52 protein-coding genes are annotated in these 57,671 nt (G+C 60.6%); 24 read left to right on the top strand and 28 right to left on the bottom strand.

Going from position 1 to position 57,671, the window contains the following annotated elements; genetic code table 11:
• Window positions 1-295: 295 nt before the first annotated feature.
• Window positions 296-3,838 carry a vitamin B12-dependent ribonucleotide reductase gene (locus tag H8K11_12430; protein MCS6264554.1) on the bottom strand — a complete coding sequence of 1,181 codons (3,543 nt, stop codon included), beginning with the start codon at window positions 3,836-3,838 and terminating at the stop codon, window positions 296-298.
• A 318-nt stretch (window positions 3,839-4,156) separates the two neighbouring features.
• Complete coding sequence (locus H8K11_12425) at window positions 4,157-4,531, bottom strand: DUF4359 domain-containing protein (GenBank protein ID MCS6264553.1); 375 nt, start codon at window positions 4,529-4,531, stop codon at window positions 4,157-4,159.
• Window positions 4,532-4,769: 238 nt separating this feature from the next.
• Here H8K11_12425 and H8K11_12420 point away from each other — a divergent pair, with 238 nt between their 5' ends.
• Complete coding sequence (locus tag H8K11_12420; GenBank protein MCS6264552.1) at window positions 4,770-5,060, top strand: hypothetical protein; 291 nt, start codon at window positions 4,770-4,772, stop codon at window positions 5,058-5,060.
• A 182-nt stretch (window positions 5,061-5,242) separates the two neighbouring features.
• Here the strand turns inward: H8K11_12420 and H8K11_12415 are convergent, their stop codons facing one another.
• Together H8K11_12415 and H8K11_12410 are read right to left on the bottom strand one after the other, a co-directional pair.
• On the bottom strand, window positions 5,243-5,461 hold the full coding sequence (locus H8K11_12415; GenBank protein ID MCS6264551.1) for a BrnA antitoxin family protein: 219 nt from the start codon (window positions 5,459-5,461) through the stop codon (window positions 5,243-5,245).
• Between the two features lie 3 nt (window positions 5,462-5,464).
• Window positions 5,465-5,749, bottom strand: a complete 285-nt coding sequence (locus H8K11_12410; GenBank protein ID MCS6264550.1) for a BrnT family toxin — start codon at window positions 5,747-5,749, stop codon at window positions 5,465-5,467.
• A gap of 110 nt (window positions 5,750-5,859) precedes the next feature.
• Between H8K11_12410 and H8K11_12405 the strand changes: the two genes are divergently transcribed.
• A complete protein-coding gene (locus H8K11_12405) occupies window positions 5,860-6,048 on the top strand; it encodes a hypothetical protein (protein ID MCS6264549.1) in 189 nt (62 codons plus the stop codon).
• A 54-nt stretch (window positions 6,049-6,102) separates the two neighbouring features.
• Here the strand turns inward: H8K11_12405 and H8K11_12400 are convergent, their stop codons facing one another.
• From H8K11_12400 to H8K11_12355, 10 genes are all read right to left on the bottom strand, one after another.
• A complete protein-coding gene (locus tag H8K11_12400) occupies window positions 6,103-7,368 on the bottom strand; it encodes an MFS transporter (GenBank protein MCS6264548.1) in 1,266 nt (421 codons plus the stop codon).
• A 92-nt stretch (window positions 7,369-7,460) separates the two neighbouring features.
• Window positions 7,461-8,303, bottom strand: coding sequence for a formate/nitrite transporter family protein (locus H8K11_12395; GenBank protein ID MCS6264547.1), 843 nt, complete (start codon window positions 8,301-8,303; stop codon window positions 7,461-7,463).
• Window positions 8,300-11,023 carry a formate dehydrogenase subunit alpha gene (gene fdhF, locus H8K11_12390; protein ID MCS6264546.1) on the bottom strand — a complete coding sequence of 908 codons (2,724 nt, stop codon included), beginning with the start codon at window positions 11,021-11,023 and terminating at the stop codon, window positions 8,300-8,302. The genes H8K11_12395 and fdhF overlap by 4 nt, the downstream gene beginning before the upstream one ends.
• 101 nt (window positions 11,024-11,124) lie before the next feature.
• Window positions 11,125-12,621, bottom strand: coding sequence for an SLBB domain-containing protein (locus tag H8K11_12385; protein MCS6264545.1), 1,497 nt, complete (start codon window positions 12,619-12,621; stop codon window positions 11,125-11,127).
• Between the two features lies 1 nt (window position 12,622).
• Window positions 12,623-13,093, bottom strand: coding sequence for an NAD(P)H-dependent oxidoreductase subunit E (locus tag H8K11_12380; GenBank protein MCS6264544.1), 471 nt, complete (start codon window positions 13,091-13,093; stop codon window positions 12,623-12,625).
• A 182-nt stretch (window positions 13,094-13,275) separates the two neighbouring features.
• Complete coding sequence (locus tag H8K11_12375; protein ID MCS6264543.1) at window positions 13,276-14,646, bottom strand: hypothetical protein; 1,371 nt, start codon at window positions 14,644-14,646, stop codon at window positions 13,276-13,278.
• The gene (locus H8K11_12370) at window positions 14,630-14,854 is read right to left on the bottom strand and encodes a DUF2934 domain-containing protein (protein MCS6264542.1); all 225 of its coding nucleotides are present in this window, start codon (window positions 14,852-14,854) and stop codon (window positions 14,630-14,632) included. The genes H8K11_12375 and H8K11_12370 overlap by 17 nt, the downstream gene beginning before the upstream one ends.
• 30 nt (window positions 14,855-14,884) lie before the next feature.
• A complete protein-coding gene (locus H8K11_12365; GenBank protein ID MCS6264541.1) occupies window positions 14,885-15,820 on the bottom strand; it encodes a universal stress protein in 936 nt (311 codons plus the stop codon).
• A gap of 3 nt (window positions 15,821-15,823) precedes the next feature.
• Window positions 15,824-16,252 (bottom strand): cupredoxin domain-containing protein, encoded by a 429-nt coding sequence (locus H8K11_12360; protein MCS6264540.1) that lies wholly within the window; start codon window positions 16,250-16,252, stop codon window positions 15,824-15,826.
• Window positions 16,253-16,264: 12 nt separating this feature from the next.
• Complete coding sequence (locus tag H8K11_12355) at window positions 16,265-16,765, bottom strand: universal stress protein (protein ID MCS6264539.1); 501 nt, start codon at window positions 16,763-16,765, stop codon at window positions 16,265-16,267.
• 536 nt (window positions 16,766-17,301) lie between these two features.
• On the opposite strand from H8K11_12355, the gene H8K11_12350 reads away from it, so the two are divergent.
• Together H8K11_12350 and H8K11_12345 are read left to right on the top strand one after the other, a co-directional pair.
• On the top strand, window positions 17,302-17,976 hold the full coding sequence (locus H8K11_12350) for a dienelactone hydrolase family protein (GenBank protein MCS6264538.1): 675 nt from the start codon (window positions 17,302-17,304) through the stop codon (window positions 17,974-17,976).
• Window positions 17,973-18,836 (top strand): universal stress protein, encoded by an 864-nt coding sequence (locus H8K11_12345; GenBank protein ID MCS6264537.1) that lies wholly within the window; start codon window positions 17,973-17,975, stop codon window positions 18,834-18,836. Before H8K11_12350 ends, H8K11_12345 begins: the two co-directional genes overlap by 4 nt.
• A 297-nt stretch (window positions 18,837-19,133) precedes the next feature.
• Here the strand turns inward: H8K11_12345 and H8K11_12340 are convergent, their stop codons facing one another.
• Complete coding sequence (locus H8K11_12340; GenBank protein ID MCS6264536.1) at window positions 19,134-19,541, bottom strand: hypothetical protein; 408 nt, start codon at window positions 19,539-19,541, stop codon at window positions 19,134-19,136.
• A gap of 156 nt (window positions 19,542-19,697) precedes the next feature.
• On the opposite strand from H8K11_12340, the gene mtaB reads away from it, so the two are divergent.
• The 3 genes from mtaB (at window position 19,698) to H8K11_12325 (ending at window position 24,123) form a co-directional block, all read left to right on the top strand.
• Complete coding sequence (mtaB, locus tag H8K11_12335) at window positions 19,698-21,029, top strand: tRNA (N(6)-L-threonylcarbamoyladenosine(37)-C(2))-methylthiotransferase MtaB (protein ID MCS6264535.1); 1,332 nt, start codon at window positions 19,698-19,700, stop codon at window positions 21,027-21,029.
• Entirely contained in the window at window positions 21,026-22,384 is a 1,359-nt protein-coding gene (miaB, locus tag H8K11_12330; protein ID MCS6264534.1) for a tRNA (N6-isopentenyl adenosine(37)-C2)-methylthiotransferase MiaB, read from the top strand. The genes mtaB and miaB overlap by 4 nt, the downstream gene beginning before the upstream one ends.
• 692 nt (window positions 22,385-23,076) lie before the next feature.
• On the top strand, window positions 23,077-24,123 hold the full coding sequence (locus H8K11_12325) for a hypothetical protein (GenBank protein ID MCS6264533.1): 1,047 nt from the start codon (window positions 23,077-23,079) through the stop codon (window positions 24,121-24,123).
• A 16-nt stretch (window positions 24,124-24,139) separates the two neighbouring features.
• Here the strand turns inward: H8K11_12325 and H8K11_12320 are convergent, their stop codons facing one another.
• The 4 genes from H8K11_12320 to H8K11_12305 form a co-directional block, all read right to left on the bottom strand.
• Window positions 24,140-24,856, bottom strand: a complete 717-nt coding sequence (locus tag H8K11_12320; protein ID MCS6264532.1) for a ribonuclease H-like domain-containing protein — start codon at window positions 24,854-24,856, stop codon at window positions 24,140-24,142.
• 6 nt (window positions 24,857-24,862) lie between these two features.
• Window positions 24,863-25,258 carry an 8-oxo-dGTP diphosphatase MutT gene (mutT, locus tag H8K11_12315; protein MCS6264531.1) on the bottom strand — a complete coding sequence of 132 codons (396 nt, stop codon included), beginning with the start codon at window positions 25,256-25,258 and terminating at the stop codon, window positions 24,863-24,865.
• Window positions 25,259-25,375: 117 nt separating this feature from the next.
• The gene (locus tag H8K11_12310; protein ID MCS6264530.1) at window positions 25,376-26,098 is read right to left on the bottom strand and encodes an A/G-specific adenine glycosylase; all 723 of its coding nucleotides are present in this window, start codon (window positions 26,096-26,098) and stop codon (window positions 25,376-25,378) included.
• A gap of 153 nt (window positions 26,099-26,251) precedes the next feature.
• On the bottom strand, window positions 26,252-26,617 hold the full coding sequence (locus tag H8K11_12305) for a hypothetical protein (GenBank protein MCS6264529.1): 366 nt from the start codon (window positions 26,615-26,617) through the stop codon (window positions 26,252-26,254).
• Window positions 26,618-27,110: 493 nt separating this feature from the next.
• On the opposite strand from H8K11_12305, the gene H8K11_12300 reads away from it, so the two are divergent.
• On the top strand, window positions 27,111-27,434 hold the full coding sequence (locus H8K11_12300) for a PilZ domain-containing protein (protein MCS6264528.1): 324 nt from the start codon (window positions 27,111-27,113) through the stop codon (window positions 27,432-27,434).
• 318 nt (window positions 27,435-27,752) lie between these two features.
• A complete protein-coding gene (locus H8K11_12295) occupies window positions 27,753-28,370 on the top strand; it encodes an acetate uptake transporter (GenBank protein ID MCS6264527.1) in 618 nt (205 codons plus the stop codon).
• A gap of 134 nt (window positions 28,371-28,504) precedes the next feature.
• On the opposite strand, the gene H8K11_12290 is transcribed toward H8K11_12295, so the two are convergent.
• The 3 genes from H8K11_12290 to H8K11_12280 all read right to left on the bottom strand — a co-directional run bounded on the left by H8K11_12290 (window position 28,505) and on the right by H8K11_12280 (window position 34,091).
• Window positions 28,505-29,224, bottom strand: a complete 720-nt coding sequence (locus tag H8K11_12290; protein ID MCS6264526.1) for an SDR family oxidoreductase — start codon at window positions 29,222-29,224, stop codon at window positions 28,505-28,507.
• An 80-nt stretch (window positions 29,225-29,304) separates the two neighbouring features.
• Entirely contained in the window at window positions 29,305-32,835 is a 3,531-nt protein-coding gene (locus H8K11_12285; GenBank protein MCS6264525.1) for an AAA family ATPase, read from the bottom strand.
• A complete protein-coding gene (locus tag H8K11_12280) occupies window positions 32,832-34,091 on the bottom strand; it encodes a DNA repair exonuclease (protein MCS6264524.1) in 1,260 nt (419 codons plus the stop codon). Before H8K11_12280 ends, H8K11_12285 begins: the two co-directional genes overlap by 4 nt.
• Before the next feature lie 631 nt (window positions 34,092-34,722).
• Between H8K11_12280 and H8K11_12275 the strand changes: the two genes are divergently transcribed.
• From H8K11_12275 to H8K11_12260, 4 genes are all read left to right on the top strand, one after another.
• Window positions 34,723-35,310 (top strand): sigma-70 family RNA polymerase sigma factor, encoded by a 588-nt coding sequence (locus H8K11_12275; protein MCS6264523.1) that lies wholly within the window; start codon window positions 34,723-34,725, stop codon window positions 35,308-35,310.
• A gap of 170 nt (window positions 35,311-35,480) precedes the next feature.
• Entirely contained in the window at window positions 35,481-35,699 is a 219-nt protein-coding gene (locus tag H8K11_12270) for a hypothetical protein (GenBank protein ID MCS6264522.1), read from the top strand.
• Window position 35,700: 1 nt separating this feature from the next.
• Entirely contained in the window at window positions 35,701-35,976 is a 276-nt protein-coding gene (locus H8K11_12265) for a type II toxin-antitoxin system RelE/ParE family toxin (protein ID MCS6264521.1), read from the top strand.
• Window positions 35,977-35,981: 5 nt separating this feature from the next.
• Window positions 35,982-36,287 carry a hypothetical protein gene (locus H8K11_12260; protein ID MCS6264520.1) on the top strand — a complete coding sequence of 102 codons (306 nt, stop codon included), beginning with the start codon at window positions 35,982-35,984 and terminating at the stop codon, window positions 36,285-36,287.
• Window positions 36,288-36,418: 131 nt separating this feature from the next.
• Here the strand turns inward: H8K11_12260 and H8K11_12255 are convergent, their stop codons facing one another.
• Window positions 36,419-36,961 (bottom strand): NUDIX hydrolase, encoded by a 543-nt coding sequence (locus tag H8K11_12255; GenBank protein ID MCS6264519.1) that lies wholly within the window; start codon window positions 36,959-36,961, stop codon window positions 36,419-36,421.
• A 34-nt stretch (window positions 36,962-36,995) separates the two neighbouring features.
• Here H8K11_12255 and H8K11_12250 point away from each other — a divergent pair, with 34 nt between their 5' ends.
• The 7 genes from H8K11_12250 to H8K11_12220 all read left to right on the top strand — a co-directional run bounded on the left by H8K11_12250 (window position 36,996) and on the right by H8K11_12220 (window position 46,994).
• Window positions 36,996-38,165 carry a class I SAM-dependent RNA methyltransferase gene (locus H8K11_12250; protein MCS6264518.1) on the top strand — a complete coding sequence of 390 codons (1,170 nt, stop codon included), beginning with the start codon at window positions 36,996-36,998 and terminating at the stop codon, window positions 38,163-38,165.
• A 182-nt stretch (window positions 38,166-38,347) separates the two neighbouring features.
• The gene (locus tag H8K11_12245; protein MCS6264517.1) at window positions 38,348-39,874 is read left to right on the top strand and encodes a trehalose-6-phosphate synthase; all 1,527 of its coding nucleotides are present in this window, start codon (window positions 38,348-38,350) and stop codon (window positions 39,872-39,874) included.
• 36 nt (window positions 39,875-39,910) lie between these two features.
• Window positions 39,911-42,022: a hypothetical protein gene (locus H8K11_12240; protein ID MCS6264516.1), complete on the top strand. Its 2,112-nt coding sequence runs from the start codon at window positions 39,911-39,913 to the stop codon at window positions 42,020-42,022.
• Window positions 42,023-42,251: 229 nt separating this feature from the next.
• Window positions 42,252-44,648: an endopeptidase La gene (gene lon / locus H8K11_12235; GenBank protein MCS6264515.1), complete on the top strand. Its 2,397-nt coding sequence runs from the start codon at window positions 42,252-42,254 to the stop codon at window positions 44,646-44,648.
• A gap of 148 nt (window positions 44,649-44,796) precedes the next feature.
• Window positions 44,797-45,216 (top strand): peptide-methionine (R)-S-oxide reductase MsrB, encoded by a 420-nt coding sequence (msrB, locus tag H8K11_12230; protein MCS6264514.1) that lies wholly within the window; start codon window positions 44,797-44,799, stop codon window positions 45,214-45,216.
• Window positions 45,217-45,357: 141 nt separating this feature from the next.
• Window positions 45,358-46,509 (top strand): hypothetical protein, encoded by a 1,152-nt coding sequence (locus tag H8K11_12225; GenBank protein ID MCS6264513.1) that lies wholly within the window; start codon window positions 45,358-45,360, stop codon window positions 46,507-46,509.
• A gap of 80 nt (window positions 46,510-46,589) precedes the next feature.
• Window positions 46,590-46,994: a hypothetical protein gene (locus tag H8K11_12220; GenBank protein MCS6264512.1), complete on the top strand. Its 405-nt coding sequence runs from the start codon at window positions 46,590-46,592 to the stop codon at window positions 46,992-46,994.
• Window positions 46,995-47,139: 145 nt separating this feature from the next.
• Here the strand turns inward: H8K11_12220 and H8K11_12215 are convergent, their stop codons facing one another.
• The 3 genes from H8K11_12215 to H8K11_12205 form a co-directional block, all read right to left on the bottom strand.
• The gene (locus H8K11_12215) at window positions 47,140-47,889 is read right to left on the bottom strand and encodes an outer membrane beta-barrel protein (protein MCS6264511.1); all 750 of its coding nucleotides are present in this window, start codon (window positions 47,887-47,889) and stop codon (window positions 47,140-47,142) included.
• A gap of 186 nt (window positions 47,890-48,075) precedes the next feature.
• Window positions 48,076-48,654, bottom strand: coding sequence for a DsbA family protein (locus H8K11_12210; protein ID MCS6264510.1), 579 nt, complete (start codon window positions 48,652-48,654; stop codon window positions 48,076-48,078).
• 499 nt (window positions 48,655-49,153) lie between these two features.
• Complete coding sequence (locus H8K11_12205) at window positions 49,154-49,963, bottom strand: cyclase family protein (protein MCS6264509.1); 810 nt, start codon at window positions 49,961-49,963, stop codon at window positions 49,154-49,156.
• Window positions 49,964-50,083: 120 nt separating this feature from the next.
• Between H8K11_12205 and H8K11_12200 the strand changes: the two genes are divergently transcribed.
• The 3 genes from H8K11_12200 (at window position 50,084) to H8K11_12190 (ending at window position 55,116) form a co-directional block, all read left to right on the top strand.
• Entirely contained in the window at window positions 50,084-51,253 is a 1,170-nt protein-coding gene (locus H8K11_12200) for a ribulose 1,5-bisphosphate carboxylase large subunit (protein MCS6264508.1), read from the top strand.
• Between the two features lie 255 nt (window positions 51,254-51,508).
• Window positions 51,509-52,855 (top strand): DUF3391 domain-containing protein, encoded by a 1,347-nt coding sequence (locus tag H8K11_12195; GenBank protein ID MCS6264507.1) that lies wholly within the window; start codon window positions 51,509-51,511, stop codon window positions 52,853-52,855.
• Window positions 52,856-52,923: 68 nt separating this feature from the next.
• The gene (locus H8K11_12190) at window positions 52,924-55,116 is read left to right on the top strand and encodes a B12-binding domain-containing radical SAM protein (protein MCS6264506.1); all 2,193 of its coding nucleotides are present in this window, start codon (window positions 52,924-52,926) and stop codon (window positions 55,114-55,116) included.
• Window positions 55,117-55,248: 132 nt separating this feature from the next.
• Here the strand turns inward: H8K11_12190 and H8K11_12185 are convergent, their stop codons facing one another.
• On the bottom strand, window positions 55,249-55,884 hold the full coding sequence (locus H8K11_12185) for a peroxiredoxin (protein ID MCS6264505.1): 636 nt from the start codon (window positions 55,882-55,884) through the stop codon (window positions 55,249-55,251).
• 207 nt (window positions 55,885-56,091) lie between these two features.
• On the opposite strand from H8K11_12185, the gene H8K11_12180 reads away from it, so the two are divergent.
• On the top strand, window positions 56,092-56,460 hold the full coding sequence (locus H8K11_12180) for a pentapeptide repeat-containing protein (protein ID MCS6264504.1): 369 nt from the start codon (window positions 56,092-56,094) through the stop codon (window positions 56,458-56,460).
• 15 nt (window positions 56,461-56,475) lie between these two features.
• On the opposite strand, the gene H8K11_12175 is transcribed toward H8K11_12180, so the two are convergent.
• A partial coding sequence (locus tag H8K11_12175; GenBank protein ID MCS6264503.1) for a DUF748 domain-containing protein occupies window positions 56,476-57,671 on the bottom strand: 1,196 nt, incomplete at its 5' end.

Here is a 57,671-nt window from a genome sequence, read left to right as displayed (position 1 = left end):
CTTTAGCTTCCTCCTCCATGGAACCATGTATTCAAGCCGGAATCGTCTCTGGGATGGGGGATGGAGTGCACTGCTGAACCCACAGTATGCTCGCACACCATTAAGACATGAAAATGCAACCAAATCTTTCGCGGCTATCAACGCTCTTCGAGCACCCGGTCTCAGCGAAAACGTACCTAAAAAAACCGTTCCTGCCTTAGCTTAGTCATAAGGCAGGAACGGCTCTTTCAGATACGGCGATGAGTGTTTCTACGATCTGGCTGTCACCATACCACCAGATGAATCTTTCTCCACACTACGAACACCCGCTGGTCTCTCCGCAGCTCATGCACTTGAGGCAGGTTCCGTTCCGCACCAGCGTGAACTGTTTGCAATTCTGGCAAGGATCGCCTTCGTACCCCTTTTCTTTGGCTTCCTGGCGTACCGAGGTGACGGTGACTGTCTCGCGTTTGAGTTCTACCTTGTGCGCGACGCTGCCGGTTCCCGGTCGGTGGCTATGGCCGTTGCCGCCGTTCATGCCGTTCCGCCGCACGGGCAGATGTTCGGTGAGGATCGACGACTTGGCGAGCGCGGTCATGTCCGCCTCTTCATCCACGCATTCCGGATCCTGCTCATCCTTCTTCATCGAATCCATGCGCAGGTCCTCTTCACGCACCTGCGACAGATCGGTCCGCTCAAGATACGTGATCGCGAGTTCGCGGAAGATGTAGTCGATGATCGACGTCGCCATCTTGATGCGATCGTTCAGTTTCACCGGCCCGTTCGGCTCGAAGCGGGTGAACACGAACGCTTCGACGAACTCTTCCAGCGGCACGCCGTGCTGCAGGCCAAGAGAAATGGCGATGGCGAAGTTATTCATCAAACTACGGAAGGCGGCGCCTTCCTTGTGCATATCGAGGAAGATTTCGCCGAGCGTCCCGTCCTCATATTCGCCGGTGCGAAGATAGAGTTTGTGGCCGCCGATGATGGCCTTCTGCGTGTACCCGCTGCGTCGCGCGGGGAGCGACCGGCGTTTATGGAGGTAGCGAACCAGCACGCGCTCGGCCACTTTCTCAGCCACGGTCATGACGCTGGGCGACGTCTCCGCGCCCTTGCCGCTGTCGGACGAGGCGTTCAGCGGTTGGCTCAGCTTCGACCCGTCACGATACAGCGCCACGGCCTTGACCATGCTCTTCCACGCGAACAGATACGCCGCCTTCACATCTTCCAACGTGGCATCGGCCGGCATGTTGATGGTCTTGCTGATCGCGCCGCTGATGAACGGTTGCGCCGCCGCCATCATGCGGATATGCGCATCGACGGCGATATATCGCTGACCGATCCGTCCGCAACGATTGGCGCAATCGAAGATCGGCAGGTGCTCGAGCTTGAGGTGGGGCGCGCCCTCGACCGTCATGGTGCCGCAGCAATAATCGTTCGCGGCCGCCACATCTTCCTGGGTAAAGCCCAGGTGCTTGAGCATGTTGAAGGTCGGGTCCGCCAGCTGCGCATCGCTGATGCCCAGTTTCTGCCGGCAGAAGTCTTCTCCCAACGTATACTTATTAAAGACGAACTGGATTTCGAACGCCTGCGCCAACGACCCTTCCAGCCGCTCCAGCACCGCCTCGTCGAAGCCCTTTTGACGCAACACTTCGTGATTGATGAAGGGCGCGCCTTTTAAGGTTTGATGTCCCGCGCAATAGGCCCCGATGTCCCTGATCTGGGCATCGGTGTACCCGAGCGCCTGCAAGGCCGGCGGCAGACTCTGGTTGATGATCTTGAAGTACCCGCCGCCCGCCAGTTTCTTGAACTTGACCAAGGCGAAATCCGGTTCGATGCCGGTCGTATCGCAATCCATGACCAGTCCGATCGTGCCGGTCGGCGCGATGACGGTCACCTGCGCGTTGCGGAATCCATAGGCCGCGCCCAATTCCAAGGCGCGATCCCAGGCGCGTCGCGCCGCCAGCAACATGGCCGGCGGACAATGCTCCGGCTGAATTGAGGTCGGCAGAATCGTGAGGCCTTCATACTCTTCATGCGGTGCGCTGTATGCCGCGCGCCGGTGGTTCCGGATGACACGCAACATCGCTTCGCGGTTCCGGTTGTAACCCGGGAACGGGCCGATTTCCGCCGCCATTTCCGCCGAGGTCGCGTACGACTCGCCGGTCATGATCGCCGTGATCGCACCGCAGATCGCCGTCGCCTTCGGTGAATCGTAGGGAATGCTCTGCTTCATGAGGATGGTGCCGAGGTTGGCATATCCTAATCCCAGCGTCCGGTACTCATAACTCTTCTGCGCAATCGCGCGGCTGGGGAACGAGGCCATCAACACACTGATTTCCAGCGCCACGGTCCACAAACGCACCGCATGGCGGAACGAATCCAGGTCGAACTCCCCTTCCACATTAAAAAACTTGGACAGGTTCAACGAAGCCAGGTTGCACGCCGTGTCGTCCAGGAACATGTATTCGGAACAGGGATTGGAGGCGTTGATCCGCCCGTCTTCGGGGCAGGTGTGCCACTCGTTGATGGTCGTATCGTACTGAGTTCCGGGATCGGCGCAGATCCAGGCCGCCCAGGCGATCTTGTCCCAGAGGTCCCGGGCCTTGACCGTCTTGCTGATCTTGCCGTCGATCCGGCGGCGCAATTCCCAGTCGCCATCCCGCTCCAATGCGTCGAAGAACCCGTTCGGAATGCGCACGCTGTTATTGGAGTTTTGCCCCGAGACCGTCTGGTAGGCCTTGCCGTCCCAGTTGGTGTCGTACTCATGGAAAACAAAATGCGTGTAGCCCTGTTTCGCGTAGTCGAACATGCGATGGATATAGGCCTCCGGCACCATATCGCGCCGGGCCGCCGTCACGGCATCACGCAACACCTGGTTCTTCTTCATATCCAGTTCGACTTGCCCCAAACCCTGCGCATCCACCAACAGGCAGGCCTTGAGCACGGCGTTCAGCCGTTGCGCACAAATCTTGGAGCCGGTGACCATGGCGGCCACCTTCTGCTCTTCGACGACTTTCCAGTCGATGAACTCTTCGATATCCGGGTGGTCGAGATCCAAGCAGACCATCTTGGCTGCGCGCCTGGTCGTCCCGCCGGACTTAATCGCTCCGGCTGCGCGATCGCCGATCTTCAGGAACGACATGAGACCGGATGAGCGGCCGCCGCCCGACAAGGATTCACCGTCACCGCGCAAGCGCGAGAAGTTGGTGCCGGTGCCGGACCCGTACTTGAACAGCCTGGCCTCACGAACCCAGAGGTCCATGATGCCGTTCTCGTTCACCAGGTCGTCTTCAATCGATTGGATAAAGCAGGCGTGCGGCTGCGGATGCTCGAAGGCATTGGTCGCCCGGACGACCTCGCCTGACTTCGGATCGACATAGAAGTGGCCCTGCGCCGGTCCCGACAGTCCGTATGCGTAATGTAGGCCCGTATTGAACCACTGGGGGCTATTGGGTGCCGCCATTTGGTGGGCCAGCATGTAGCACATCTCATCGTAGAAGGCAGTCGCATCTTCCGGCGTTTTGAAATAGCCGTAATTTTTGCCCCAGAAGGTCCAGCAACCGGCCAGCCGGTTGAACACCTGGCGGGAGTCGCGCTCCCCGCCGAGTACGGGCTTGCCTGCGGCATCCACCACCGGCGTGCCGTCCTCATGGACTTGCGGGACGCCGGCCTTCCGGAAATATTTTTGCGCCAGAATATCGATCGCCAGTTGCGTCCAATGTTCGGGGATGTCGATATGGTCCAATTTAAACACGGTCGATCCGTCTGGATTCCGGATCTCCGAGGAACGTTTTACGAACGCAAGACCCTCATAGGGGCTCTGCCCACGCTTGGTGAATCTTCGTTCAATCCTCACTGGCTCCTCCTTCGGCAGATGCGAAACGTTCGGTGCAGAGAACGGTCGGCGATGATGTGTGGGGGTGTGACTGGAAAAGATGGTTTCCCATGGGGGTCAATCTCTTCCATAACCGCATTGCATACTAGATATAGTGATCCCATTTTTTTGTCAAACAAAATGTTGTGGCACACCTGTGATTAATGGGGATAAGCTGGTGATAGCGTCTCCGCTAGATTTGATGCTGCTTTTAGTCATTTTTCACAGAGTTATCCACAGCGATCCGGAGGCTGTGGAAGGAGGTTTTCTACAGGGAGGCGAGAAAATTTCTGGCACAGCTTAAAAAGCCAACCGACCGACCTTCAACGTCGCCTCCTCGACCCCTCGCAAGGGCACAAATCGACCGGCCACACCCAGCACCAACACCGGTTGATCCAGCACATTGGTCTCGAACAGACTGAGCAAGCCCCAGTTGTTTCTCGTGGTGTTCGGCCGAACGACGCCCTCCACCAGTTTGGGGCCTTGCGCGCGAAAGACGGCCTGAATAAGGTCGCGATCGTGGCGCGGCCCCGATTGGTCCATCTTTTCGATTTCAGCCAACAGGCGGGCTTCGACAAAATGCACATAGGCATCCATCGTCGGATTGGTCGCCGCCAGCCCGACGGCGATCAGAAGGCCTGCCACCAACCCGGCCAATTTCAGGTTACTCATCATGTCCCTTGTCGGGAGCAGTACGCGCAGGCTACATCTCCGTCGGACCCACAGCCCCGCGGTTTGACAGACTGGACCCCATCCGTTTAGCTTACGCCCGATTTCTGAGGAATGGAACCCTCACCCGGACTTGAGAGCAGCCTCGGCAGGCTTCGGTCTTAACGCCTCGCGGCGGCATGCATGAATGATCCGGACCGGCTGATTCGATCGCACTGGTTCGACGGTAACGGAAGGAGCCCCTATGTTCGTGTGGAGTAAACGCCTGGTGACAGCCCTCCTGGCAGGGTTCGTCCTGCTGATCGGAGTCTTTCTCATTCAGGGAGAGCCGGAATCAGCCAGCGGCTTGAAGATTCACACCACCCGCTGGATGGCCGTGAACTACATCGGCCTGCTGGTGTGGGTCTTTATCTGGATGTTCGATCAAGCCCGCGTGCGGGGGAAAAACGTGTTGCTCTGGCTGCTGCCGTTCGCGCTGGCACCCCTCCCGACCCTGATGCTGTTCATTTTGTTTTTACAGAGGAAGGTGAAGTAGGAACAGGATGCTGAAATTGTGCTGGTCTGAACCCAGAGGGAACCTCCCTTCCCCATTTCAACACCAATACGGTTTCCAGCATCCCGCTACAGTATGGAAGGGCTCGCTACGTACACAGTCGGTGAGGGACAACTGCTCCTTGACCGTGAGCTCGGTTCGCACGTGCCCAAGGTCATTCTGATTTACGATGCCCACCTCAGATCAAGTTTCTTCTGATTCAGCGCGCAATCTCGCAGATACAAATTGATGAGATTCTGGTATGGGATGCCGATTTCGTCGGCCAACCCCTTGAAATAGGCCACAGTCGATTTATCCAACCGAATGGTGATGGGTTGCTTCAGTTGCCCGCGGTACGGATTGCGCTGCCCCTTCATCTTTGAAAAATCATATTCCGCCCTCATACGTCACCTCTCATAATGCTCGCCCTCCTGTCTTGTCGCTTTTCTAGCTGAAATAATCCGGATGACAGCGTCACGTTCTCGATAGCAGTGGCAGACGACCAGGATGCGTAGCGTGAAACTCAGGCCCAGCATGAGAAATCGATCTTCGTCTTTCGAGTGATCCGGGTCGTAGAATCGCAGCGCATGGTCGTCGAGGAACACAGACTGTGCCTCCTCGAACGAGACACCGTGCTTTCGAATATTCTGTCGGTTCTTCTTCTCATCCCATTCAAAACGGATATCACCCATGCGTACAGTGTACATATATTCAGTGCATGGTTCAATCCGTGCCTCAATGATCCGTCAGCTAACAGCTAAGGAACCTGAGCATTCAGGGAGAGCCGGAATCAGCCAGCGGGTTGAAGATTCACACCACCCGCTGGATGGCCATGAATTACATCGGCCTGCTCGTGTGGATCTTTATCTGGATGTTCGATCAGGCCCGCATGCGGGGGAAGAACGTGTTGCTCTGGCTGCTGCCGTTCGCGCTGGCACCCCTCCCGACCCTGATGCTGTTTATGTTGTTTTTACAGAGGAAGGTGAAGTAGGAGGGGGCACCGTAATAACCTGCCGATCCCTATGCTGATCGCAGTGTCGAGCTGTCAGCCGGGAACCTCAGTTCCCTCTCTCCCTGCATTCAACTCCGCATGCTGCGTCACCGGCTTGCGGAGCACCCACAGCACCCATAAGCCTGGCAGCGCGGCGAGAAAGGTCACGAAGAAGAAGGGTCCCCACCCGGCGAGCCCTACCAGCTTCGCAGCGGGCCAGCCGAGAAAAACCCGTCCGAGGGCTTCAACCGAAGACAGTAGCGCGAACTGAGTCGCCGTATAGCGGTGATTGCAGAGCGACATAACCAGCGCCACGAAGGCCGCCGTGCCCATGCCGCCGGTGAGGTTCTCAAATCCGACTGCGAACGCCATCACGGCGTAGCTCTTCCCCACCCAGGCCAGCCACAAGAACGACAGGTTCGACAGCGCCTGTAACAGCCCGAAGACCATCAGCGAACGAAAGAGGCCTAACTGCGGCATCAGGCCGCCGCCGATGAACGCGCCCAGAATCGTCGCACCGATACCGAATGCCCGAACCAGGCCGATGTCTTCCGACGAAAATGCCATCCCGCGCAGCAGGAACGAAGTCGTCAATGCGCCGGCAAAGGCGTCGCCCAGTTTGTAGAGGACGATCAACCCCAGCAACGCCAGCGCCATGGGGCGAGACAAAAATTCAGACAGTGGTCCCCAGACCGCCTCCGACATCGACTGCGGGGCCGCCCTCGCCGCCTCCGGTTCCGGGATCATTAAGATCGTGACAATTCCGAGCGCCATCAACCCGGCCATGCAGAGATAGGCTGAGGACCATCCCAGACGCGCCGCAACGATCAATGCCAGTGAACCGGACGCCATCATCGCGACGCGATACCCCATCACCCAGGTGGCCGCGCCCAACCCTCGCTCATCCGGTTTCAACAAGTCAGTGCGATAGGCATCGAAGACGATATCTTGTGAAGCAGAGAGAAAGGCGACACCCAGTGCTAATGCGGCAAAGATCTGGGCGCCCGAGCCTGGACCGATGAAGGCCATTAGCGTCAGTGCCAGTGCAAGACCCGTCTGCGTGACGATCATCCAACCACGGCGGTGCCCGAGCCAGGGCGGCACGATGCGATCCATCACCGGGGCCCAGAGAAATTTCAACGTATAGGGAAGGCCGACGTAGGCGAACAGGCCGATCGTGGTCAGATCCAGGCCAGCCTCGGTGAGCCAGGCTTGCAGCGTTCCACCCGTGAGGGCCAGCGGCAACCCGGAGGCAAACCCCAGGGGCAGCATGATGCCGAGACGTGGAGTGAGAACGGCGCGCAGGGTCGCTCTGTTCATGAGATTGAAGGAGACCGGGAGATCACGAGGTGCAGCATACCACCGCCACGCATCTCCTGCGCATCAGAATCGAGAATTTTAAGCGAAGTACGTTATGAGGCAGGCTCCGCCCGGAGGTACACAAACCAATAGACCAGCGCGACCAGGACCGTTCCGCCGATGATGTTGCCGATGGTCACCAACAATAGGTTGGTCACGGCATCCATGACGGACAAGGGTGCGACCCCACCGGCGGCCAGTGCGATGCCCAGCGGCAGAAAAAACATGTTGGCCACGGAATGTTCAAAGCCACAGGCCACAAAGGCCGTGATCGGGAACACAATGGCGAGGATTTTATCCGCCACGCTCCGCGCTCCCATACACAACCAGACCGCGAGACAGACCAGCACGTTGCACAGGATCCCGCGGGCAAAGGCCGAAACCGGATCCAGCGCGATTTTGCTGCGCGCGATCTGAACCATGGTTTCCCCGACAGCCCCGTCTGCCAATGTCTGCACGCCCGCGAGCAGGACCAGCATCGCCGTCCCGCCGGCGCCGAGCAGGTTCCCCAGATACACCCATACCCAATTCCTCACCACCTGCCGCGTCTGCACACAACCAACGGCCCAAGCCATGGCGATAAGGTTATTCCCAGTGAAGAGTTCCGCACCTCCCACGACCACCAGCACGAGTCCCAGACTAAATGTCACCCCTCCCGCCACACGCAACAGTCCGAACGGCAGCGCCGGACCGCTTTTCCCGGACGTCATCGTCACGGTATAGAAGAGCGCACCCAACGAAATAAACGCGCCTGCCAGCACGGCTAACGCGATCATGGTCGGCACAGAGGTGGTGACCTTGGCGAGCCCCACCTTGCAGACACGCGCCGCAATCTCAGGAGGAGGATAGGCGTCGGCAACAGGATTGGCGGCGGCAGGAGTGGGCTCTGTGGTCATGTGATCAACATCACATGCATAGGGGTGGAGGAAGCTCCAGCCGTCAGCACTTTCTCGATTCGCACCGTCGAGACTTTGTACTCCGGGCATTTCGAAGTCTCATCGGCACTGGAGGAGAGCAAGACGTTCAGATCCGTGTCGGGGAAGTGAAAACTCGTGAACAGTTCCCCCGATTGCACCCGGTCGCTGACCATGACGGGCAGTTTGGCTTCGCCGCGTGCGCTCACGAGCCGGACGATGTCGCCATCGTGCAGATCCAACCGCGCCGCGTCGGAGGCGTGTATTTCCAACACATCAGTATCGACCACCTGCATGATTCCCGTCCGTCTGGTCTGGGCGCCGCAATTGTAATGCTGCAGAATACGCCCGGTGATAAGCACCAGCGGATAGGTCTCCGTCGGCGACTCCCCCGGCGGCAGATAATCGACCGCCACAAACTGCGCCTTCCCTTTTGGAAACGATCGCTCGTGCATCAACGAGGTGCCGGGATGCTCCTTTGACGGCACCGGCCACTGCAGCCCTTCCGCCGCCTCCAAACGGTCATACGAAACGCCGGCAAACATCGGTGCCAGCTGCGCAATCTCATCCATGATGGCGGACGGATGTCCGTACCACATGGGATAGCCCATCCGCGCGGAGACTTCACAAACCACCTGCCAATCGGGCAGGACGCCGTCCGGTGGTTCTACCGCTTTTCTGATGCGCTGGATACGCCGCTCCAGATTAGTGAACGTCCCGTCTTTCTCCAGGAAGGAGGCGCCCGGAATCACCAGATGGGCCAGCTTCGCCGTTTCGCTGAGAAACAGGTCCTGCACGATGAGGAACTCCAGATTCTTGAGCGCCGCATGTACCTTTTTCAAATTGGGGTCTGTCTGGGCCACGTCATACCCGATGATCCAGAGGCTCTTGAGTGTGCCGGCCAGCGCCGCATCCCACATGGCCGGCGTCTTCATCCCACGCATCGTCGGCAAAGGTCGCCCCGTGATAGCCAGATGCGCAGCCGCCAGTTCGGGATTGTCGAACGGTTGATAACCGGCAAAGTAGGTCGGCAACGATCCGACATCGCAGGCACCCTGCACATTGTTCTGCCCCCGTAACGGGTTGATGCCGGTGCCCGGCTTGCCGATATTGCCGGTGGCGAGCGCCAGATTCACGAGCGCCATCACGCCATGGCTTCCCCAGCGATGTTCGGTCATGCCCAGACCATGCACCGCCATCGATCCGCCGCTCGTGGCATACCGGCGCGCCGCTTCGGCAATCAGATGAGCCGGAACCCCGGTGACCTTCGATGTGACCTCCGGCGTGCAGGACTCTACCCCCCTCACCCACTCTTCAACGCCCTGCGTACGGTCGCCCACAAACCCCTGATCGATCAGGCCTTCCTTTACGATGATATGCCCAAGTCCGTTCAAGAGCGCCACGTTCGTGCCGGGATGCATTTGCAGGTGGAGATCCGCGAGGCGGGCCAGTTCGGTGCGCCGGGGATCGATCACGATCAGTGCGGCGCCGCGCCGTACGGCCTGTTTGATACGCGCGCCGACCACCGGATGCGATTCCGTGGGGTTGGCCCCGACCACGAGGATCAACTTCGCCAGATCCAGATCCTCAATGGAATTGGTCGCCGCCGACGCGCCGATCGTGTCCATCATGCCGGTCACGGTGGCGCTGTGGCAGACTCGCGCGCAGTTGTCGATATGGTTGCTGCCGACTACGCAGCGCATGAATTTCCCGAACAGATAATTTTCTTCATTCGTGCCGCGGCTCGATGAAATCGTCGCCAGCGCATCGGGCCCATAGGTGTCTTTCAGACGACCCCACTCGTGTGCGATGCGGTCCAACGCATCCGGCCAGGAAATCTCCACCCACTTGTTGCCCTGCCGGAGCAACGGCACGCGCAAGCGGTCCGGCGCATAGTTGTACGTCCAGCCGAATCGCCCCTTCATGCAGGCATGCCCCTGATTGGACGGGCCGTCATCGGCAGGCACCATGCTCACGACGTTGCCGTCGCGCACTCCGGCGTCGAACGCGCAGCCGACACCGCAATAGGCGCATGTAGTACGCACAGTCCGCTCGGGCGGCCCCTGCTCGACGACGGTTTTTTCCATCAGGGCCCCGGTGGGACATTCTTTCACGCAGGCACCGCAGGAGACGCAGTTCGAGGACGCAAACCCGGCTGCCTCCCCGACTAACGCCGCAGCCCCCGCGACCGGCCGGCTCGCGAAGCCGCGATCGAGCATGGTCAGCGCATGAGTCCCTTGAATTTCGTCGCAGGCGCGCACGCAGCGGGCGCAGGAAATACAGGCCGCATTGTCAAAGGTGAAAAAGGGATTGGATCGATCGACCACATCCTCCCGGTGGGAAGGCTGCGGATACCGGACCTGCCGGAGTCCCAGCGACTTGGCCAACCATTGCAGGGATTCCGGAGCCCGCTCCCCGGCCGGTTGCTCGGACAAATAGAGTTCGACGATGTTCCGTCGGAGCCGGTTCAGCCGCTCGCTCTCCGTGTGGACCACCATGCCCTCGCGCACCGGAGTCGTGCAGGCGGCAGGCAAGCCGTTCTGGCCCTCAACCTCGCAGAGGCAGAGGCGACAGGAGCCGAACGGAGCCAAATGGTCCGACGAGCAGAGCCCGGGAATGGCAATCCCGGCCTTTTTCGCCGCGCCGTAAATCGTGTCTCCCGAAGACGCCAGCACCAGACGCCCATTAATTTCCAACTTCACCTGGCTAGCTCCGTATCTCGTCATTCGTCTCTCGTAGCTCGTGAACAGCGCTTCACGAGAGGCGTTTCATCTTTCGCATTTGACGTTTCACGCCTGACGTTTCACGTCCTTAGCTTCGCTCGAAACTCAGCCGGAAAATGTTCGATTGCCGTCAGCACCGGATAGGGTGCCCGCCCACCGAGGGCACAGAGACTGGCGACCTTCATCGTGTCGCCCAGATCGTGAAGCAGCGACAGGTCCTCGATGGTGCCGCTCCCGGCCTGAATCCGTTCGAGAATTTCACGACCCCGCACCGATCCGATGCGGCAGGGCGTACATTTCCCGCAGGATTCGTCGGCGGTAAACGCCATAAAATGCCGCGCCAGATCGACCATGTCGGTCTCATGATCGTAGACGACGATGCCGCCGTGCCCCAACACCGCGCCGGCCTTCGCAAAGGCGTCGTAACAAATGGGAATGTCCATCTGGGAGGCCGGAAAGAGACTTCCGAGCGGTCCCCCCACCTGCACGGCCTTGAAGCGCGATCCGGGCGCCATGCCGCCGCCGAATTGCTCCAAAACCTGATGCAGACTCAATCCGAACGGCACCTCGACCAACCCGGGATGTTTCACCCGCCCGCCGAGTTGTAATGCCATGGTGCCGCGGGACTGCTCCGTGCCGAGCGCCGCATGCCAGGCGCCGCCGCGCGAAAGGATGTTCGGGATCGTCGCAAAGGTCAGCACGTTGCTGACGATGGTCGGTCGCCCATACAAGCCGGACTGCGCCGGATAGGGAGGTCTCGCCCGTACCACACCCCGCTTCCCTTCCAGCGATTCCAGGAGCGCCGTTTCCTCTCCACAGACATAGGACCCGGCACCTTCCACCACTTCGATCGGAAACGGTTCGCCGTCCAACTCCAACAACTCCGCTTCATCCGCCTTCTGGATGGCCGCCCGCAACGTCTTTGCAGCCGCCGGATACTCCTGCCGGCAGTACACGTATCCGCGGCCGGCCCCGATGGCCCTGGCGCAGATCAACATGCCCTCGAGCAACCGGAACGGATCGCCTTCCAGAATCATCCGGTCGCAGTAGGTTCCCGCGTCGCCTTCGTCGGCGTTGGCGACCACATACTTTTGGTCGGCCCTGGCCTGTTGCGCCACCTTCCACTTGTTCCAGACCGGAAAGGCCGCGCCGCCACGGCCACGCAACTGCGACACCCGCAGTTCTTCGATGATCGCATCCGGACCGATCCGTAAGGCCGTCTCCAGGCCGGACAGGCCGCCGCGCGCCTGATATTCATCGAGCGCCAAGGGCTCCGTCTCGCCGAAGTTGGCAAATGTGAACCTGGTTTGCTGGGCAAGAAAAGGAAGGGATCGCACCGGAGTGCCGTCTGTGCCGGAGAGAATGAGCGGTAGATCCTGGGCTGTGACATTGAACCAGGCGACGCGGCCGGCGGGGCTATCGCGTTCCACCATCGGTTCCAGAAAGAACGCGCCGCGCGAGGAGATGCGAATGAGTTGGACCTCGGGATGTTCCGACCAGGCATCGGCCAGCACACCCGCTCCCGCGGCCCTCGCCGACGTATCGTTGGACAGGTAGAGTCTGGTGACCGTACGCATGTTACTTGTACCGCTCCAGCAACGTATCAAGCTGCGAGGGCAGCAGGCGGCCATAGAGGTCGCGATCGATCATGATCGTCGGGGACACCGCGCAGTTGCCGGCACAAGACATGGTATCGAGGGTAAACTTTCCGCCCGCGGCAGTTTCGCCCACGTCCACACGGAGACGATCCTGCAATTCCCGCAGCAGCCGTCCGCAGCCGTTGGCGTAGCACGATTCCCCCATGCAGACACGGATCAGGTGCCGGCCCGGATGCGTCAGGCGTAAATCGGGATAATAGGAAAGCACCCCGGCGACTTGCGCGGTGGTAGCGCCCAACGCATGGGCGATCTCCGACACCGCTTCTGTCGGCACATGCCCGAGTTGCTCCTGCAGGGCCAGCAATGCCTTGAGAACATTGGGCGGCTCACTGCGAACCTTCGCGAGAATGGACTTCACCTGCTCATACATAGGTGCGCTCGGTCCACGCATTTCGTATCTCGTCGCTCGTATCTCAATGCGGAACGGGAGCCAATAGCGTATTGCTTATGGCGAATAGTTGGGACCGATGGTAACGCGCGGCGCTCTACCTTCATCCATGAGCCATACGCTGTACTTTCCCGCCATCAGCTATCCGCTCGGCTGCCTGCCGAGATACGCTTCACGAATCAACGTCAGCAGAGCCCCACATGTGCGCGGAGCTTGTTGTAATCGAAGGCCGGGATACCGCTCCGAAGGAGCCCGAAATCATTCCGTTCCATCTCGTCGATCAGCGCCGCCACCTGAGTGCGCCCGGTCTGGGTCGTCATCACATGGCGAGGAGTTTCACCGCCGACTGCGGGAGACTCACGGTCGGCCCACTCGAGATAGACGGTTTCCAGAAAGGCATTCATCAAGGTGCGATCTTCTTCATCCGTGACCACCACCGTCAACGGCTCTGCGGCGGACAACTCCGCCTGCGTCACCTGGCGCATCGGCGGTTGAACCGCTTCACCGCGGAAGTGCAACGAAAACCCGAAGGCGGCCGCCAGACTATGTTTGACCGTATCGAGCCGCTCCCGTGAGTCACATTCGAGAAACAGTTCCGTCGCCGTCACGGTCACCCTAGCCGTCGGGCTTGCTCCCGCCTCTGCCTCATTGTTCCCCTGAACGAAGCGCCGAAGCTTTCCTGAACCCGTCGCACCGGCGGAACGAACCGGAGCCTCCTCTTTCCACCCCTCCAGCTCAGCCATCCCTCCGGCGATAAACGTGAACTCGTGATGTTCGTACAGGGCCATGACGTAGAAGTAGGGGGCGCCCGCAGTGGTCCGATACCGAATCTCGCTCACCGCCTCGACCAGCGCCGCTAAGCGCATGCGCGCGAAATTCCGCAACAGCAGATGCCCGAACCGTTTGGCGAATTCCGGCCAGTCGCCCAGCTCGAATGAGCCACCGACGACCTCCATCTCTCGACGTTCTTCACCGGTCGTCTCGTAGAGGGCCTTGGCATCCTCCGCCGACAACATCAAGACCGGCCCAGCCGGCACAGCCAAAGCACTTTCAGGATCACCCGGCTCCCGAACGAGCCTCGTGAACAACACCTGTCCGCTTTCTGCGTCCGGTCCGAGGCTGTCGGCCGGCACCTCGTATACGCGCCCGTTTCCGATCGACCGTAGACTCCGCCGTATCTTTCCGATCTCCTGCGGCAGCAATTCGACGAGATCCATGTAGGAATGTTTGAGCGGATCCAGCCACACCCGCTCCTCCTCGGGAATGTGTTCAGTGATGACATCACGCAGCTGCTCGATCAGGGTCAGCTGGCCGTCTTCCGGGTAGAAGTCTGCATAGAGCAGCAAATCGGCCAGCCCGACTTCTTCCGGCAACGGGGACAGGGGAGCCTGGTTACCCAGCTCAACATACACTTGCAACGCGCGCGTGAAGGCAATCCGCCGCTGCTGGGCAAACCCCGGCGTCATGGACAACCGATCCAGCCGCATCAGTATGATGTCCAGTTCCTTCGTCACCGGCACCGATCGCCCGAGGACCCGTTCATTCGCGAGCTTCATGAATCTCCTCCATGACGGCCGCTTCCGCATCCAGCCAATCCTGAAGCGCGTGCCCTTCCCGGCATCCCCGATCTCGCCACAACTCAAAGGCTTTCTGATTGATCCGTTCCCACATGCCTTCCGGCAGCTCGATCGGATTCGTCACGGAGGGCCGGACTACCCGAGCCTTCGATTGCGGAGCGGACGGCTTTTTCACTTTGGGCTTCATGGGGAGACTCCTTTACGACATCCCGACTGATTATGCTTCCCCGAGAGGCACGACACGGTGGTAGTCCGCGCCGAAATTGAACTGACGCACCGTGAGCACAGGACAGGGCGCGTGGCGCAGCATCGCGCCGGCAATGCTGCCGACGAGGACATGGGAGATGCCACGCCGTCCATGCGTCCCCATGATCATCAAATCGTACCCTTGCTGGGTGACATAGGATGCGATCGAATCTGCGGGCAGTCCCGGTTTCAAGACATGATCGACTTGAAGCCCCTGCGCCTGCACACAGGCGACCAGCACGGTAAGGCGTTTCTCCAGATAAGTCCGCTGCTCCTTCCACTCCTTGGCATGACTCAGACTGAAATCCAATCCATACGCCACCGGCTCCATGGCATGTAAAATCGTGATCGACGCTCCGAACGGTTTGGCAAACTGGACGGCATATTCCAACGCATCCAGCGAACAGGCCGAGAGATCGATGGGCACCACGATTCGTTTGATATTCGCCATCGCGGGGACAGCCACACCGCCCTTGTCGGCCTTCACCGCCAGGACCGGGCAAGGCGCCATACGGACGACCCGCTCCGCCGTGCTGCCGATCAGGACATGGTCCAACCCGGTGCGCCCATGCGTACCGACCACCAGCAGGTCCGCGCCAATAGTGTGGGCGACCGTCTGGACCGCCTGGCTCGGAATGCCGGTTTCAATGCGCACCGTCACCGGCTGTCCGGCCACCTTGGCGCGTGCCTCCACCCCCGCCAGCTGACGGCTGGCCTCGGCGCGCAAGTGATCCAGGTACATCTTGTTGACGGTATAGTCCGGATCCATCCCCGGATAGAGCTCCAGGACCGTCATCACACAGAGCTCCGCCTTCCAGGCCGACGCCATCGCCAAGGCATACCCCATAGCCCGATCCGCACAGGCCGAAAAATCCGTGGCAAAGAGCACTCGCTTGATCAGGGTCATAACTTAGACCGCCTCCACGTTCAACAGGAGCAGTTCGCCCTTCATGTTCGGATGAATGGAACAGCGGAACTCATGCCGGCCCGGCCGCTCCATGGTGAAGCGAACGACGGCTTCTTTCTTCGCATCCAAAAACAATCCGCCGATCTGCTTGCCATACGACACGATCCCGCCGGACTCGACGCGCGTCGGAATGCCGTCGAACATGGTCGACCCAAAATCGTGGCGCACCTGATCCTGATTGACGATGGCAATGACCGTCGCCACCCCCAGCCGGAGCGGCACCTGTTTGGTGACAAACACGGAGTCCTTGATCGTCACTTCGATCCGCTGCTCCGCCTGCGCGCCACCCTGCGAACAGAGGGCCAGGACAAAACAAGCCGCCAGCCAGACCCGTCCTCCGCTCAACAAGCCCGACACCTTCCTCACACCCATAAATGACCTCCTTTATAGACTCTTGCCCGTTTTCACTTTGGCCCGTTTCGTGGGAAGCGGCACGGTCAGCACCGGACAACCGGCCGTCCGGACAACCTTCTCCGCCGTGCTGCCGAAGAAAATCTTATCGACCCCGCCGATCGCGCCCCCGTAACTTCCCATGACCACCAAATCGACCCCCTCCACCCGAGCCGTACGCGCAATTTCCTCGAAGGGGGAGCCGTCCGCAAGCACCCGGCGGATGGTCACCCCCTTCGCGTCGTCTCGGGCCAGCAGTTGCCGGGCATTGAGACGGGCGAAATGATGCAACTGCTTTTTCTGTTTCGCGGCTTCAGTGGCAGGGGCCAGCCCGAGGCGATTCAGCGCGTCCAAACTCTTGGTATCGACGACATGCAGCAGGAGCACTTCCGCTTGATACGATTTTGCAAACGAAAGCGCAAGCCGGAAAGCTTCTTCGGAGCAGGGAGAAAAATCCACCGGCACGAGGATTTTCGTAAACAGACGATCGGCCATTACACCTCCGCGCAATACTCCTGCATCCACCACCGATCATCAGCAAGGCCGATGCCATGCAGAAGGGAGCGGGTGGCATATGGCTCATGGCTCACGGAACAGAGGATTTCGCCGACATAATGGCCATCGGTCATGCGCCCCATGCTCTTATAGGTTATTTGGGGGGGTGTCCTGCTACAGCCATCCCTCAAGTTCTGTAGCGGAACGCCACAGAGCAACAACGAGCTTATGGCTTGTAGCAAATAGCACATGATGACGGAGATTTCTCCTATCGTGCCATCAGCTACAGGCGCGTAGACCTCCCTTTGCCGTCCACCCCTGTGCCGATGCTCGGATGGCATTCCTCTTGCTCCATCAGCATTCAAGAGGACTGAACCATGTCGAAAGCGCAATGGCTGTTGTTCGGAGCTGTCCTGGTGGGAGCAGCAGTCGCCCTGTATTTGATCTTCTTCTGTCCGACCGATTGTCACTAACGGTCGCTAAGGTTCACGTTCCGCGACCCTAAGGGCATGAACCGATAGGATCCACAGCCATCCATGGAATCGGAGAGCATCTTCCAGGTCAGCATCAGTCATGACGGCATCACGCTCGATGGAATCCTGGGTCTCCCTGCGCACCCGAAGGGCGTCATCGCCTTTGCCCACGGCAGCGGCAGCGGACGTTTCAGTCCTCGCAATCAGTTCGTCGCCCGCCATCTGGAAACGGGAGGCTTTGCGACGTTGCTGATGGACCTCCTCACCCCGGATGAGGCCGACGATCGCCGCAAAGTCTTCGACATCGACCTCCTCGCCGACCGGCTGCTGCTGGCAGAACGTTGGTTACAGGCGCACCGCCAGACAGCCGGCCTCCAGGTCGGGTATTTCGGCGCCAGCACGGGCGCCGGTGCGGCACTCCAGGCAGCTGCTCGTGAACCCCGGGTGGTCGGCGCCATCGTGTCGCGCGGCGGACGGCCCGACCTGGCCGGCCCCTATCTGAGTCGGGTCACCGCCCCGACGCTTTTGCTTGTCGGCGGAGACGACGGTCCCGTGATCGAGATGAATCAGGACGCGCTCACGCAACTGACCTGCCGGAAAGAGCTGGTGATTGTCCCGGGAGCCAGTCATTTATTCGAGGAACCGGGCACGCTGGAGCAGGTCGCCCGGGAAGCGCTCCGCTGGTTCCAGCGATATCTCCAACCGGACGCGCACGCAACAAAGGAGTCTCGATCATGAAAGTGCTCTTGGCCGTCGATGGATCCGATCACTCCTATGAAGCCGTGCGGGCGCTGAAATACCTGCGCCGGCCGGATGAGCTGACCCTGCTCCATGTCGTCGATGCTCCCCGACCCGCTTACCCGATGATGGTCCCGGAAGTCGCCCAGGAACTGTATTCGCAACTGGAACGCAGCATGAAGGAGGATGGCGAGCAGTTGTTGACCAGGATCCATTCATTGCTCCCGCCCCACAGCGGCCCGGTCACTAAACAACTGGCCTTGGGATCCCCGGCGGAAATGATCGTCGCGACGGCTGAATCACGCCAGCTGGAGCTCATTGTCATGGGAGCCAGGGGACTGGGACCGGTGAAGGAACGTCTATTGGGAAGCGTCTCCCATCGTGTGTTGAGCCTCGCTCCCTGCGCCAAACTGATCCTGCAGGGCTCGCTCCGCGACTTGAAACAGATCTTGCTGCCGCTGGAAGGACAATCGGACGCCGAGGCGGCGCTGCGATTTCTCCGGAAGCAACCCTTCCATGAGCCGGTCAACATCCATCTCCTGGCAGTGCTCCCCCCCACCCGTCCGCCCTGGCCCGTTGACGACTCGGCAGCGGAAAAACTGGAGGCGCAGGCCCTTAGACATGCCCGTGACTTCGTGGATGGAGTGGGTAACGAGCTTCGGACACTCGGATATACCACCCGGAGCGCAAGCGTCCTGGGAACCCCGGTGACGATGATTCTCCATGAGGCGGAAAAGTTGGGAGTAGACCTGATCATGGTGGGGTCGCGCGCCAGGCAGGGCCTCACCCGATTCGTCCTGGGCAGCGTCTCCCATGCAGTGCTGCATCGCGCCCCCTGTCAGGTCTTGGTGTTCGAATGAGTGCAAGGTAACACGCGCAGAGGATGGCTGAATCCAGTCAGAAGAAACGAGAGAGGCTTCACGAAAGATTAATGTATCGCTCGAACGTTTTCATCTGGCGGTCTTTCTCAACAGCCTGGCCTAGCCCGGACTATTCATGAATGCCGTCGCGAGGCGTTCGAGACGGAAGCCCGCCGAGGCTGCTCGCACGTAAGGCCGACGCAGGCGTACTGGCAGTCGGTCGAGGAGGCCGAACGAGAACAGCCTCGGCGGGCGAGAGGATCGGACGACGCAGCAGGTATTCGTGAATTGTCCGGGCTAGCAGGGCTGTCCGTTGAAGAGGCAGGGCTTATACCGGGCGATATCGAACTCGATGTTCTCCTGGTAAACGCGCTCGTTTCCGTTCACCCCGTCCTGATCCGGATCGTTGAACATCGTGTGGTCCCACCAATAAAACAGCGGGTACTGCTCGGTGTAATAGACCGGATTCCCGTAATTGCTCCTCGTATACTCCTGCACGGAACGACCCGTAATATAGTCGACCTTTCCATCGCCATGCAGCGAATAGAGCATGATGAACAGTCGCGACTCATGGTCGTACAGTTCATCGAGGCGGCTATTCAGGTCAGGCTCGATAGGAAGCGGATCCTGTGACCAGGCGGAGGTAGCCGGAAGCAAGAGCAGCACAATGAGCAGAAGACTGGCGGCAACACGAAGGTTCGTCATGGTTCAGAAAGCAGATCGAGGCCATGATACAGCGAATGTGGTTCATGCTACCACCCAGCTATACCCCGTTCAAGCGCTCCACCGACTTTTTCGGGGCCTCGTCACCTTGCCGATCGAAGGTGCGCGCTCTTATAATCGCACACGATGTCCACCGGCATGCCACGCGCATCACTCCATACATTGGGTTGCCGCCTCAGCCAATCCGAGACCTCCATGTTAGCCGATACCCTGGCACGCCGGGGGTATCAGCTGGTAGAGTTCGGCAAGGAGACGGACCTGCTCGTCTTGAACACCTGCTCGGTGACGGAGAATGCCGAAAAAGATTGCCGCTATGCCGTTCGCAAAACCTTGCGCCACTCGCCGCATGCCTTCGTCGCGGTCACGGGCTGTTATGCCCAGACCGGCGCCGCGCAGCTCCAGAAGGTACCCGGCATCGACCTGATCGTCGGCACCCAGTTCAAAATGAATCTCCCCGATTATCTCCCGGCGCCGGCCAAACTCCGGAAACAGCCGGAACCGGAACTCCGCCACAGCCGTACGATCGATCGCGAAGACTTCGTCCTGCCCGGCACCGCCTATTCCGACTCAACCCGCGCCCTGCTGAAGATTCAGGACGGCTGCGATTTCATGTGCAGCTTTTGCCTGATCCCGTTCGCGCGCGGGCGTGAGCGCAGCCGGACCGCCGAGGATGTCTTGCGGGAAGCCCGGGAACTCGCCGCCCATGGCTACCGGGAACTCGTGCTCACCGGCGTCAACATCGGCCGATACTCGTATCAGGGTCTCGAGCTGGTTGATCTCTTACAAGAACTTGAAGCGATTCATGAGGTTACCAGGATCAGGATTTCCTCGATCGAACCCACGACCGTCCCTGCTGCCTTGCTGGAGCACATGGCCGGCTCCACGAAACTGTGTCATTACCTGCACCTTCCCCTGCAAAGCGGCGACGATGAAATCCTGCAGGCGATGAACCGGCGTTATGCCGTTCGCGAATATGAGGAGCTGGTCGAGCAGGCCTTGGGGCTGATGCCTGACCTCGGGTTGGGAACCGATCTCATGGTCGGATTTCCCGGCGAAGACGAACTGGCGTTCGCGAATACGGTCCGGACAGTCGAGCGACTCCCCTTCTCCTATTTCCATGTCTTCAGTTATTCGGCGCGGCCGGGTACGGCAGCTGCGCGACTGGAGGACCAGATTCCGCCTGCCGTCATCCGGCAACGCAGCAAGGCCCTGGCGGAACTGTCACGGACGAAAGCGCTGGCTTTTTATCAGCAACAGATCGGCCGCACCCTCCCCGTCCTCTTCGAACAGGGGGAACGCGATGGATTTCGCACGGGCACCACAGCCAACTTCACCCGGGTGGCGGTCGCGGCCGATGCCGTCGAGGCCGGCTCGATCCACCAGGTCACCATCACCGGCATCATGGACGGGCTGGCCTATGGCCGGCCGGTCGCCACAGTCTTAGCGCCCTCGCATAGGCCACTTTTATGACACAACCCAACAAGCCCCATACCGTCCATATCGAAACCTTCGGTTGCCAGATGAACGAGTACGATTCGGAACTCGTTCGCTCATTGCTCCGCAAAGCAGGATTCGAGTTTACCGAGGATCGCGAGCGCGCCGATGTCATGCTCATGAACACCTGCGCCATCCGTGAGAATGCGCATAACAAGGTCTACGGCCATCTCGCCGAGTTGAAGGCGGTGAAGGAACAGCGCCCGCTGGTCGTCGGGGTGCTCGGCTGCATGGCGCAAAACCTCAAGGAAGAGCTGACGGAGAAACAACCGCTGGTAGATGTGCTCGTCGGCCCGGACGGATACCGGCAGTTGCCGGGACTATTGACGAATGCGCTGAATGCGGAAGAACAGGGCCTGGTGCGACGGGGCATGGCCGTGGATCTGTCCGAATATGAAACCTACGACGACATCCTCCCCGAGCGCGACGGCAGCAGCAATGCCTGGATCGCCATCATGCGCGGTTGCGACAACTTTTGCAGCTTCTGCGTGGTGCCCTACACGCGAGGACGCGAACGGTCACGTGATCCTCAGGGGATCCTCCGCGAGGTCGAGGCGTCGGTCGCCACCGGTCATACGCAGATCACGCTGCTCGGACAGAACGTGAACAGTTACCGGTATGAGGATTGGGACTTTGCCCGCCTCATCCTTGCGGTCGCCGAGGTGCCGGGAGTCACGCGGGTCCGCTTTACCTCTCCGCACCCGAAAGACTTTCCCCCTGCGTTACTGGATGCCGTCGCCGGCCATCCGAACATCTGCAAACATATCCATCTGCCCCTGCAATCCGGCAACGACCGCATCCTGGAACTCATGAACCGCACCTACAGCCGGAAAGAGTACCTCGATCTGGCGGCGCACATTCGGCACCGCCATCCCGGGATCGCCCTCACCACCGATATCATCTGTGGCTTTTGCTCGGAAACCGAGGAGGAATTTCTGGATACCTATCGGGTCGTCGAGGAGGTGCAGTATCACTCGGCCTATGTGTTCAAGTATTCGGAGCGGAAAAATACCATCGCGGCGAGGAAGTTCCCGGACGACGTGCCGGAGGCCGTGAAGGGCGAACGGGTCAGCCGCCTGGTGGACCTGCAGCGCCCCATTACCGCGCGGCTCAATCGGGAGTTGATCGGACAGACCCTCCCGGTGATGGTCGAAGGCGACTCCAAACGCTCCAGCGATCAATGGATGGGCCGCACCGATACCGGCGTGTACGTCATTTGGAACAAGAGCGATGCACCGGCCTTACTCGGCAGCATTCAACCGGTCACTATTCTCGACGGAAGCGCCGCAGTCTTGATGGGGCGACGCGGGCCCTCAGCGATACCCGCGTGAATTGTTCCCGCACTCCGCACAACTCGTCACCCGGCAGACCACCACAGTCGATAGGACGCGGGCGAGAGGTCTACGAAAGACCGAAGATTGCCGCCGAACGGCGACATTCTTGCCCAGTCCTGAACAACAGTTGCCAATTTTTAGACACCCGCACTCGTCAGACTGACGCGAATAGCGCAGGCATCCGCGCCTCTCGCCGTCTCCAGGGTCTGGCTCGCGTGCCGGCTCACCATCACTTCCATCTCAATGGAGCGACTTCACCGCCTTGAAACTTCAATAGCTTAGACGGCATCTTTCGCCGCGATTCATCACATCGCATCAGCCGCATCCACAACAACGATCGACTCTCCGGGGAGTTACCACTAGGGTCCCCGAAGTCCATGGAAAGAGGGCATAGCCCTTGCTTGGTCCATTCTGGCGTCCACAATTAACCAGGTTCATCAACCACCGACCCGGCCCCAGAGGATTTCGCATCATGAAGAAAGACATCGCCCAGAGTCATGCAGAAGAGGCCCCGCGGGGCATGAGCCTGGAAACCATTATCGCCGTCGGAGTCTTCGGGTGGATGGCCCTCGGCGTGGTGATGATGGGCCTGGGAATCTGGTAGTCCCGATTCGTTCCGACGCGCCTTCGTCCTGAAGCCGCGCCGCCTCCGTTCGCACCGCATCGACCAGCCGAGAAGGATGACCGCCATGCGAATTCACGGCTCCCGCACTCCTTTCACCAAGACCCTGAACTCCGGACTCCTCGGGTTGACCCTGTTGGGAGCCATGGCTGCCGGTTGCTCATCGACCGCCGCCACCGTTCAACAGAAGGCCGCTGCGCAACCCCAGGGTTCTATCCGGCTCGAAGAAGTCGCCGATTGGGAATTTGAGGCCAGCCACCCCAGCACCATCGATCTTGCTACCCTCGATAACCTGCTGCGTGGGGTGATGATCTCGGACGCACAGATGGATCTCTCGAATCTGCCCGTGGATGGCAGCAAGCCGATGACAGTGTTCAGCGATGAGGACGTGCACTATCTTGCTCCCCTGCTAGCCCAAGCGTTGTCTCAAGCGCAACCCGAATATGTGGTCGCTTTCCGTCTATCCTCATCGGCAGGGTCAGGCTCTGAACCCACCGCGGGCACCCTTTACGTTCAAAACGAACGGTTGTATCTCACCGTGACCGAGCATCACGGCACACTGGCGAAAGTCGAGTCTTCCCTGTTCAACAGCGGGCGACCGGCTCGCATCGTGAGCATCACGCCGGAATCAGCCGGAAAAATCGAGCAGGCATTGCCGGCGATTGCGCAGGGCCGGCAGGCGCTCAAATCTCTCGCCATCGACTACAGGCTGTTTGCCAAGAATCCAGAACCGGCCCCGGCGGTCGCGGCAACGATCGCGGCGCCGGCGCCCCAGCCGATCCAAGCCGCGGCACCCCGAATGGTCGTCGCTTCGGTGCCGGAAGAAGCACCGGCTAAGAACATACCCCCGGCGCAGCCGACAGTCCCGGCATCCCCTGCGGTGAAAGCCTCTTCCGCCGAGGATGAACGATTGACCGAAACGCTTCAGGAGTTGCAGGACGCGCGGGAGGCGATGGCCCGAAAGGACGCCAAGATCAGCGCCCTGCGAAGAGACCTGGAATCGATGCGCACGCAGTTGGAAACGAAGGACAAGGAACTTCGAGCCGTGAAGAGCACCCCGCAGACTCAACCCAAACGCGAAACCCGGAACAAGGCCGAACTCACCGTTCGCTGACCGTCTGCCCCTTCATTCAGCCCACATCGATGAGTTCCGGCCGCAGGAGCACGATCTCCCGTGAGATCGGCTGCCGGAAATTCATGCGGCAATAGCAGCCATACGTGACATAGGTATCCTGCAGGCAGTAGAGAGCGATTTCCTTGCCCTGCCCGTCCGCCCACATCTGGGCCACCTGCGACCCGCTGCCCGATTTACTTTCTACGTTCAACGCCCGCGCCAACACGTCCAGCTTGACCCATCCACGATTGTCCCAGTTGCTCCAGATCGCCATGGTGTCATACACCGGATCCGCCCGAAACTTGGCCAGGTTGATCTCCATGGTCGGCTTCACCTGCTGAATGATCGAGCGTTTTTTGATGAAGGGCAGGTCGAAATTCAGACCGTTGTGGGTAATGAACAACGAGGGCCGCAGCTGCCCGAGATGACCCCAGAAACGACGCAATAGTTCCTGCTCGTTCGCCCCGTACCAGGAGGTGGCGCCACGCGGTTCGAGGTTGTCGGAGAACTCCAGCAACCCGATGCACACGATGCGGCTGAAGGTCCCGTCGAAGGAGGACTTTTCATAGAGTTCTTCATCGAGTCGATGCTGCGCCTGCGCCTCCCCGACCGCGAACAGGTCGCCTCCGGTCTCGGAAAAGGCCGCCTCGCCCGAGGCCAGGTGACGACCGGCCAGCCTGGCCCATTCTTCCCGGGGAGCCTGGACCGTTTCGATGTCGAGGACCACTTTCATACGCCCCTACACTTTCCCCTGCTGAAGCGCCGCGATAACGGGCTGATCGGCCGAAGGAAACTCGAACGCGGCCATCTCATGAGGATAGACCCATCGAAGTTCCGCGCAGTCCAGCGCGATCGCAACACCCGTCTCGATCCGGCAGCAAAAGAAATGCAATTCCACAATCTTCTCGGGATATTCATGTCGTACGATCCGAAAGGGAGTGGGATGGCCGATACGCACATTCAGCTCTTCCCATAACTCCCGATGCAGACACTCCTCCAATGTTTCGCCCGTTTCGCGTTTCCCGCCCGGAAACTCCCACAACCCGCCGAGATGCACCCCGGCCTTCCGCCGCGCGATCAGATACCGGCCCTCGTGAACAATGATCCCTGCCGCAACCTCGATCACCTGCATCATGCACCGCGTCCGGGAGAAGAACGTATGGTCTACGGCATGTCGCTCGACACTGAACAGCAGACACGTCTCGGTTCCGGCCTATGGACCGCGAGCGACACGCCGCATGCCCCTGATCCGCTACCTGGCCGGATCAAACGGATAGGTCTTGCAGAACGGTTTCATCGGGCACAGGAGGCAGTAGGGGTCGCGCGCCGTACAGACCGTCGCGCCGAAATCCATGAGAGCCTGATTGAAGTCATACCCCTTACCGCGCGGAATCAGGGTTTCAGACAACTCCCAGAGAACGGCCTTTTGCGCCTTCGGGTCGCCCTGGGCGATGAACACACGGTGCAACACGCGGATCACGTTGGTGTCCAGAATCGGCGCATCTTCATTGAATGCAAAAGACCGAATCGCCCCCGCGGTGTAACGTCCGATGCCTTTGAAGGACAACAACTCCTCCGCATCGTTCGGCAACTGCCCGCCGTAACGGGCGACGGTTTCACAGGCGATGCTGTGCAACCGTTCCGGCCGGATGTTGTACCCCAGCGGATACCAGGTCTGCTTCACCTCGGCGACCGGCGCATCGGCTAACTGTTCAAACGACGGGTATCGCTCCAAGAACTCATGGTACTTCGGAATCACGCGATCCACCTGGGTCTGCTGGAGCATCACCTCCGATACCAGGATGTGATAGGGATCGGAGGTCTTGCGCCAGGGCAGATCACGCCCATGCTCCTTGTACCACTTCAACAACCGGTTCTGAAAACGCTGCTTCTGCCCGCGTGCGAGCGGGACGGAGGACTGAGGTGACTTCTTCTTACGGCGCGGAGATTTCTGAACGCGAGACTTTGTAGACATAGCCGCTCGTGATGAGTGGCGGCATTCTAAGAGGCGGGCGGGCTGAAAATCAAACGACGACCCCTCGACGGGCGGAGCCGCAGAGCGCAATCCGCAAGCACGAATTCTTGCGTCGCGCTCTGCGGTCCGCGGCAGCGCTTGTGATATCGCTCGCTACTGCGGGGAAGCCTGCACCTTGGTTCCTTCCTTCACCGGCGGATCGATCACAATCTGAGGGCCTTGCACCTTCGGCAAGATTCCGGCCCCGGGTTTTTCCAGGAGTCGTTGGTTCTGGTCGTTGATCGAAAGCTGTTGGGAGACATGACCGTTATCGAAAGCCGCCGCCTTGCTGAGCGCAGACTCCCCGACCGCATTGGCACGACCCGGATCGTTGGCGAGGGACTGACCATGGATCGGATCAACCGACTTACCCATCGGATACCCGGGATGCTGCGGCAACATGGCTGGATTGCTGAACGCCATGGCAGCAACCAGGACTCCGCTCACCGCAAGGGGACATATGAATAATGAGGCTTTCATACCAAACCTCCTCTTCAGCGGGTGAAATAAAAACGCCCTCCTGTCCGGACGATCAGGAGGGCGCAGGAAGACACCTATGGAAGAACTCGGAGCGAACAGGTGTCGTAGGATCGAGGTCACCCCGGCTTCATGGTCACCTCTTGGACTATGCTATTCAGCTTGCGCTCGTTGAACCCGACAATCAAGTCCGCCCAACCGCGTAGCAACATCCACGACACCGGGAAAAGTCTCGGAGCAGGCCCTCCCAGACCCTAGGGTTTTTCCCAACTCCAAATGGTCGGAGACATTATCCTGATCGCGCCCACGATGAGGGACATGCTATGTGATGATGACGACACACGTTATCCGCGCTCGTTGCTCGTCCCCCATTACAGAGATCACGAGGCCGGTGTCCGATACTGGAGGCGCGGGTCTATGCATCGCCTCCCGCCGGACTGTAGAAATTCGGCAGCTCGCGCGATGATTCGATTCACGTAGGGATACAGACCGGCACATGACCATGAAGGTACACTATCAAGTTTCTCTGTCGACGGAGTCGGCCACGAGCGGAGAGGGACGGCTTCTGGATCTCTCGGTGGAAGGCTGCCGTATCGAGGGTGCGCACCATTTGCCCGTCAATACCTACCTTTCGCTACGACTGATCATTTCACCGAAGGAGATGCCGGTCCTCGTGGATTTGGCCGCCGTGCGATGGACCCGCGGAACCGTCTGCGGCATTCACTTTCTCTCCCTCCAACCGTTACAGACCGCACGGCTGAAAACCTTTCTCGCCGCCGCCGCGCCGCAAAATCCACCGAACACACCCGACAAGGGCTAAGTCACCGGCGCGTCTCTTCTTCTCGCGTACCCCCTAGCCCGGATTATTCATGAATGTCGTCGCGAGACGTTCGAGACGGAAGCCCGCCGAGGCTTCTCGCACGTGAGGCCGACGCAGGCGTACTCGCAGTCCGTCGAGGAGGCCGAACGAGAACAGCCTCGCCGGGCGAGAGGATCGGACGCCGGAGCAGGGATTCATGAATTGTCCGGGCTAGGATTTTCCCTTGCCTTTTTTGTGCCACTCTTGCATCCTTGGCCGGCCCCTAGAGATACCCCTAGGTCAATCGAAGCCCATCGACTATCCAAGAGGAACGATGTCATGAACGAAGAGAATCAAACTCGGCGCATAGACGTGCTGGCAATCGGCCTATTCGGTCTGGCAGTAGGCGCGCTCACCCTGGGCGTGGCACAACTAGGATGGATTCAGCATAAGAACATGGTGGGAGCCCTGGTGATTGCCCTGATCTTCGGCGGGATCGTTCAACTGCTGGCGGGCATCACCGACATTCGCTACAACGAGCAACTGGGCGGAACCGCGCTGACCATGTACGGTTTCCTTTGGATCACGCTCTGCACCGTCAAACTCGTCAGCACGAGCAGCACGTTTCAGTTCGATGCGGTACTCTACGCGCCCATCAATCTGGTCTACGCAGTCTTTTCCGGCGTCATGGTCTTTCTCACGGCCTATCGAAACCTCACGCTCAGCGCCCTCCACGTCGTCATTACCATGACGTTTCTTGCCACCGTATTCGCCCGGCTGGACTTCATCAGTGAGCTATTACCGGGATGGGGCCACATCATTGTCGGTCTGATGGCCTTTTATCATGCGGTCGGCAGTTTGACTCAGGCCTTTACCGGGAGATCCATCCTCCCCCTCGGCCCGCCGCTCCTGTATCACACACACAAGCACGTGCACTCAATCGCCAAGGTGGTGTAGCCCGGACGATTCATGAATAGTCCGGGCTAGCGGCGCGCTCCTCGTCGTGCGTCGTTCGTGAAACGTCGTTCGTCACTCGTCTGCAGAAAAGAGCCACGCGAGGCACGTTTGACGCATGACGATTCAACAGCCTACTACCAGTCGGCGCCGATCCGATCCACCACGATCTGATGCACGGCCGACTGGGGACCGAGGCAGGCCAGGTAGAGCGCGGTCTCGGCAATATCGAACGGATCGATTTTTTCGCTGCGTGCCCGCTCTTCCGCCGAGGCATCGACCAGCTCATCCGCCACGCCGCCGGGACAGATCGCACTCACTTTGATGCGGTGCGCGCGCCCCTCGTCTGCGAGTGCCTTACTCAACGCCATGATCGCGTGTTTCGACGCGCTGTAAGTCCCCGTGCCGCTCCAGGCCTGCACGCCCGCCACGCTCGACATGTTGAGAATCGTGCCGCCGCCCTGCTTCTTCATCTGCGCAAATGCGGCCCGGCAGCAGAAAAATGTCCCGCGCACATTCGTATTCATCACTTCGTCGAAGGCCCCGGTACTGGTCTCGGCCAGCCGGCGTCCGCCGAAGATCCCGGCGTTGTTCACCAGGATATCCAGGCGCTGGAAACGCCGAACCGTGTCACCGATCAGTCGCTCCACCTGCGACTCGTCCGCCACGTCGGTCTGAAGCGGCACGGCGGTTCCACCGGCCGCCTCGATCTGCGCGACGGTTTCCTCGCATTTATACAAGCGCCGGGCGGCGACGACGACCGTCGCCCCTTCCCGCGCGAACCGGAGCGCGATGGCCTTGCCGATCCCGCTGCTGCTGCCGGTGACGATCGCGATTTTGTCGTTCAAGCGTTTCATAGATCTCCTTCACCTGGCTGCGAATGCGCGCTGGACTTGGGCAGTCGGCGCGCCTGGCCGTCGGCCAATCGGCAACGGCGTCACAGGGTGTGATTGACGAAAGCCTGTTCACCCAACGTCTGACGGGCGACATCGAGCAGATGCCGATGGTGCGTGAACAGCATGACCTGGCTGCCCTCGGCGAAACGCGCCAGGGCCCGTAGAATATTGGCCGCACGCGCGTCATCGGATGTGATGAGAGTATCATCGAGCACCAGCGGCATCGGCGGATGGGAAGGGCGCCGTAACTCCAGTGCCGCCAGCCGTAGCGCCAGGTACAATTGATCGGCGGTGCCTTCGCTCATCTCCTCGATGCCGATCGTCACACCGCCGGCCCGTTGCGCGCACAGAACCGGCTTGTCCTCACGCTCGTCCGTCACCAGCCGTTCGTAGGCGCCGCCCGTCATCAGCGAAAAATAGGCGGAGGCGGCAGACACCATGGGCGCCTGGGCCCGTTCACGAAACCGGTTCAACGCCTCCTGCAGCAACGAGCGGGCGAATTTCAGCCTGGCCCAGGGCCTGATGGCCGAACGGTATCGCGCCGCCGCAGATTCCATCGCTTCACGCGCCAGCGCCGCGCGATCTGACGCGTCGATGACTTCCAGCGCCCGCCTGGCCTGCTCCTCCGTCCGCTGCGCCGAGGCCTGTTCCTGTTCAAGCCGCACCATCTCGGTACGGCAACGTTCACGCTCGCTCTCGAGGGCCGGCACATCCAGCCCCGCAAGGCGCGCCCGCAACTCACCTTCCGACTGAGGCGAAGCATGGGCCAGTTGCTGGCGCAGGAGCGCGAGTGATTTCCGCACCTCACGTTTCTTCGCCGCCTGTTCTTCCAATTCCGGCAACTGGTCGATCGTCGCCCCCTTCGCGCGCGTGCAGAGTCCGGCCAGCACGGCGGCCTTCGTGACCTGTGCGGCCGCGGCCTGTCGCTTCTTCTCCTGAGCCTTCGTGCGGTCGCGAATGAGCGCATGCCCTTCTTGCTGATGTTGCCTAGAAACAGCCAACCGTTTGCGCAGACGATCCGCAAAATCATCCAGCACCGTGGGAACAGCTTCACCGAGTAATTCGGCCACCTGTGCGCCTTGCGTAATGAGGTCATCGACCACGGCCTGTAGTTGCGCCTTTCGTTGTTGCGCCTCCGCTAAGGCCGACGCCTGTCGTGCCAGCCCATCGAGTTCATCGAGCCGCGACTTGAGCGCCTCCGGCGGTGCCTCACCCGACAAGAACAGTCTGGTATGCCAGGCCTGCAGCGCGTCCAGATGGCGGCGACGTTCGGCCTCGGTCTCGCTCACCTGACGACCGACCTTCTCCCGCTCGATCCGCTGGCTATGAGCCGTCTTGAGACGAGCCTGCTGCTCGGCCTCCGCTTCGGTCGCCGATTGTTCCCAACGCACGGCCTGTTCGATCAGCGCGGAGAGTTGTTCCGTCTCTCCAGCCTGAGTCGTGGCGAGAGAACAGCCGACGGTACGCAACCCATCCGCAATCGCTCCGACGGAGCCTGCGGCATCGGCCAGCAACCGGTCGCGGTCGGCACGCAGGGCCGTCACACGCTCAACCAGCTGCAGCGCCTCATGCCGGCGCCCCTGCCATTCACGCAACGTCTCGGGATCCAGGTCCGGCAACCCGGCTTGCGTCAGGCGCTGCCGCCAGGCTCCTTGCAACCCGTCACGTTTCACGCGCAGCGCAGCCATCTCACCGGCCAGTTCCTTGCGGCGCAATTCCATCTGCTCGATGCGCACTGAGCACTCTTCCAATCCGGCCGCGCGTTTGGTGTCGGCGCGAAGCAGGTCCGCCTGACGATCGGCTTCGCCCACTGCCGCTTCAAACGTCTCCGGCAAGGCCTTCGCGGCGTCGAACCCCAGCGCCAGCTGATCCGTCCCGCCGGTCCTATCGATGTAGATGCGACGAATCGCCGTCCATTCCTCGGAACGTTTGGCGCGGGCTTGGCGCAACGTCTCCGCCGTCACCACCTCACCTTCCGCAGCGAGCTGCCGTTGCCGCAGCCGTTGCCCGTCGAGGTCGCGACCGACCAGTTCGGATTCGTCACGCCACTTGGTGAGCTGTACCTCAATATCCGTCAGATCCTGTTTCGCCTGCGCGATCTGAGCCTCTAAAAGCGGTTGGCTGCGACGCAACGCCTGCTCCGATTCGAGACCGAGTTCGGAGAGCGCCAGGGTGAGCTGGCCCTCCAGTTCACGAAGCCGGCGATCCAGTTCGCTCTTCTGCCTGACCACATCACCCTGTGCCTGCCCCGCTCGTAGTGCCGCCGTTAGCGCCTGCCTGTGCAGTGGATCCGGCACTGTATCGGGCAGCGCGCCGGCCGGTTGCAAGGCGGCATCCAATGCTTCTGCACGCTCACGATAGCCGTCAAGCCGCTCGCCCAATCGACTCACCTCGGCCAGGTGCCCCTCCAACGCCACACGGTCGGCGGCGGAAGGCACGGCCGCTAGAATGGTCCGCCGATCCACACCTGGCGCCAGCCTTTCCACGACCAACTCCAGCTCACCCTCGATCTTCGCAATGAGGCTATTTTGCTGATGGATTTCATGGCGGTTTCTGGCCGCGGCTTCCACGCCCGCGATCAGGCGCTCGACCGCGTCGGCATGGTCGAGCAACAACGGTTCGATGACGAGTCCATCCAGCGCGGCGGCGCAACGCGCGAGCTCCTCTTCGGCTTCTCGAAGATCTACCTGCGCGCGCTGCAACGCCTGCTCTGCGGCCAGCCGTTCCTCACGTTGCTGCTCGGACAGATCGGGAACCGCCGCATAGGACTGGAGCGCGCCAGCCAGGCGATCATGCTCACGCAACAACGGTTCAACCGTGCGCAGTTCGGTCAATTCGTTCTCCTGCCGACGCAACGTTTCCAAGGCCTTGGTGAGGTCGTCGAGAGCCGCCTTGGCGGTTTCATGCGCGCGATTCAACGCCTGCCACTCAGCCGGTTTGGTCTGCGCTTCGCGCCAGGCTTTCCGCTGCTCGTCGAGCTGACGGCGCGCCTCGTTGATCACGGCATTCTGCGCCCGACCGTGCTGGCTATAGAGTTTCTTGGCATCGACATCCAGGGCCGCCAGCAACGCTACGATACCGCCGGTGCCGGCGCTCGCCTCGAACAACGCCGAGCCCAGATCGCCTTCGCCGCTCAGCAGAACGGCCCCGCCCTCGCGAAGCCGGGCATGATTCAACCCGAACATGGCTTCGAATTCCTGGCGCTCTAACCCGCCGGTTAGTTCCCGTTCCAACCGGCTGTCCACAGCAAAACCAGGATCCGTCTGTTCCGTGCGGACATCGAGTCCAGAGAGGGTCGTCCCCCTGCCCTTGCGTCTGATGAGTCCGACCGGTCGGCCCGCCTGGTCGATGAACACACCACCGATCCGCAAGTCGCCGGCCGGGTGGACGAAGTCGTCCGGGCTACGCAGTGGAATGCCGAAACGGAGATCCGTCATAGCGCGTAGGGCCGACGACTTGCCTGCCTCGTTCGGTCCGTAGATCAGATGCAAATTGCTTGAGCCGGCGGAAAAATCCAACGTCTTATTGGTGAAAGGCCCGAAGGCGAGCAGCAACAGGCGCGCGAGTTTCATGCCTCTTCTCCGGAGGCGGACAGGCGTGCCAGAACCGTGGCTTCCGCATCCATCAGAAGACTGCGCAGTTCGGCAGGATCGTCCAGACGCGGCACATCACCGGCCGTGACTTCTGCAGGCATGGCACCGAGGAGATCTCCCAGTTCGACCTGTGCCCGACGCATCAGTTCCTGGTTGTCGCCCGCAATCGTATCGACCAGACGGACCAACTCTCCCACCGCATCCTGGCGCTGCGCAGCCTGGGCTCGATCCAGCGGGGTGGAAAGATCCAGCCGCACCTGCTCGATCCAGATCTCCGCCGTGCCGATGTCCTGCGCCGCCGCATGCATTGCCGCCGCGAGCGTGCCCGGCTGTGCCGCCTCCAACCGGTGCAACTCGGTCGATCCCGTCAGCGTCACGCGCACCGCATGCAGCCGGTCCGCCGTCCCGGCCAGCACCGGTTCCAGTGCGCGAGCGAAAGCCTCGTTGAGCGATTCCAAGCGGTCCACGCCATCGAGCGGCACGGAGAGCTGACTCCAACGAACCACATCCAGCGCGATAAACTCGGCCTCGACCCGTCCCGCTTCCACCGTGACCAATTCGCACCCCTTCGCGCCCGTTTCCTTCGCATGACGGCCCTGCAGGTTGCCGCAAAACACGATGCGCGGCCGTTCGTTCAGCACCTCACGCGCGTGCACATGGCCCAGCGCCCAGTAGTCGTATCCCTTAGCAACCAGCGTCGGCAGGTCGGTGGGCGCATAGGTATCGTGGCCAGCACGCCCCGTCAGACTCGTGTGCAGCAGACCGATATTAAAAAACCCGGGTACCGGCGGCGGGTAAGACGGAACCAGGTCTTCATTTACCTCGCGCTCAGGAAAGCTGCGGCCATGGATCGCCACGGAGAGATCATCCAGCTTGACCGTCTGAGCTGCGCGGCTCGAAAAGACCATCACGTTCGACGGCAGGGTCAACTGGCGCGAAATCACTCCCTGCGCATCGTGATTTCCCTGCACGATGAAGCAGCGGATGCCGGCGCGCTCCAATCGCACCATCTGAGCGCGAAAAAAGAGGCCGGTGTGAAAATCCTGCCAGTCCCGGTCGTAGATATCGCCTGCGAGCAGGAGGAAATCCACCCGCTCGGCCAACGCCCGGTCTACCAACCGCTCCAGCGCACTGCGAGTCGCGCTACGCAACCGCTCAACCGGCGCACCGTCATACCGGTCCAAGCCGCGTAAGGGACTATCGATGTGAAGGTCGGAGGCGTGGATGAAGCGCATGAGGAATCAGGTCCCGAGGTTTCATTGAGAAGCGACGATCAAAACGGCTTATGGCCAAGACAATTCCAATCAATAGACGATCCCTCATATACCACATCATCTCCATCGTCGCACTTGAGTCGTATAGGTCACGAATGCCTGGCCGAATAGGCGGATGAGCGCCCTTTCCTCCGGTTCGATTTGGAAACGATGCATAGAGAGGACGAAGCCGCGACGAACCAGAAACGCCGGCGCGTTCGAGAAGACTATGCCCCAGCCGAGCAAGATCCACAAGAAGCCCAGAGACATCGCCTGCACACATGGCCCTGCCTGTAGAATTCTGTGACCCCGCCCGTCACAATCCGGCGGGCGGGGCACAACTGCCTACCGACCGGCGGATTGCTTGCGGCAACCACATTGGCAATTGGTTTGCTCGCAGCGACAGGCGTTTGCCTGGCATCCGCAAGAACAGGATGCGCATTCGCACGTTCCGCAACAGCTTGTCTTGGCAATCTTCTGCGCGGTGGTTTTTTTCACTTCGGCCATGGTGAGTCTCCTTTGAGATGCCGACGCGTGATTGCGTCGTCACAAAGGCTGACGGAGGGCCCCCGGAAACCTTACAGTTCCGCACACAGTTTGGTAAGCTGCTCCCATGAACCTCGAATCCAACCCCTCGACAGCACTTTCGCCGGAGGCCATCGCGCAACTGGTGAAAGGACACCGTGAGTTCCTGGCCTTCCTGGAACGGCGCGTGGAATCTCGCGCCGTGGCAGAAGATATTTTGCAAGCGGCCTTTACCCGTGGATTGGAGCGCGGGGGCGACGTGAAGGACGAAAAGGTCGTCGCCTGGTTCTATCGGGTACTCCGCAACGCCGTGATCGATCACTACCGGCAGCGGTCCACCGCCGCGCGAGCCATGGAAGCCTGGGGGCGTGAATTTCCGGATGTGCAGGAGCCTGAAGCGGAGCTACGACAGGAGATCTGCCGATGCGTCTCAGGCCTGTTGGAAACGCTCAAGCCGGAATATCGCGAAGCCCTGCGTATCGTGGATCTGGAGGAAGGCAAACTGAAAGATCTTGCTCAGCAGTCAGGCATCACCGCCGAAAATGCGGCGGTTCGCGTGCATCGAGCCAGGGCCGCGCTGCGTCGCCGGATCGAACAGGCCTGCGGCACCTGTTCCGTCCATGGTTGTCTGGATTGTTCCTGTGAGTCATCCGGCGGGGAGCCGTGCGGGGCATAGATCAGCCAGTCGATTCCAGGGAACCTGAGCGTCGTGCGAAGTCCCCTTGGGATTCTACCCCCTGCTCCTGACGCCAGACGCTATCAGCCCTAAGCGCGCCCTTCTACTCAGGCTCTGTCTTGCAATTCCCAAGACCAGCCCCGTATGCTTTCGAACTCTGAGAGGATTTCATGTCCGACACAACGACAAGTCTCTCCAATCTCACGCTGGCGGAACTCAAGAACCTGGTCGAAGGCATCGTTGACGACCGGCTGCGCGTGCTGCTGGGCGACCCGGATCTCGGCGCGCCCCTCGGCGAGTCGGTTCGCGATCGCCTGAAGCAATCCCTGGCTTCGACGGAACGCATCACCGGTGACGAAGTGGCCGACAAGCTCGGCCTGCGGTGGTAACATGCCCTGGTTTCGCTTAGCCTTCCGGCCCGATGTCATTACCGACCTGCTCGTGGCGGATCCTGCCATGGCTCAACGTCTGTTCGACAAGACGAAGTGGCTGGCCTCCAACGTCGATAATCTGCGCCATGAGCCGGTCGCAGCCGACCTGCCCGGAATCCACAAATATGCGGTGGGCGACTGGCGGATTTTTTATTCGATCGATCGGACCGAACAACTCGTGGACATTCACCACATCCACCACGCCGCCCCGACCCAACGGACCAGACCAGCCTGACTACCATGAATCTCACCTGGACCGCCATCGAACGGTTACGCAAGCTGATCGAGGAACATCCGGACGATCCGGTCGTACGGATTACGTTGCGCGACGTGGATGCGCAACGCCTGTCCCTCTCGATTACTCTGGAACCTGCACCGCAGGAAGAGGATGAGGTGCAGCACATTGAAGGCCTCACCGTGGCGCTGGATCGGGCGAGCGTGCACCGCACGAACGGAATGACCGTGGACTTCCAGACGGATAAGGGATTCACCTTCGTCCATCCGCCGGCGGAAGAATTAGGGCTTATTATGCCCAGCAGCAACTGAAGTCCGGTGAAACGTATCGTGTGCGGAGATGATCACGAACTGCGCAACAGGATCACCAACGAACGTGATGAGCCCCGCGTCACGGTCCCGGGTGACCGTTTTACGTTTCACATCTCACGTTTCACGCCCGCTTACGATTTCATCCGGGGGAAGACGCTGCCGAAATGCATGGAGAAGGCGCCGCGGGCCACATCGGCGACGTAGCGTTCGAGGGCTTCGGTGATCACGGGAAAGGCCAGATCATCCCAGGGAATGTCCTCCAGCGAGAACAGTTGCACATCGAGACTCTCCGTGCCGGGTTTGAAGTCCCGGGTGCGCATGGAGCCGCGAAAGATCATGTGGACCTGGCTGATACGGGGCAGACTCAACACGGCATACAGGGAGGTAATCTCGACGTCGGCATGCGCCTCTTCAAAGGTTTCACGGATCGCGGCCTGCTCAGTGCTCTCCCCGATCTCCATGAAGCCGGCGGGAAACGTCCAATGGCCGGTGCGCGGCTCGATGGCCCGGCGACACAACAGAATCTTATCTTCCCACTCGGGAATGCAGCCCGCGACGATTTTCGGATTGATGTAATGGACGACCTGGCAGGTATCGCACACAAACCGCGGCAGGTTGTCGCCGGGAGGAATTTTTTTCGACAGCCCGGCCCCGCACTCGCTGCAGAACTTCATGACGGCCCCCGATCACGACAACAGAAAGACAGAAATGGATAGCACAAACCACGCCTTCTTTGCACCCTGCCCTCGCGGACTCGAAGCGGTCCTGGCCGATGAACTCACCGACCTGGGCGCCGCCGACGTCACGCTCACGGCCGGTGGAGTCGCCTTCCATGGCACCCTTGCCCTCTGCTATCGCGTAAATCTGCAGAGCCGCATCGCCAGCCGCATTCTCCTGCGTATTGCCGACGGTTCCTATCGCGACGAACACGATGTCTACGACGCGGCGCACGCCATCCGCTGGCAGGATTGGTTCACGCCGCAACAGCGCATCAAGGTAAAGGTGAGCGCGCACCACTGTCCGCTGAAGAGCCTGGATTTCGTGACCCTGCGCGTGAAGGATGCCGTCTGCGATCGCTTTCAATTTGCGAGGGGCAAACGCCCGACGGTGGATACCCATGCGCCGGACATCCTGATCGCAGTGTATTTGGATGCCTCGACCTGCACCTTCTATCTGGACACCTCGGGCGAGCCACTATTCAAACGGGGTTGGAGGAAGTCGGCGGGCGAAGCGCCGATCAGGGAAAATCTCGCAGCGGGGATCCTGCGGCTTTCGAAGTGGACCGGGGACACGGTGCTCTACGATCCCATGTGCGGAAGCGGCACATTCGTCATCGAGGCCGCCTTAATGGCCCGTCGTGTCGCGCCGGGAATCGGCCGGCATTTCGCCTTCGAAAAACTGCTGTCATTCGATACCCGCCGATTGAACGACCTGCGCACAGAACTCAAGGCGATGGAAATCCCCATCAAGCCGGGCCTGATCCACGCGGCCGACGACAATGCGCACGCGATGACATCGATCAAGGCCAACCTGACCATCGCCGGGAGCGGCGATGCGGTCACCCTTCAACAGGGCGATGTTCTGCAACTCCCCGCTCCGGCTGAAAGCGGACTCCTTGTCACGAACCCGCCCTACGGGCACCGCATGGGAGAGGCGGAAAGCCTGCGCACGTTTTATCCGCAATTCGGCGATCACCTGAAGAAGCATTTTTGCGGCTGGACCGTGCAGATCTTCACCGCCGACTTGAAACTCCCCGGCCAGTTGCGGCTGGCCCCTTCCCGCCGGGTCCCCCTCTTCAACGGGGCGATCGAATGCCGTCTCTTCGAGTTTCGCATGGTCGCCGGCAGCCTCCGGAAGAAGAAAGCGAATGGTGACTAGCTTCTAAGCGCGAATGGCTTATGGCCAATTGCGTGGGGCAAGAGGGCAAGTAGTGAAGCGTCCCTGGTCCGCCGCCACATGTCTCATTCCTGCTCCCAGCCATAGGCACTACGCCGTCAGCGCTGTGGGCTCCTGCCTCCTCGCCGCTTGACAGCGTCGCGAAAGACTCCTATTTTCAGCCTATGAACGCCTCCCACGCGCCGCTTGAACAGCTGCAGCCGGAACAAGATCTTTCCCTTTCGCGCCTGATCGTCGTCTCGAATCGTGAACCATACGAACACCGGCTGGTTAAAAATCATCTGATCTGGGAACGCACGTCCGGCGGCCTCATCTCGGCGCTCGATCCGGTCATGCGGCGGCTCGGCGGCACCTGGATTGCCTGGGGCAGCGGCAAAGCGGATCGGAATGTGGTGGACCAGGACATGGTCGTCGAAGTGCCTCCTGACGCCCCGACCTACCAGTTGCGCCGCGTGTGGCTGGATCCGACTGAGATCAAGGGCGGTTATCAGGGCTATGCCAATCAGGTGCTCTGGCCCCTGTGCCACCTCACGCTGGATCGCGTGGCCTATCGCAAAGCCTTTTGGCATGCGTACCAAGCCATGAATGCGCGCTTCGCGGCAGCTGTCCTCGGTGCATTACGCGGGAAGTCCGGGTTCGTGTGGGTGCACGACTTTCACCTGGCCCTGGTACCCGGCCTCGTCAAAGCCGCGTTGCCGGCCCAGCCGGTGGCAGTCTTCTGGCACACGCCCTGGCCCGGTCCTGATGCGTTTCGCATTCTCCCGGAACGTCGCGAACTGCTCGAATCCCTGCTGGCGAGCGATCTGCTGATGTTCCAGACCCACAACTTTCTCCATTGTTTTGTCGAATGCGCCAAGGAGTTCCTGGGCGTCGACGTCCGGAGCGATGACCATCACATCGAATATAACGGCCATACGACGCGACTCGTGGCCCGCCCGATCAGTGTGAGTTTCCAAGCCTGGTCGGAACGCGCCCGAACGTCGCAGGTCACACGCGCCATGGACGTGTTGCGTAACCTGCATGTCTTTCAGCCCGAGGTCCGCATCGGTCTCGGCGTCGACCGGCTCGACTACACCAAAGGGCTTCTCAAACGATTCTGGGCCATCGATGCCTTCTTCGAGCAGTACCCTCAGTATCGGGGCCGGTTCACCTTTGTGCAGGTGGCCGTGCCGACCAGGGGCGATGTCGAGGCCTATCGCAGTTATCGGGAACTCATCCGCGAAACCGTGAATGACATCAATATGCGGTATGGCAGCATCTCCAACGCAGGCAGTCCTCAGGCTTCGCGCTGGCGACCGATCGAATTCCGGGAAGGCCGCATCGGCATGGACACCCTCGCGGCCTATTACCGGATGGCGGACCTGGCGCTGGTGAGTTCCGTATACGACGGCATGAACCTGGTCGCCAAAGAGTATGTCGCCAGCCAGGTCGACGAGAAAGGCGTGCTGCTGGTGAGCCACATGGCCGGCGCAGCCGAGGAAATGACCGATGCCCTGGTCATCAATCCCTACGACCTTGAGGGTGTCGCCGACGCCATTCGCCAGGCCATCGAAATGCCCCTGGAGGAACGCCGTGAGCGTATGCATCGCATGCGGACTTACCTTGAAGCCCATGACATCCGGGCCTGGTCGGACGACTGCTTGCGCGATGCAGGAATTCTCCCACCCGATGATCGCCCCACGCTTGAATAACCGGCGCCGACACCAATGCGCTTGTGGAGCGGGCCCGTGATCGACACTGCCTCAGTTCCACAGGTCAGCGCATCGTCGCCCGGCCACCCACGGCGCCCGGACCGGCACCGGGCAGACAGCGACCGCTTCCGCTTCCCGGGCCGACTGCTGAACCTGCTCCTCACCGTGAGCCTCTGCCTGGCCGTCGGCGGCTGTGCCAAATTCACGCAGCTGTTTGCCGTCACCCACCCCTCAGACCAACCGGTGGATCGACAACAGCAAGCGATCGTCACCAGGCTGAAAGCCATCGTCGAGCCGGACCTCCAGGACAATCTCAATACGGCGCTCCCGGCGGTTCGGAAGAGCCTGGCCGATCAGACACATAAGATTGCGAAGTTCAAACGCAACCTGGTCCTGCGGACGCTGGCCGATCCCTGGGACGGCCTGGCAGCCGCCGAACAGGCCGGACTATTGGCGGCGACTGCGGCCGAATCGGGCGTCGAAGGACTACCGGCCGTAATCGATATCCTCGAAGGCGGCATGGATCGTACCGGCGCCTCCTTTGCGCCGCTGACCTTTCCGGTCACGCTCGCCACGGAAGATCTCCTGACTTTTCTCACCGACGTACTCGAGCAGGCCTATCAGGACCGCGAACAGGCGCTCCGCCATCTCTCGCCGCAGGACCGGGAGTTCTTGTTCACGCAGGCTCGCCCGCTGGTGGAACATTTCATGCCTCAGGTCGCCCCGCCCGCGCAACTTTCCGACGCCGAAGCCGCGGCCAGATACGCGACCCTGCTCATGCAGCAGGTGGATTACGCCTCGCTCATCAGCGCCGCGCAACGGCTGGCGCGGCTCGGCAACCGGAAATTCCTACAGCAACTCGATATCGCGTTGCACAACCGCAAACCGATCGGCCAGACCGTGCCCGGCATCACCGGAGAGCTGCTCCTAGCTCAACAGACGTCGTACGGGCTGGTGGTGGTGGGAGGCCACGGCCCGAACACCTATGACCTCGAAAAGGGCGCCGCGCTGATCATCGACCTGGGCGGCAACGACACGTATCGTGGAACGATCGGAGCGAGCCCGAACAGCGATCTGGGCAACAGTGTCGTCATCGATCTGAGCGGCAACGATACCTATCAGTCGGCCCCACTGGGCCTGGCCGCCGGGCGCGCAGGAATCGGCATCGTGATCGATCATAGCGGCGACGATACCTATCGGCTGGCACCCGGCTCCGGCGGGGTCGGCCTCGCGGGCCTCGGCATCCTGTATGATGGAGAAGGACAGGACATCTACGAAGGAAACCGGTTCACCCAAGGGGCGGCCTTCGGCGGGGTCGGCTTACTGGTGGATCGCGCAGGAGACGACCGGTATTCCAGCTTCGGCTACGCGCTGGGCTTCGGCGCGCCGTTGGGTGTCGGCGCGTTGATCGATGTATCCGGGAACGATTCCTACGAATGCGGCGGACGGTATGCCAGCGCGTACAATGAAACCGACGCGCCGAATGCGCATCCGCAGGACCCTGCGTATCAATACGATTGTTTCGGGCTTGGAACGGGATCGGGGCTTCGTGTCTTCAGCAAACAAGCGGCCCACCGCGCGCTCAGTCTCGCCGGGGGGTGGGGACTCTTCATCGATCTCGATGGTCGCGACCGTTATCGGAGTGCGAACTTCTCCCAAGGACACGGGTATTTTTTCGGTCTCGGCGTGAAGTTGGATCTGAGCGGTGACGACGAACACCAGGCCGCACGGTATGGTCATGGCACCGCCGCGCACTTCGGCGTGGGCCTGAACATCGATTATCAGGGCAAGGACCGGTACGGCTCCAAAGGTCCCTTTTATAACGGCGGCGCAGCCTGGGACGGCAGTGTCGCCCTCGCCGTAGATGGCGGGACGGACAGCGACTTTTACGATCTCCCCGCCTCGACCGGTTTGGGAATGGGTGACCTCGGGGGATGGGGGTTGTTCATCGAAGAAGGCGGCGCAGATCAATATGCTGTGAGCCGTGGGCTCGGACAAGGCGCTGAATACAGCATCGGCGCTTTTTTCGACCTGGAGGGAAGAGACGATTATTCCTCCGTTCCCCCGCCCGCCAAAGGGACGCGTCCAGAACGGCTTAACGGGAAAACGTTTATTGAAAACGCGGGCAGCCTCTTCATAGACCGATAGCAGAATGGTGGGGAGCAGGAGCTTATAGCGAATAGCTAATAGCTCTCTCATTCCGGTCGCCGCGCCTCCGCTTGGCTATACGCTATTAGCCATTTGCTCTCCTCTCGAAGCCCGGCTTGACTCCCCCTCTCTTGTGGCTATCTTAACCGGTAAGAACGAGCCTGACCGTGCCTTCTGTACCCGACACGTCGCTCTACCCGATGACCATCCGAGCACAGCGGAGGATAAAATGAACGAATCGAATGCCCCGATACTCACGCATCTGCCCGTGCTGCCCTTGAAGCGGACGGTGTTGTTCCCCGGCACGATGATGCCCCTGACCGTCGGCCGGGACCGTTCCATCGCTGCGGTCGAGGCGGCGTTGAAGACCGAAGACAAAACGCTCCTGGTCGTGGCCCAGCGAGATGCGCAAACCGATCAGCCTACGCTGGAAGACCTCTACCCCATCGGCACCAAGGCCGTGATCAAGCAGACGGCTCGAACGCCGGAAGGGCACTACAACATTTTAATCCAGGGGCTGGAGCGGTTCGTGCTGCTGAAGCTCGACCAGCTGGATCCGTATCTCCAGGCCCGTGTGAAACAGCTTGCGCCGCCGAGTGAGCAGAGCACGGAAGTCGAAGCCCTGCATCGGGCTATTCTGGACATCATCACCGAATTGCCGAAACTGATCCAGACTCCCGGCGTGCATGAAGCGGTCGCCGCCCTGGGCACGGAAGAAGATCCCGTGGTCCTGGCCTATCGCATCGCATCCTTGCTGAATCTCACCTTGGACGGCGAGCAGCAATTGCTGGCGGCGCCTACCCGGGTCGATCTCTTGCGCGGGCTCTATGCGGCGCTGTCGCGGGAAGTCCAGATTCTCCAGTTGCGCGACAAGATCACCAGCGAAGCCAGGGAAAAACTAGGTAAGACACAGAGGGAATATCTCCTCCGCGAGCAGCTCAAGACGATTCAACAGGAGCTGGGAGAAGGGAACGGGGAAGAAGATGAAGTCGGCGCGCTGAGAACCAAGATTCAGGAAGCCGATCTCCCAGAACATGTCCGCAAAGAGACGGACCGTGAGCTGGCGCGCCTCGCCAAGACGCCGAGCGCGTCGCCCGAGCATCAGGTGATCCGGAGCTATTTGGAACTGGTGCTCGAGCTGCCGTGGAAGAAGTCCTCGGAGGAAGGACTCGATCTCGCCCATGTCCGTCAGGTGTTGAATGAGGATCACTACGGCATCAAGGAAGTGAAGGAACGCATCGTGGAGCATCTGGCGGTCTTGAAGTTGAACCCGTCCGCCAAGGCGCCGATCCTCTGCCTCGTCGGCCCTCCCGGTGTGGGAAAAACCAGTTTGGGGCAGTCCATCGCCAAGTCCATGGGGCGCACGTTCGAGCGTTTCAGTCTCGGCGGATTGCATGACGAAGGCGAATTGCGCGGCCACCGCCGTACCTATGTCGGGGCTCTTCCCGGCCGGATCATTCAGGCAGTGCGGCGAGCCGGCGTGAACAATCCGGTCATCATGCTGGACGAAGTGGATAAACTCGGACGCGATTTCCGCGGGGATCCCGCGGCGGCCTTGCTGGAGATTCTGGACCCGGCGCAGAACCATACTTTCCGGGACCACTATCTCGATCTGCCGTTCGATCTGTCGAAAGTGTTTTTCATTACGACGGCGAACACGCTGGAGACGCTCTCGCAACCTCTGCTCGACCGTATGGAAATCATCCGGTTGAACGGGTACAGCGAGCGGGAGAAACGGGAAATCGCCCTGCGGTACCTCTGGCCGAGACGGTTGAAGGAGGCCGGCCTGCGAGCCGAAGAAGTGAATCTTCCCGACGCCGTGCTGGACCATATCATCGGCCGCTATACCAGAGAATCGGGCGTACGGCAGCTGGAACAGATGTTGGGCCGCATTACGAGAAAGGTCGCCGTGACCTTCGCGGATCGGCCGGCCGATGCTCCGGCGAGCCCCGTGGACATCACGCAGCCGCTTCTGGACGAGTGGCTCGGACAGGAACGATTCCAGCCGGAAGAGGCGCGAAAGAATCTGCCGGCCGGAGTCGCCACCGGTCTGGCCTGGACTCCGACAGGCGGCGACGTGCTCTATATCGAGACGACCCTCCTGCCCGGCAGTCACGAGCTGACGCTGACGGGACAGTTAGGCGATGTCATGCAGGAGTCGGCACGCGCGGCGCGCAGCTACCTCTGGTCGCATGCCGAGAGCATGGGGCTGGACATCTCGCGCTTCAAACGCAACGGGGTACACATCCACGTGCCGTCGGGTGCGATTCCCAAAGACGGGCCCTCGGCCGGAATCACCATGGCGACCGCGCTGGCTTCGGCCTATGTCGGCAAGCCGGTACGCAGCGACACGGCGATGACCGGAGAGATCAGCCTGACCGGGTTGGTGCTGCCGGTCGGCGGGATCAAGGAAAAAGTCCTGGCTGCGCATCGTGCCGGCATCCGGCGGATCATCCTGCCGAAGGCCAACGAGAAGGACCTGAAAGAAGTCCCGCAGGAAGTGCGCGATGAACTCACGGTCATTCCAGTGGAACGGATCGAGGAGGTGCTCCCGGCGGCGTTCAATCAGGATACGGCGTCCTCACCCGAACGCGGCGAACCGTTGGCGAGCGCGACCGCCTCGTAAGCTATGGGGCCCCGGCGAACAGCCGGGGCCCTTCACTTCGGGCTCCCGGTACATCCACTCGCCTTGCCCTTCCGTAATCACTTATGTCAGGATTAATTGTCTGTTCGACCTGTGCGCAGGTCCTGCCACGAGGTGAAGGAGATCGCCCATGCCGCCCAAAATTGAAATCGGGGACATCATAAAAGTGACCAAGACCGACGACGAATGGAAGAAACTGCTCTCGCCCGCGGCCTATCAGGTCCTGCGGCATGAAGATACGGAACGGGCCTTTACCAGTCCGCTCCACGAAAATCACCAGACGGGCACCTATTATTGCGCAGGCTGTGACCTGCCCGCCTATTCCTCGGAACATAAGTTCGATAGCGGCACCGGCTGGCCAAGCTTCTGGCAACCGATCGACCCCAAGGTGGTGGAGAAACGTACGGACTCCAGATTTTTCATGACGCGGGTGGAAGTTCACTGCGCCCGCTGTGGCGGCCACCAAGGACATGTCTTCGATGACGGTCCCAGACCTACCGGCCTCCGCTACTGCATCAACGGCGTTTCACTGAAGTTCGTTCCGGCCTGATTGCGATGTCCTATGTCGGCCCGGCACAGGACGCAGGCCGATCATTACGACGGCCACCGCTTCACCACTGTAGCCTGGCGACGCACCTTGCAATTTGTCGCTGAACCCTCCTAGACTGCGCATGCCATGGCGTACTGCTCTTTGATACGACCGCTCCTGGGCCTCCTCGTGGCCGGGACTGCAGTGCTCGGTTGTTCACAATCCTCCGACGTGATCTCATCTAGTCTCAATGCCTGCTTGATCGTCACAGAGGCCGAAGTCGAATTGGCTATCGGCACCCCCGTGACGCCGGGCCTGCGCCAGAATGATCGCCAATGCCTGTACCAGGCGAAGCGTAATCCCCAGGAAACCGTGACGGTGGAACTGAACCCCGGTCCTGACGGGGACACAAAAACTCTGTTTCACGATCAGCGTTCAAAGGCCGGTCACCAACCGGTTCCAGGAGTCGGCGACGGCGCCTTCACCCTGCGGTCGCCTATCGGCGGGATTCAGCTGACGTTTCTGAAAGCCGATGCGCTGGTCACCCTGTCGCTCTCGTCCTCGAAACAACCCAACGCGCAGGCGGCCGTGACCAACCTCGCCAAGGTCGCCGCGACGAGACTCGGCGGACCCCTTCGCACCGGTCCGGCGGCGTCAACCGAGCCAGGGTTGACCGCCACTCCTTCCCAATGGGCCGGTGATTGGTATGGTTGCCCACCCGTCGGATTGATGTATGGCAAAGGCCATCTTGCGCTGAGCGAGGGCGGCACCTGGTCCCTCACGACTGCCGTATTGATGCCGGGCACCGTGACCGCAGACCGGGGACGCTGGCAGGCGGAATCCTATCAAGAGATCCTGCACGGAACCTATCAAGTGGCCGGGAGCGACCGCTTCTCAACCACCGGCATTCTGAGTGTCACCTGGGACAAACTCGCCAAGAATCAGGGGCCGAACAAGTTCGACCCGCTGCTCTGGCAATCATTTGCGGCCGTCCCGCGCAAGGTCGCCGTCAAGCGGTTGCCGCCGGTCGAGCCCTCCCTCGTAGGCACATGGGAAGGCTCCGCCAAGTTCGTCGATCGACAGGAAGAATTCGTCTGGACTATTACGGCGGCGAACGTCTCGGAGTTCTACAGGGCGACCTCGCAGTCGGGTCGCGTCGAGAAGGAGCAGGACCGGTTTCGCTTGATCGTCCCCCAAAGCAAGACGCCACCCATGTTTGTACGGGTGTTGGCGCAGGACAAGCTGGAGCTGACCGACAACAGCGGCACGGTTTCGCAATGGAACCGGAATGAGAAACTGCTTCCACGTTGTTGATCGCACGATTGACCTCACCAGCGACGCCCGCTCGCGCCCCTCGGCTTGACGCGTTTTTCTCTGCTCGTTAGACTGTCTGTATGACACGCCTCCTCATTGCGACGCTGCTCTGCGTTGCACCGCTGCTCCTGGCCCAGGAGGGTCATGCAGCGCCCCGCGACGTACCACGCCCCCTCGAAGCGGTCGAATCATTCGAGGGGACAACTCCTGACAGCCTGCTGCGCGGCCTTTACGACCAGGCTCTCGGCGCCTTACAGGAATACATCGAGATCGAAGGAAGCCTACCGGAAGATGGTGAGACACAGGCACGAGGGGGAGAGTTTCGGCTCAAAGTCTTTCCTCAGGGGAAATCCCGTTCGCAGGAATATCTGAGCGCCGAGGGATCGTTCCGCCTTTCGCCCGACCCCGGGCAGCAGGAGTTTTCCCTCCGTTTCAAATCCTTCAAGCGCCCGTCGGCGCCTCAAACGAACGGCGACATCATTTAGCCCGCGGCGTTCTGCCTTCATCCAGAAGCCATACGCTCTTCTTTCCCGCCATCAGCTATCAGCTCGGATGCCTGCTGAAATGCGCCTCACGATGCACGCTTCACGGATGCCGAGAATGCCGTCGGCAGACCAGGTCCACAGCCGGCTAGAAGGTAAAGCCGATGCCGCCGGAGATAATGTGTGCTCGATAGTTCATGGTGAATGACGGACCGCGCGCACCGCTCGCGACTTCACTCTCCCACTGATAATTCGCCACAAAATATTTGTATTCCGTAAAGAGGAACATGCGTTCAGTGACGTTGGCGCGCACCCCGCCGAGAAACTGATAGGCGAAGGCGCCGTCGGCGGCATTCTCATGCACCGTGCCGATAGTGCTGTGCTGGAGATTCAAATCCCGCGCAAACCCTCCGGACAACCCTGCACCGATGCCGATATACGGTTGAACCGTCTCGCCGGGGTACCGCAGCAAGACATTCGCCATGACGTTGATGGACTGGAGACGGAAATTCGCGCTCCTCGTCACACCGCCGGTCGTGGCCGAAGGCGCATTGACCTTGCCATCGAGTCCGGACAGGTCCGCCTCCAATCCGACGAACCGGCCGGCAAACGCGGGAAATATTCCGACTTTCAACCCGCCTCCCAACCCGCCCTGCACGTCGGTATTCGCGAAGGGATCCTCCTGCAGCCTCACCGGACGATTCAGCGGCCGGCTTCCCTGGAGATAGACACTGACATAGAACTCGGTTTTCTCCCCGGCCTGTGTGGCCTCGGGAGATGTTGCCAGAGCCTTGGCTGCGCCGGGAGCCGGTTCCGCTGCCGACGCAACGGCATGATGTGTCTCGAACAACGAACAGCTTAATATGAACGCGGCGAGGAACCATTGCGCTGATTTCATGGGTCACTCCTGTGGGCTAAACGGCCTAGCAGAACTACTCAGCTCTGCAATAGGCCACTCATACCACGGGGACTCTTGACGACAAACTGATTCGGCAGTTTCTGCAGTGAGGTGGGAACGCGTGAGCCAACCGGTTACGTACCGGGATACGCTCGATGATCGGCGGAAGGCGGATCGAACCAGGCGCTATTTCCCGGAGAGAAATTCTTCGAGGACATCCGCCGGCATCAGGCCGACGAGCAACGTTCCGTCCGGGCGTTGCAGGAGCGGCACGCCTTGATGATCCGCCTCAGCCCACTGATCATTCCAGGCCCGAAGAATCGCATCTACGGTGGTGGCCTCTGTGCCGACAATCTGCGCGGGGGCAAACCCCTGACGTTCGGCCTCCCGCTGTAGCACCATCTCATCGGAGAGATCCTGGCCGTCCACCCAGAACGACCGATACAACGATCGCACAAACTCCCCGCCCCGAAGCGGGTCAATGTGAAGCGCGCGCGCAGACGCGGCAATCGCCCGCCCGGTATTGGGTTTTCCCGGCGGCACAGCGATCGGCAACTCGGGCGCGAGCCGGCGGACCATCTGCACCTCCTGCTTCAATTCAGCTGCCAGGTGCCCTGCCCACCCAGCCATCGGGACCGGCAGATGCGGTGCATGCTGGACCCCCTGCCAGGAAATCCGATCCATTACGCCAAATGAATGGAGGCGTTCATGCATCGCATAACAAAAGGGACAGTTAAAATCGCTGTACAACCGAATGCGGCTCATTTCATTACCAGGTCAAATCCGCTGGAGTGGCAGTCCCTCCAGCGACATCTTCCAATAGACTGCTGGACACCATATTAGCGCTTTCAAAAAACGAAAGAGCGCAGAACTTGAGACGATGAGAAGTGAAACCCGGAGGATGGTCAAAAAGGCCGTCCAGCGAGGCCGCAGCAATGCGAGGAGGTGAGGCGTACCCTTGCGGTACGTTGAGCCTCGGAGGTTCACGACGCGCTGAATAAAGCGCGTCACGTTTGTGAACGCCGCCGAGACGGTGAGGCGGCAGTGTCTTGCGAGAACGAAGCGGGCGGGCTTTTTCACCATCCTGTCAGACCGGATTATTCATGAATTCCGTCGCGAGGCGTTCGAGACGGAAGCCCGTCGAGGCTTCTCGCACGTAAGGCCGACGCAGGCGTACTGGCAGTCCGTCGAGGAGGCCGAACGAGAAAAGCTTCGCCGGGCAATAGGATCGGACGACGGAGCAGGTATCCATGAATAGTCCGGGCTAAGGAAGAATGGCGATGATACGAACCGGCGCCCCTGTTCCATCGGCAATTTTCATCGGGAGCGCCATAACCGTGGCACCCGAGGCGGGGACTTCATCCAGTCGCGCCACATTCTCCAGCCCATAGAGGCCGGCTCCGTTCACGATCCGGTGCACCACAAAATCCTGCGAGGGACCATAATCGATGCTGGCTGTATCAATTCCGATTCCGGAGATATGTCGTTCCGTCACCAGAAACTCCGCGACTTCCTGTGAGAAACCCGGGAAATGTAGCGACGTCGGCACATCCGGCGTGGCGCTGCCGAAATACCGTTCACGATCCTTCCAGTACACACCCCATCCCGTGAGCACCAGGACAATGGCCCCCGTCGGAATCCTATTGTGCGCAGACTCCCATCGATGGATATCCGACAAGGAGAGTCGATAGTCGCGATCTGCCGCCACCGCAGCGCGAACATCGATGACCACCGCAGGGCCGATGAGGCGGTCGACCGGAATGCCATCGATTCCCGCTTGCCCCTGCGCAAAATGAACGGGCGCATCCATGTGCGTTCCGGCATGCTCGGACAGCGCCACCTGCCCTGTGGCGTACCACTTTTCCGTCGGCGTACCTCCCCGTTCGGTCGAGTCACGATGAAAGGGAGGATTGGCAGGCCAGACTTGAGTGGTCTCATCGAACGTGTAGGTCAGGTCCACGAATCGTTGCGCCGCGTCGGCGGCACTCCAGCCACTCAGCACCATCACCAGGACCCATCGACCCGCAACCGGCACTCGCATCATCCACGGCCTGACTTGTTGCTTTGGAACCATCATCCACGCTCCCATCACCGGCCTCGTACGACAACCTGCTCAGAACGCCCCACCTATCGAATCAGGCGAAAATACGGTACCCTCTCCTCCTCGCGCAGTGCAACTAAGAAGAGACGGGACATGCCGAACCATTCAAGTCGGAATACCGATCTGCAATTTTCAGGAGAGCGCTTTTCTGTGGAGTATCGTCTGCACGGATCGGCTGCCGATGCACGCAGGCGGGCAGACCTGCTCTGCATCGACCAGACGGTCGAAGCGGCCGATCATGTCATTCCCTCCGGAATCATTCGAGATCAGCTTCTGGGTCGGGTGATTCAGCTTGAGGCAATCACCCCCGAATCTCACCGCGCCGTGATCAGTTTCCCCGTCGAACTGCTCGACGGGACCATGAGCGCGCTCCTTCACATGATCATCGGCATGGCCGGCCTGCAGGGACAGATCCGCGTCACGGACCTCTCATTGTCCGATGCGGTCGCGTCCCGGTGGACGCGGCCTCGATACGGCTCGCGTGGCCTCCGCGACCTGCTGCGAGTCCCCCGACGTCCGCTGATCTGCGCGGTATTGAAGCCGCTCGGGTATTCTCCACGGCAGCTGGCTGAGCTGGCCCACGAGTTCGCCCTGGGTGAGGTGGATCTGATCAAAGACGACCAGAGTCTGCGCGATCATACTTTTTGTCGATTCGAGGAGCGGGTCGCCCGTTGCGCCGAAGCCATCGCCAAGGCCTCGCGCCAGACCGGAAAACGGTGTCTCTATGCGCCGCATATCTCCGGCCCCTGGCCCTCGCTCGTGGAACAGGCCGCCAAGGCAACGCAAGCGGGCGCGGGTGCGCTCCTGCTCTGTCCCGGCCTGACCGGCTTTGACGCCATGGCGTCCCTGGCTCAGCTTTCCTCATTGTCGCTGCCCCTCCTCGCCCATCCGGACTTTCTCGGAAGCCACTATGTGACGTCGGACTGCGGCATCGCTCCCGCAGTTCTGTTCGGTCTTCTCCCGAGGCTGGCCGGCGCCGATATCACCATCTACCCGACCTATGGCCTGAACTACCCGATATCGGAAGAGGACTGTCGTCAGATTGCCGCGGCATGCCGGCGAGCACTCGGTGGCTGTCCCCCCATTCTCCCGACCGCCGCAGGAAGAATGACCGCGTCGCGCATTCGCGAGATGATCACCCTCTACGGTTCGGACCTCGTCTTTATTCTCGGCAGCGACCTACGACGAGAGCCGACACACATCCACTCTGCCTGTCTGGATTTTCTTCGCCTTGTCGAAGCGGAGACATGCGCATCCCCCTGATACTGCTTCGCACACTGAAGGAGATACCTCCTATACTATTGATATTACGCATATAACTGAACCATCACCAACAGGCATCTGATGCAAATCCAGGAGCCTGATTCGACCTGCACCGAGCACAGGGCCACTCGTAATATATGCCGATACATCCGCCGGCCCCTTTGTTTATCAAGTTTCTTCTGCTCCGGTCCGATATAGCCCATAGCCTGAAGTGCTTACGTATCGACCGACGGGTCCCGTGCAAAAGAAACACCCATGGCGCTGCTTCGAACCTCAGACGAAACATCCAAACTCGACACGTCCGACACCTTGGTGCTCCGTCCGGAGCATCTCCGCCTGGGCATGTATGTCGACCTGAATTGCTCCTGGTTCAAGCATCCCTTCCCACGCCGGTCGTTCAAACTCACCTCCCAACATCAGATCACGACAATCAAAGGCCTTGGATTGGCCACCGTATTGGTCTACCCGCGGGAATCGGACCCGGAGACGGACGAAGAGGGCAACGCAATCCAGCCGACTCCTTCGTCGAGCGGCGTTTCGGAAGCGGCCGCGCAGACCCGCGCAGCCGAGGCCGGCGCCGAACCGGAGGCTCCGACCCCGGCCGAAGAAGAGCAGCCCACCCATGGCGACTACCACCAGGCGGTCGAACTCGCCTCCACCGCCTATCGGCAGATGCTGGATCAGAGTTCGCAGATGATGAAAAACCTCGTCAGCGGATCAGAGGAGGGATTGCGGCACGCGCAGTCCATGATCGGCGGGCTCAGCACGCTCTTGACCAACACGGAAGCCGCCGGCACGGTCGCAAGCGCCTTCGACCCGGAAGAGATCGCCAACGCCAACCTGTTGCATGCCCTCAATGTGGCGACGCTATCCATGATCGTGGCGCAGCAATTCGACATCGACCAGGAGGCGCTCCAACTGATCGGCATGGCCGGACTGCTCCTCGACGTGGGTGAGCAACGCATCCCGCGTCACATCCTGCAGAACCGTGCCCGTCGTTCAGAAGTCGAGAATGTGAAATATCAGCTGCATCCCTACCTTGGGGTCGAGATGCTCAGACGATTCCCCGGGTTTCCCGAGGAAGTGCTGGATGTCATCCGCAGCCACCATGAACGGCTCGATGGGTCCGGCTACCCCGAGAAACTCAAGGGCGACCAAATCTCGCTCCCCACCAGGATCGTGAGCGCTGTGGACCACTACGAGGCGCTCGTCAATAGCTTTCATCCTGAAGACGCCCTTTCGCCGTCGGAAGCGTTGGCGACGATGTACAAGCATCAACAGCGACTGTTTTCGCCGGAAGTCCTGATCGCGATGATCCAATCGCTGGGCGTGTTTCCGCCCGGAACCGTCGTGTCGCTGACCGACGGCTCGTTCGGACAGGTGCTCAATATCAATTTCAAATACCGTCTCAAGCCCCTCGTGCTGCTGCACGACCAGGCTGCCCCCGCCGATCAACCCCACACCATCGATCTCCAAACAGAGCCGGAACTCAGCATTCTTCGGGCTATCCCGAGGGGCGAGTTGCCGGCGAATGTGGTCGAGTACTTTCGCATCAAGCGATGGACCGGCTACTTCGTCCAATCGTCCATGCGCGCCGCCTAGCCCAACCGGGCGCCTCGTCCCGAGCAGACAGCTGGCAGCGCCGGCCTGCAGTATGGTATCTCCCTCGCATGGCCAAGCCACGCGTCCTCCTGGTTATTCCTCCGTTGACCCAACTGAATACGCCCTATCCTGCGACCGCCTACCTAACGGGATTCCTGCGTTCACGGGGATATGAGACCGCGCAAGCCGACCTCGGCCTCGAAATGGTGTTGCGCCTCTTCTCTCGATCAGGGCTGGAACGGGCGTTTACCCGCATCAAGCAGACGGATCGGCCGTGGCGAGGGGAAGTCCAACAGATCCTGGCCCTTGAAGACGCTTATCTCCAAACTATCCAGCCCGTGATCGCGTTTCTCCAAGGGAAGGACCCGATGTTAGCTCCCCACCTCGCACGCCCGGGATTTCTTCCGGAGGGCCCCCGTTTTGCCGCTGATCGTCGGCCCGGAGAAGGATCGCTCGCAGCCTCGCCGACGGACACCGCCCGGCACCGCGCCACGCTGTACATTGAGGACCTCACGGACCTCCTCCAGAGTACCGTGGCTCCCCACCTGTTTCTCAATCGTTACGCCGAACAGATCATGCAGGCCACCTCGTCATTCGACCGGATCGAGGACGCTCTGACTCGACCGCTCAGCCTCACGGACGAATTGCTGCTCGAGGCGCTCCGGCCTCATCTCCACCGGACCGTACCCGATGTCGTGGGCCTCACGATTCCCTTTCCCGGCAATCTGTTCGGCGCGTTGAGGATTGCGCAGGCGATCAAGGCACAATCACCACATATCGTCGTTGTCCTGGGCGGCGGATATGTGAACACCGAACTGAGACGACTCGAAGACCCACGACTGTTCCGGTACGTGGATTATGTGACGCTCGACGACGGGGAACGCCCCTTCCTCTGCCTCCTGGAACACCTGGCGGGCGGGCGGCCGGAGCCCCTGCTCCGGCGGACGTTTCTCTGCAGAGACGGGCGCGTCATATTTCGAGACGGCAGTCAGGAACCGGACATTCCAATGCATGAGCTCGGCCGACCGACCTATGCCGGACTCCCGCTGACCGATTACCTCTCGATCCTCGACAGCCTGAACCCCATGCATCGGCTCTGGTCGGAAGGCCATTGGAACAAGTTGACCGTGGCGCACGGCTGCTATTGGAAGCAGTGCACGTTTTGCGATGTCGGGCTGAACTATATCTCGCGCTATGAGATGACGCCGACCGACGTCCTGATCGACCAGATCGAGGCGTTGATTCAAGAAACCGGGCAACGGGGCTTCCATTTCGTCGATGAGGCCGCACCGCCGGCCGCGCTCAAATCCCTGGCCCTTCGCCTGCTGGAAACCGGCCTGACCATTTCCTGGTGGGGGAACATTCGATTCGAAGAGGCGTTCTCCCCCGATTTGGCAAGGCTGCTGGCGGCATCCGGTTGCATCGCCCTCACCGCCGGGCTCGAAGCCGCATCGGATCGCTTGCTCGAACGGATGAAGAAAGGGATTACGGTAGACCAAACGGCGCGGGTGGCGGCGGCCTTTCGCCAGGCCGGCATCCTGGTGCATGCCTATCTCATGTACGGGTGTCCCGGCGAGACCATCGCCGACACGGTCGATTCACTGGAACGTGTGCGGCAACTGTTCGCGAACCATCTGCTGCAGTCCGCCTTCTGGCACAAATTTACGGCCACCGCCCACAGTCCCATCGGGCTCAACCCGGCCGCGGAAGGCCTCACGATCCTCGGCCCGACCTTCGCAGGGTTTGCCGAAAACGATCTCCGCCACGCCGACCCCAACGCCACCTGCCCACCCTGGCTCGGCGAAGGCCTGCGCGCCGCCTTGCTCAACTACATGGAACAGGCCGGATTCGATATTCCGGCCCAACGCTGGTTCTCACATCGGGTGAAACCGCCTCGGGTGACGAAGACCTGGCTCACGCAGGCGCTGGCGACTTCCTCCGACGTGCCACTGACCGCCGAACGACGTTGCGTCTGGATCGGCGGCCGGCCTGTGATCGCGGCAACCGGACGTACCCGCACCAGGATCATCCTCCCGACACGCACCGAAGATTTTACGATCAGCCTGGCGTCTCCGCACACCGAATGGTTGCTCCGCTTCCTGCACGCATCGACGCCTTCGCCCCGCCGGACGAATCACGACTACCCCCGTCTCGCCGAAGTCCGTGATCACTTTCCGGTCGCCGGCACGCGCGGATTCGACCGATTCAGCAGGAGCGCCGCCTGGCAGTCGATCCGCCAAGCGGGCCTCCTCCTGGTCTGATCTCGTGATTCCTGCCCTGTGACGCCGCTTCTCCATCGGCGAACTTTCCCATCACAATCGGCGGCAAAGTAGAACGGGGGAGGCAGGCTCATAGCCGCCTCCCCCGTTCATGACTACTCGTCGAAGCTCGCGCTACTTATTGGGCTGCGGAGTCAGCCGAAGATAGGGCTTGATCGATTTGAAGCCCTTCGGAAACAGCGTCTTGGCTTCGGCATCGTTCACCGCCGGCGTGATGATGCAATCCTGCCCGTCCTTCCAGTTCACCGGGGTCGCCACCTTGTATTTCGCCGTCAGCTGCAGGGAATCCACCACGCGCAGCAATTCGTCGAAATTCCTCCCGCAGGAGGCCGGGTAGGTCAGCATCAACTTGATCTTCTTATCCGGCCCGATCACGAAGACCGATCGCACGGTCATGCTATCCAGCGAGTTCGGGTGGATCATGTCATACAGATCGGCGACCTTCTTCTCCGGGTCGGCAATGATCGGGTAACTGACCGTACAATTCTGAGTTTCGTTGATGTCCTTGGTCCAGCCGCGATGCGAATCCAACGGGTCCACGCTGATGGCGAGAATCTTGACGCCACGCTTATCGAACTCCCCTTTGATCCTCGCCATATACCCCAATTCCGTCGTGCAGACGGGGGTATAATCCTTCGGGTGTGAAAACAGAATCCCCCACCCGCCGCCCAGCCATTCATGAAAGTTGATCGTCCCTTCCGTCGTCTCAGCTGTAAAGTTTGGGGCATCGTCGCCCAATCGTAGTCCCATGATTCCCTCCTTCGATGTCAGGTCTGACTTGGTGATGGCACTGCGTAAGAGAGCAGAAAGACAGGGTTAGAGTACCGTTTCTCGTCAGTCCGGCGCAAGCGGAAGCTTACGAAGCATGCGCAACCCCGGAGCCGGGAGAAACCGCCTGCCCCCTCAAGTTTTCACTCACGTATCCGATAAGAACCTCAGGTGCCACAGGAGGAGCGCATGGAGAACACCACACCACCCGCCACCGGACTCCGGATCTCCAACGATCCTATGTACCGCTTGCTTCGCGAGGGATGCATCAAGGAGTTCAACGTCAAACGGGCGGGAGGCGAGCCGGTCGACCTGACCCGCTGCGATTTGCGGGGCCTCGACTTACGTGGGCTGGAGGCGGATGGATTGGACTTCAGCGAGTGTTACTTTCGGCAAGCCGATCTTCGAGGTATCGATTTCCGCAACGCGAAGCTCGAAGGAGCCAGCATCAATGCGGCCAAGATTTCCGGGGCCTACTTCCCGATTGAATTGAGCGCGAGTGAAATCGAGCTCTCACTGCTGCACGGGACGCGAATGCGCTATCAGCCGAAGCTCTGATCCTCTCCAGACCGCTCAACCGCCCGTCAAATTCAGCCTGACCCGAACCTGTTTTCCCTCTGAAGGCGCCAGCTCCGCGTCAATCAGGAAGACGCGATCCTCGGGCAACCCGCCCTGCTCAATCAGATGCTCACGAATGGCCCTGGCGCGTCCTTGCCCCATTTGGCGCAATTCTGAGTCCTCAACCGTCATCGCCGGAGAAAGCTGCTGTCGCAGTTCGTCGGCCGTCATGACCCGTTCGACGAATTTGCCCCCCGGAAGCTCTTCACGCTTCATCGGTTGCTTTCCCAACTTCTCCGCATAGAGATCGCTCAGAAGTTCAAACTCCCGCGAGGGCGAGGGCACAGCCTGCAGATTTTTGGTTCCGCCCTGAGTAAACCGTCGCTGCACCTCGGCCCCAATTTTCTGCAAGGCCAGGGCTTCGCGGTCTCGCGCAGGATCGGCCGCACCCGCCACATCCACCCGCAACGCCGGTCGTTCCTGGAGTGCCTTGGCAATCGACTCGATCTTTCGCTGTTCTGCACTCTCCAACACCTCGCTGCCGGCCATGAAGTCGATGAACTGCAAGTCTTCACCGCCGCCGCCGACAAGGCCTCCCAGGGCCGAAAATGGAGAGGTCGCCACTTTGGTGATCAGATTGACCAACGCATTCAACACCACCCGGCCATAGCGAAAATCCGGCTCGTTCAAATCACCGCGCACCGGCATATCGATATCGATCCGCCCCCGACGGTCCTTCAACAACCCCACGGCCAGCCGAACCGGCAGGCTCGTGGCATCCGGACTGTCGGTTTTCTCTCCGAAGGTCAGCTGATCGACCAGGACCTTATTCTCCCCTACCAGTTGCTGCTTCGACACCTGATACATCAGATCGAGAGAGAGCTTGCCCTTGGTGATCGGATAGCCGACATACTTACCCGCGTAGGGCGACACGGCCGTCAGGTCGACGCCCTTGAACAGGAAGGTCAGGTGCGTATACGTATCCTCGCTGAGGGGATTGATCTGCCCCTGAATCTTGAGCGGTGCCACTTCGTCGACGGTCCCGGTCAACGCCACCTCCGCCTTTGCGATCTGCTTTGAAGACAGGCCCTTGATCGTGCCGCTCAGGTCTTGAATTCCGGTGGTGACAACCGGTTCGATCGACTCGTCGATGAACATGGCCGACAATTTTGACAATCGCACGACATTCACGTCGATGGGGGTCGGAGCCG

Origin of the sequence: Nitrospira sp. (genome assembly GCA_024998565.1) — a bacterium.
Taxonomy (GTDB): domain Bacteria; phylum Nitrospirota; class Nitrospiria; order Nitrospirales; family Nitrospiraceae; genus Nitrospira_A.
This window is presented reverse-complemented; position numbering and strand designations above follow the sequence as displayed.

Excerpts from the sequence above, each read along its gene's own strand:
- mutT (MCS6264531.1), bottom strand. The coding sequence starts at position 25,258 with ATGATGCAGGTGATCGAGGTTGCGGCAGGGATCATTGTTCACGAGGGC.
- H8K11_12345 (MCS6264537.1), top strand. The coding sequence starts at position 17,973 with ATGAAAGTGCTCTTGGCCGTCGATGGATCCGATCACTCCTATGAAGCC.
- H8K11_12195 (MCS6264507.1), top strand. The coding sequence starts at position 51,509 with ATGGCGCTGCTTCGAACCTCAGACGAAACATCCAAACTCGACACGTCC.
- H8K11_12370 (MCS6264542.1), bottom strand. The coding sequence starts at position 14,854 with ATGAAGCCCAAAGTGAAAAAGCCGTCCGCTCCGCAATCGAAGGCTCGG.
- H8K11_12295 (MCS6264527.1), top strand. The coding sequence starts at position 27,753 with ATGAACGAAGAGAATCAAACTCGGCGCATAGACGTGCTGGCAATCGGC.
- H8K11_12320 (MCS6264532.1), bottom strand. The coding sequence starts at position 24,856 with ATGAAAGTGGTCCTCGACATCGAAACGGTCCAGGCTCCCCGGGAAGAA.
- H8K11_12360 (MCS6264540.1), bottom strand. The coding sequence starts at position 16,252 with ATGGGTGTGAGGAAGGTGTCGGGCTTGTTGAGCGGAGGACGGGTCTGG.
- H8K11_12400 (MCS6264548.1), bottom strand. The coding sequence starts at position 7,368 with ATGAACAGAGCGACCCTGCGCGCCGTTCTCACTCCACGTCTCGGCATC.
- H8K11_12300 (MCS6264528.1), top strand. The coding sequence starts at position 27,111 with ATGACCATGAAGGTACACTATCAAGTTTCTCTGTCGACGGAGTCGGCC.
- H8K11_12255 (MCS6264519.1), bottom strand. The coding sequence starts at position 36,961 with ATGAAGTTCTGCAGCGAGTGCGGGGCCGGGCTGTCGAAAAAAATTCCT.
- H8K11_12365 (MCS6264541.1), bottom strand. The coding sequence starts at position 15,820 with ATGACCCTGATCAAGCGAGTGCTCTTTGCCACGGATTTTTCGGCCTGT.
- H8K11_12340 (MCS6264536.1), bottom strand. The coding sequence starts at position 19,541 with ATGACGAACCTTCGTGTTGCCGCCAGTCTTCTGCTCATTGTGCTGCTC.
- H8K11_12285 (MCS6264525.1), bottom strand. The coding sequence starts at position 32,835 with ATGAAACTCGCGCGCCTGTTGCTGCTCGCCTTCGGGCCTTTCACCAAT.
- H8K11_12420 (MCS6264552.1), top strand. The coding sequence starts at position 4,770 with ATGTTCGTGTGGAGTAAACGCCTGGTGACAGCCCTCCTGGCAGGGTTC.
- H8K11_12205 (MCS6264509.1), bottom strand. The coding sequence starts at position 49,963 with ATGGTTCCAAAGCAACAAGTCAGGCCGTGGATGATGCGAGTGCCGGTT.
- H8K11_12310 (MCS6264530.1), bottom strand. The coding sequence starts at position 26,098 with ATGTCTACAAAGTCTCGCGTTCAGAAATCTCCGCGCCGTAAGAAGAAG.
- H8K11_12245 (MCS6264517.1), top strand. The coding sequence starts at position 38,348 with ATGAACGCCTCCCACGCGCCGCTTGAACAGCTGCAGCCGGAACAAGAT.
- H8K11_12250 (MCS6264518.1), top strand. The coding sequence starts at position 36,996 with ATGGATAGCACAAACCACGCCTTCTTTGCACCCTGCCCTCGCGGACTC.
- H8K11_12380 (MCS6264544.1), bottom strand. The coding sequence starts at position 13,093 with ATGCGTGGACCGAGCGCACCTATGTATGAGCAGGTGAAGTCCATTCTC.
- H8K11_12280 (MCS6264524.1), bottom strand. The coding sequence starts at position 34,091 with ATGCGCTTCATCCACGCCTCCGACCTTCACATCGATAGTCCCTTACGC.
- H8K11_12425 (MCS6264553.1), bottom strand. The coding sequence starts at position 4,531 with ATGATGAGTAACCTGAAATTGGCCGGGTTGGTGGCAGGCCTTCTGATC.
- H8K11_12220 (MCS6264512.1), top strand. The coding sequence starts at position 46,590 with ATGACACGCCTCCTCATTGCGACGCTGCTCTGCGTTGCACCGCTGCTC.
- H8K11_12375 (MCS6264543.1), bottom strand. The coding sequence starts at position 14,646 with ATGAAGCTCGCGAATGAACGGGTCCTCGGGCGATCGGTGCCGGTGACG.
- H8K11_12190 (MCS6264506.1), top strand. The coding sequence starts at position 52,924 with ATGGCCAAGCCACGCGTCCTCCTGGTTATTCCTCCGTTGACCCAACTG.
- H8K11_12200 (MCS6264508.1), top strand. The coding sequence starts at position 50,084 with ATGCCGAACCATTCAAGTCGGAATACCGATCTGCAATTTTCAGGAGAG.
- H8K11_12355 (MCS6264539.1), bottom strand. The coding sequence starts at position 16,765 with ATGGCCGATCGTCTGTTTACGAAAATCCTCGTGCCGGTGGATTTTTCT.
- H8K11_12305 (MCS6264529.1), bottom strand. The coding sequence starts at position 26,617 with ATGAAAGCCTCATTATTCATATGTCCCCTTGCGGTGAGCGGAGTCCTG.
- H8K11_12325 (MCS6264533.1), top strand. The coding sequence starts at position 23,077 with ATGCGAATTCACGGCTCCCGCACTCCTTTCACCAAGACCCTGAACTCC.
- mtaB (MCS6264535.1), top strand. The coding sequence starts at position 19,698 with ATGCCACGCGCATCACTCCATACATTGGGTTGCCGCCTCAGCCAATCC.
- H8K11_12215 (MCS6264511.1), bottom strand. The coding sequence starts at position 47,889 with ATGAAATCAGCGCAATGGTTCCTCGCCGCGTTCATATTAAGCTGTTCG.
- H8K11_12415 (MCS6264551.1), bottom strand. The coding sequence starts at position 5,461 with ATGAGGGCGGAATATGATTTTTCAAAGATGAAGGGGCAGCGCAATCCG.
- H8K11_12210 (MCS6264510.1), bottom strand. The coding sequence starts at position 48,654 with ATGAGCCGCATTCGGTTGTACAGCGATTTTAACTGTCCCTTTTGTTAT.
- msrB (MCS6264514.1), top strand. The coding sequence starts at position 44,797 with ATGCCGCCCAAAATTGAAATCGGGGACATCATAAAAGTGACCAAGACC.
- lon (MCS6264515.1), top strand. The coding sequence starts at position 42,252 with ATGAACGAATCGAATGCCCCGATACTCACGCATCTGCCCGTGCTGCCC.
- H8K11_12350 (MCS6264538.1), top strand. The coding sequence starts at position 17,302 with ATGGAATCGGAGAGCATCTTCCAGGTCAGCATCAGTCATGACGGCATC.
- H8K11_12410 (MCS6264550.1), bottom strand. The coding sequence starts at position 5,749 with ATGGGTGATATCCGTTTTGAATGGGATGAGAAGAAGAACCGACAGAAT.
- H8K11_12290 (MCS6264526.1), bottom strand. The coding sequence starts at position 29,224 with ATGAAACGCTTGAACGACAAAATCGCGATCGTCACCGGCAGCAGCAGC.
- H8K11_12180 (MCS6264504.1), top strand. The coding sequence starts at position 56,092 with ATGGAGAACACCACACCACCCGCCACCGGACTCCGGATCTCCAACGAT.
- H8K11_12270 (MCS6264522.1), top strand. The coding sequence starts at position 35,481 with ATGTCCGACACAACGACAAGTCTCTCCAATCTCACGCTGGCGGAACTC.
- H8K11_12385 (MCS6264545.1), bottom strand. The coding sequence starts at position 12,621 with ATGCGTACGGTCACCAGACTCTACCTGTCCAACGATACGTCGGCGAGG.
- H8K11_12265 (MCS6264521.1), top strand. The coding sequence starts at position 35,701 with ATGCCCTGGTTTCGCTTAGCCTTCCGGCCCGATGTCATTACCGACCTG.
- H8K11_12185 (MCS6264505.1), bottom strand. The coding sequence starts at position 55,884 with ATGGGACTACGATTGGGCGACGATGCCCCAAACTTTACAGCTGAGACG.
- H8K11_12260 (MCS6264520.1), top strand. The coding sequence starts at position 35,982 with ATGAATCTCACCTGGACCGCCATCGAACGGTTACGCAAGCTGATCGAG.
- H8K11_12395 (MCS6264547.1), bottom strand. The coding sequence starts at position 8,303 with ATGACCACAGAGCCCACTCCTGCCGCCGCCAATCCTGTTGCCGACGCC.
- H8K11_12275 (MCS6264523.1), top strand. The coding sequence starts at position 34,723 with ATGAACCTCGAATCCAACCCCTCGACAGCACTTTCGCCGGAGGCCATC.
- miaB (MCS6264534.1), top strand. The coding sequence starts at position 21,026 with ATGACACAACCCAACAAGCCCCATACCGTCCATATCGAAACCTTCGGT.